This window comes from Cupriavidus basilensis (assembly GCF_000876015.1).
GTDB classification, from domain to species: domain Bacteria; phylum Pseudomonadota; class Gammaproteobacteria; order Burkholderiales; family Burkholderiaceae; genus Cupriavidus; species Cupriavidus basilensis_B.
In genome coordinates this window covers 55621-110823 of the sequence record NZ_BBQM01000014.1, presented here as the reverse complement: position 1 = coordinate 110823, position 55203 = coordinate 55621, and the positions used below count along the sequence as shown (strand labels likewise).

Below are 55203 nucleotides of genomic sequence, written 5' to 3'. Positions count from 1 at the left end.
CGCTGCAAGCGTGGACCAGGAACGAAGGCGATGCCGTGGCCGTGGGCGACTGCATCGCCGAGATCGAGACCGACAAGGCCGTGGTCGAGCTCAACGCCGACACCGCCGGCGTGCTGGGCCGCCGCCTGGTCGCGGCCGGGCAGGACGTGGAAGTCGGCGCGCCGATCGGCGTGCTGCTCGCCGGCGGCGAGACCGGCGTGGACGTGGATGCGCTGATCGCCGCGGCTGGCGGTGCGCCGGCATCGCAGGCGGAAGCGCCAGCGGAAACCGCCCCGCCCGCCGCCATCGATGTTGCTGGCGGCAACGCAACGCAGGCCGCCCGCGTCTTCGCCAGCCCGCTGGCGCGCCGGCTGGCCGCGCAGCGCGGCCTCGACCTCGCCGCGCTGCGCGGCAGCGGGCCGAACGGCCGCATCGTCAAGCGCGATGTCGAGCAGGCCGCGGCGGTTCCCGCGCCCGCGAGCGCGCCCCCGGTCGCGCCGCAGGCGCAGGCCAACACACCGGCCACCGCCGCGTTCACCGAGATCCCGCACAGCAATATGCGCCGCACCATCGCGCGCCGGCTGGGCGAGAGCAAGTCCACCATCCCGCATTTCTACCTCACGGCGGACTGCCGCATGGAGCGCCTGCTGGCGCTGCGCGCGGAGATCAACGCCGCCGCGCCGCGCAAGATCTCGGTCAACGATTTCGTCGTGCGCGCCGTAGCCGTGGCGCTGCGCGAAGTGCCCGCCGCCAACGTCGGCTGGACCGACGCGGCCATGCGCCAGTACCACCAGGCCGACGTCGCCGTGGCGGTCTCCACCGACGCCGGGCTGATCACGCCCATCGTGCGCGCGGCCGACCAGAAGCCGCTGTCGCGCATCAGCGAAGAGATCGCCGACCTCGCCGCGCGCGCGCGCGCCTCGCAACTGCGGCCCGAGGAATACCAGGGCGGCAGCTTCAGCGTGAGCAACCTCGGCATGTTCGGCGTGTCCGAGTTCTCCGCCATCATCAACCCGCCGCAGGCCGCCATCCTCGCCGTGGGCGCCACGCAGGCGGTGCCGGTGGTCGAGGACGGCGCGCTGCGCGCGGGGCAGGTGATGCGCTGCACGCTGTCGGTGGACCACCGCGCCATCGACGGCGCGCTGGCCGCGCAGTGGCTGGCCGCGTTCAAGCGCCTGCTGGAAAACCCGCTGGCGATGCTGATCTGAGGACCGCGACGTGGACAATGCCTCGTTTGACATGATCGTGGTCGGCGGCGGGCCGGGCGGCTACGTGGCCGCCATCCGCGCCGCACAGCTCGGCATGAAGACCGCGCTGGTGGAGAAGGCGCAACTGGGCGGCATCTGCCTGAACTGGGGCTGCATCCCGACCAAGGCGCTGCTGCGCTCGGCCGACGTGCTGCGGCTGGTGCGGGACGCGGCCGCCTACGGCATCAAGGTGGCGGCGCCGGCCGCCGACCTGCCCGCGATGGTGGCGCGCTCGCGCGCGGTGGCCGCGCAGCTCAACAAGGGCGTGACGGGCCTGATGAAGAAGAACGGCGTGACCGTGCTCACAGGCCACGGCCGCCTCGCCGGCAAAGGCCGGCTGGACATCACCGCGCCGGATGGCAGGACGCGCACGGTATCGTCCGCGCACATCGTGCTCGCCACCGGCGCGCGCGCGCGCCAGTTGCCCGCGCTGCCCGCCGACGGCAAGACCGTGTGGAGCTACCGCGAGGCGCTCGCGCCGCCGGCGCTGCCGCGGCGCATGCTGATCGTGGGCGCCGGCGCCATCGGCATCGAGTTCGCCAGCTTCTACCACGCGGTCGGCGCGCACGTGACGGTGATCGAAATGGCGGACCGCATCCTGCCGGTGGAAGACGCCGACATCTCCGCGCAGGTGGCAGGCAGCCTGGCGCGCGACGGCATCGTGCTGCATACGTCCACCGGCATCGCGCAGGCCGAACGCACCGGAGCCGGCTGGACGGTCACGCTGCAGGGCGGCAAGCCGGATGGCGCGAAAGTCGAGGCCGACGTGGTGCTGGTGGCCGCCGGCATCGTCGGCAACGTGGAGGGCATCGGGCTGGAGAACACCGCGGTCAAGGTCGAGAAGACCCACATCGTCACCGACGGGTTCGGCCGCACGGCGGAGCCCGGTCTCTACGCCATCGGCGACGTGGCCGGCCCGCCGTGGCTCGCGCACAAGGCCAGCCACGAAGGCGTGATCTGCGTGGAGCACATCGCCGGGCTGCAGCCGCACGCGCTCGACCCCGCTCGCATTCCGGCCTGCACCTATAGCCATCCGCAGGTGGCCAGCGTGGGCCTGACCGAGGCGCAGGCGCGCGCGCGCGGCCACCAGATCCGGGTCGGCAAGTTCCCGTTCGCCGCCAACGGCAAGGCCATCGCGCTGGGCAGCACCGGCGGGCTGGTCAAGGTGGTGTTCGACGAAGGCAGCGGCGAGCTGCTCGGCGCCCACATGGTCGGCGACGAAGTCACCGAGATGATCCAGGGCTACGCCATCGCGCAGACGCTGGAAACCACCGAGGCCGACCTGATGGCCGCCGTGCTGCCCCACCCCACCATGTCCGAGGCCATGCACGAAGCGGTGCTGGCGGCCTACGGGCGCGCGCTGCATATCTGAGCCGCGCCGCATTCCTGGAGAGACAAAGCATGTACAACTTCGACCAACGCACCCTGCTGCTGACCGGCGCCAATGGCGGCATCGGCCGCGAGACGGCCCGGCTGTTCCTCGCGCACGGCGCCAACCTCGTGCTGACCGACCTGGACGAAGCCGGCCTGGCCGGCTTCGCGCGCGAACTCGACCCCGCCGGCGAACGTATCGCCACGCTGCGCATGGACGCCGCCAGCCCCGACGACTGCGCGCGCGCCGTGGCGCTGGCGCAGGAGCGTTTCGGCGGCATCGATTTCCTGGTGCCCTCGGCCGGCCTGTACCAGGCGCAGCCGGTCGCGCAGATGAGCGACGCGCAATGGCGCCAGACGCTGTCCATCAACCTCGACGGCGTGTTCTATCTTGTGCGCCGCGCCATTCCCGCGCTGCGCGAGAACAGCGCCATCGTCAACCTGACCTCGGTGGCGGCGCACCGCGGCGCTTACTACAATGCGCACTATTCGGCCTCCAAGGGCGGCCTGCTCAGCCTCACGCGCAGCCTGGCGCGGGAACTCGGGCCGCGCACGCGCGTCAACGCTGTATCGCCCGGCGTGATCGAGACCCCGATGACCACCGAGCTGATCCAGAAACGCGGTGCCGACTCCATCGAGCAGACCCCGCTCAAGCGCCTCGGCCAACCGCGCGAGATCGCCACCGCGATCGGCTTCCTGTGCAGCGACGCGGCCAGCTTCGTCACGGGCGAAGTGCTGCACGTCAACGGCGGCCTGTACATCGCCGGCTAGGAAGTCGTTTCAAAAAGATCCTGGCGTCGTTGCGCGGCCTTGTCGTACGACTTGTACTGTCTGCGGCCGCACGCCTAGCCAGGACCGCTTCGCTTCATTTTGAAACAACTTCCCGGTCGGACGCCGCGGCACGCGCCAGCGCGTGCGCGCGCATCCTGCTAATCTGCCGCCTGTGGCTCGCCGCCCATCCCCCCAACACCGCTACGGAACCAGACCATGCTGAACCTCCAAGACCCCTCCCTGCTGCGCCAGCAGTGCTATGTCGACGGCCGCTGGATCGACGGCGAGCGTCATATCGACGTCACCAACCCCGCCACCGGCGCGCGCGTGGCCCAGGTACCGCAGCTCGGCGCCGATGAAACGCGCCAGGCCATCGAGGCCGCCAACCGCGCGCTGCCGGCATGGCGCGCGCGCACCGCCAAGGACCGCTCGGCGCTGCTGCGCAAGTGGTTCGAACTGCTGCTGGCCAACCAGGACGACCTGGCCCGCATCATGACCGCCGAGCAGGGCAAGCCGTTCGCCGAGGCGCGCGGCGAGATCGCCTACGCGGCCTCGTTCATCGAGTGGTTCGCCGAGGAAGGCAAGCGCGTCTACGGCGAGACCATTCCCGCGCCGGTCAGCAACCAGCGCATCGTCGTCACCAAGGAGCCGGTCGGCGTGTGCGCGGCCATCACGCCGTGGAACTTCCCGGCGGCCATGATCACGCGCAAGGCCGGCCCCGCGCTGGCGGCCGGCTGCACGATGGTGGTCAAGCCCGCCTCGCAGACGCCGCTGACCGCGCTGGCGATGGCGGTGCTGGCCGAGCGCGCCGGCATCCCCGCCGGCGTGCTGTCGGTCATCACCGGCTCGGCCGGCGCCATCGGCGGCGAGCTCAGCACCAACCCGCTGGTGCGCAAGCTCACCTTCACCGGCTCCACCGAAGTGGGCCGCACGCTGATGGCGCAGACCGCCTCCACCATCAAGAAGGTATCGATGGAACTGGGCGGCAACGCGCCCTTCATCGTCTTCGACGACGCCGACCTCGACGCCGCGGTGGAAGGCGCCATCGTCTCCAAGTACCGCAATGCCGGCCAGACCTGCGTCTGCGCCAACCGCCTGTACGTGCACAGCAAGGTCTATGACGCCTTCGCCGAGAAACTGGTGGCCGCCGTGCGCGCGCTCAAGGTGGGCGACGGCATGGACGACGGCGTGCGCATCGGCCCGCTGATCGACGGCAAGGCCGTGGCCAAGGTCGAGGAACACATCACCGACGCCCTCGCCAAGGGCGCGCGCGTGCTGGAAGGCGGCAAGCGCCATGCGCTGGGGCAGTCGTTCTTCGAGCCCACCGTGCTGGCCGACGTCAAGCCCAACATGCTGGTCGCGCGCGAGGAAACCTTCGGCCCGCTCGCGCCGCTGTTCCGCTTCGAGACCGAAGACGAAGTGGTGGCCCTGGCCAACGACACCGAGTTCGGCCTCGCCAGCTACTTCTACGCGCGCGACCTCGGCCGCGTATGGCGCGTGTCCGAGCGGCTGGAGTACGGCATGGTCGGCGTCAACACCGGCCTGATCTCCAACGAGGTCGCGCCGTTCGGCGGCGTCAAGCAATCGGGCGTGGGCCGCGAGGGCTCGCACTACGGCATCGAGGATTACCTCGTCATCAAGTACACCTGCATGGCGGGCATCTAAGCCGGCTGCGCACGGCGGGAGGGCGCGCGTCCCTCCCGCTTTTTCTCGCTTTCTCCCCTTTTTCCCGTCTCCCCGTTTCCCTTCCCACACCCGCCATGCAGATCGACGGCAATACCCGCCTTGTCGGCATCATCGCCGCGCCCGTCGCGCACGTGCGCACGCCGCAGCTATTCAACGCCTCCGCCGCCCGCCAGGGCCTGAACGCGACCTGCGTGCCCTTCCACGTCGAGCCCGCGCAACTGCCGGCCTTCCTCGCCGGCGTGGCCGGCGCGCAGAACCTCGACGGCCTCGTGGTCACGATCCCCCACAAGGAAACCGTGGTCGCCGCCTGCGGCGCGCTGACCGAAACCGCCCGCCTGGTCGGCTCCGTCAACGCCATGCGCTTCGACCGCGCGCAAGGCCACTGGATCGGCGGCAACTTCGACGGCGACGGCTTCGTGGCCGGCCTGCGCGAACGCGGCCACCGCCTCGCCGGCAAGCGCGTGCTGCAACTCGGCGCCGGCGGCGCCGGCAAATCGATGGCCTACGCCATCGCCCGCGAGCAGCCGGCCGAACTGGTCATCCACAACCGCTCCGCCGCCAAGGCCGCCGAACTCGCGGCCAGCCTGAAAGCCATCCTGCCCGCGGTGAACATCCGCGCCGGCGACGACGACCCCGCTGGCTTCGACGTGGTGGTCAACGCCACCGCGCTCGGCCTGCGCGATACCGACCCGCTGCCGATCCCCGCAACCCGGCTCGCCGCCGGCACGCTGGTCTGCGAAGCCGTGGTGCGCGACGGCGACACACCCCTGCTCAAGGCCGCGCGCGAGCAAGGCTGCGCGGTGCATCACGGGCAGTGGATGCTGTATGGGCAGATCGTGGAGATTGCGCGCTTCCTGGGGGTTGGGCTGGAGGCGGCGTTTGTTGAGCGGATATTGGGGCCGGCGGGGTGAGTTGACACGGGCATGCAATGCCGCGGCCGGAACCGTTCAGCAGGTATCCGGCGCGGCCTTGCGGATTCCCACTCAGGCCGCGACGGTAATCCCGGCGGCATGCTTGCGACGCGCGGGCTGCACCACGATCTCCACATGCTGGTCGAGCGACACCAGCGCCTGCATCAGCCGCTCCAGCGAAATATTCTGGAGCTTGTAGCGGCGGACCTGGGACACCTTGGGCTGGGTCATGCCGGTAATGGCGGCCGCCTCCGTCTGGCTCAGGCCCCGCTTGTCGAGCAGCGCATTGAACTTGAACGCGAGCGCGGCCTTTGCGGACAGGTCTTCGGCGTCGTCGAAACCGAGGTCTGCCAGTACGTTGTCGGTGCCCTGGAGTTGGCGCTTGCGATGCATCATGTTCTCCCGTTCAAACCGTGAATTATATCTGTTCGGATATATAATACAGGAAGCGAGGGAAGGTAGCAAAAGAGATTCGCTTTGTCTCTCCAATTCGACTTGCCGCATGCATTGCCTGGCATCCGCCTCCACAACCCTCGAGGGGGAGGGCGGACACAAGGCTCGGGTGAGAGACCGGCGAGAGACGACCGGCAAGCCCGAAGGCTCCTCGCCTTGGTCCGCCCATAGAGCACGCAAGGCGCTTCGTAAGCGGCCCACTTTAAAGGCCAAAACCCTCGAATCCGTTACAGGCTTTTGGCTTTCTAGCGCGCGATGTACGAACAACGTGTTTAGGCATCCGCAAACGGATTCCTGAGCATCAGCCTTCCCTCGATGACAAGCCCGTGATGCATGTCCTCGGTGTAAAGCGTCTGGCAGCCTTCGATGGATGCGGCGGCCACAATGCAGGCGTCATAGAACGATATGCCGTGGCACTCAGCGACCAGCCGGGCATGATCGTGGGTTGCCGCCGTCAACGGCACGACATCGCAAAGGCCTTTCACTACGTCCAGGAATTGCCCGATATCAGCCCACGCCATCTTGAGCTTGCGCGCGCATACATTGGTCACCTCGTTGAGCACCTGCACGCTGATCGTCGGACGGAGCTTGAGCAGCGCCTCTGACCGACCGGCCTTCGCCTCGTCTGCCGACAATAGATAGAGCACGATATTGCTGTCGACAAAAATCTTATTCTTCGTCCCGCGCATTGGCCTCGTCCCGGCTGAACTTGAAGTCGGCGGGCAACTTGCCGCGCAAGCGATGCAGACGTGCCAGCAGTTCGTCAGAGCCCGGCTTCCTGCGTACCGCAAAGGTACGCGGCGCATCGACGACGATCTCAATGTCGTCACCCTCACGCAACTCCAATGCCTCCACGACGCTGGACGGCAGACGCACGGCGAGGCTGTTGCCCCATTTCGCGACTAACATGTGACGCTCCCGGAAGATATACATTTTCATTGTATATCCAAGCGACTGGTATGCGTCGGGCTCCACGGCATGCAATGGCTCCAATGATGGCCCGGCGAGCGCAAACACTCGCCGGGCCGTGCCTCAACTATCAGCGGCCGGTGCGGGTCCTATTCCGTTAAAACCGTTTTCTGTCCCCGCAGCGCTGCCAGCTCGCTCAGCACAAGCGTCTCATGGGCGAGCCCCGCTGCCAGTGAGAAAATTCCGCTTTGTACTTCCTGATTCAACGCCCCGCACGCATTGCCTGACGCGGCATAGTCGCCGGTCATGCAGAGCAGTGCGTAAAGCTGACCTGCTTTCTCTGTCGCCAGGCTCAAGGGCGTTTCGGATGGCGCGTGGGACGTGACGAACAGGTCGGCGCCGGTGTGTTCGGCGGTGATGCCATAGCGGGTGTGTTTAGGCATGGCGCGCCCTCCTGAACGATACGGATGCGCGCGGGAGGGTGGTGATGGAGATTGCAATTTGCCCGGAATGGGCGAGCGAAGACCGTTGCATGGAGCATGCCTCCTTCTTTAGCGGATTCGATCCCGCTCCCCGCTGTCAGTCGGGGTGGGCGGGCGCAAGGCAAGGTGACAGACCGACAAGAAGGCGCCGGCGAGCCCGAGGGCTCCCCTGCCCAGGCCCGCCCGTATAGGCGTGCAAAGGCACGACGGACGCAATCATACCGCCTTGCGGCGGGCGTCCACCTTCTTGTTCGAGCTGTCAACTCGGTCGCCACAATCGCAGCGACCCGGCCAGTATAGATTCCTGTGCAGCGCCCAAACCCATCGGCAACAACTTTTAACCCTTGTTGCCGCACCCGTCGCCTCAGATCGCCCCATCGGCACGCAGCACGGCAATCGCCTGCGCGTCCACACCCCAATCCCGCAGAATCGCCCCGCTGTCCGCCCCCGGTTCCACCGGCGCGCTCGGCACGCCAGCCGGCGTGCGGCTGAAGCGCGGGGCCGGGGCCGGCTGCACCACGCCGTCGATTTCCAGGAAGGTCTCGCGCGCGCGGTTGTGCGGGTGGCGGGTGGCCTCGTCCCAGTCGAGCACGGGCGCGAAGCAGGCATCGCTGCCTTCGAGCAGTTCGCACCATTCGTCGCGCGTGCGGGTCAGGAACATCTGCGCCATGCGGGCCTTGAGCGCGGGCCACTGGCGCTTGTCCAGCTGCGCGTCGAAGGCGGGGTCGTCCAGCCCGCAGCGCTCGCGCAGCAGCGCGTAGAACTGCGGCTCGATGGCGCCCACGGCCACGTATTTGCCGTCGGCGCAGGTGTAGGTGTCGTAGAAGTGCGCGGCGCCGTCGAGCAGGTTGTCGCCGCGCTGGTTGCTCCAGCGCCCGCCGGCCTTGAAGCCGTACATCATGGCGCCGAGCAGCGCGGTGCCGTCGGTCATGGCGGCGTCCACCACCTGTCCCTTGCCGGACTGGCGCGCCTCGGCGAGCGCGCACATCACGCCGAACGCCAGCAGCATGCCGCCGCCGCCAAAGTCACCGATGTAGTTGAGCGGCACCGCCGGCGGCCGGTCCGGGCGGCCGATGGCGTGCAGCGCGCCGGCGATGGCGATGTAGTTGATGTCGTGGCCAGCGGCCTGCGCGAGCGGCCCGTGCTGGCCCCAGCCGGTCATGCGGCCGTACACCAGCGCGGGGTTGCGCGCGAGGCAAGCGTCGGGGCCCAGGCCCAGGCGCTCCATCACGCCGGGGCGGAAGCCTTCGATCAGGACGTCGGCGCGGGCGATCAGGTCCAGCACGGTCTGCGCCGCGCCGGGCTTGCGCAGGTCGATGGCCAGCGAGCGGCGGCCGCGCGCGGTCACGTCGCAGCGGGCCTTGCCGGCGCTGGTGGCGGCGGGCGCGCCGGGCGCCCGCGGCCGGTCGACGCGGATCACCTCGGCGCCCTGGTCCGCCAGCATCATCGCGCAGAACGGCGCCGGGCCGAGCCCGACCATCTCCACCACCTTCAGTCCCGCCAACGGTCCCGCCATGTCTTGTCTCCGGTTGTCTGCGCTGCGCCGGGCCCATCCCCGGATGCGTCTTGCCGGATAGTTTGCCACGGCCGCCGCCGCGGGAAATCGTCAATACCGACGAATCCCGGCCCGCCTCACGCTGCAAGCACCGCGAAGGCGGGCGGGTTGGCGGCCAGCGCGCGCCGCAGGGCGTTGGCGGTGAGCTCCTCCAATGCTGCCGGCACGGCCTGCCCGCTTCGCGCCAGCGCGCCAGCCACGCTCACCACCTTGTCGGCGCGGTAGCGGCGGCCGCTGCCGATGGCGGCCTCGAAATCGTTGGCGCGCCGGTTGATCTCCTCCGGCTCCGCCGCCACCAGCAGCACGGCGTGGGCCAGCACCACGTGCAGCGCGGCATCGGCGGCGCCGGCCGCCCGGCGCCAGTATTGCGCCGTGCCGGCGATCTTGCGCGCGTCCGTCTGCGGCCCCCACGCGAGATTGAAGCGGCCGTCACAGAAAGAGCCATCCACGGCCTGCCAGTGCGTGCGCAACCCAAGCTCGGCCAGCGCGCCGGCCAGCACTTCGCACAGGTGCAGGTAGACGCGTTCCGCGTGCGTGCCCGCGCCGCCGCGCACCGGGTAGGCCAGGCTCAGGTTGAGGATGCCCGGGCCCTGCGGCACCAGCCCGCCGCCGGACAACCGCAGCCATACCGGACAGCCGCGCGCGGCGAAGTCACGGCGCGCGGCTTCCAGTTGCGCATGGCGCAGGTAGCTGCGCGGCACCACCAGCGACACCGGCGCCTGCCACAGGTGCGACAGCCAGCGGCCGGCGGCGGCCTGCTCGAGCATGGCGTGCTCGGCGTGGAGGGGATCGGGGTCGGTTGGGTCGGGGGTGAAGGGGGTGAAGGGCATGGGTTGCGCCGTAGTGTGGTGACGTTGCACGGATACCGCTGTTCAATACCACCTCGCCCTCGCCCGAGTGGTGACTTGCCTTCAGGCCAGCCGTTCGAGTTGCTGGCCGACGTCATCCAGCCATGCCTGCTGCCGGCCGGCAATCGCGGCGAATCCCGCGCTGGCCAGCGGATGGCCGGCAAGCCGCTGCCAGTAAGCGCGGGCCAGCGGCAGCATCTCGTGCCAGACCGCGACCGGCGGCTGCGCGGGCGGCGTGAGCGGGTCGAGGTCGTCGCGCATGGCGCCGCTGTCGTGGGGCCGCAGGCCCATCGGCAGCATGTCGTAGGTCGGCGTCAGCGGAAACGGCAGCGCGCCGTCATGCAGGAAGGCCAGGTTGCCGAAATGCATGTCCGTGTTGCCGATCAGCCGGCCGAAGGCATAGAGCCGGCCGGCATCATGATGTGCTTGCTGCGTGATCACGCCCTGCGCGAACAGCGCGTCCGTCACGGCCGGCCACGCACTGCTGCCGCATCCGACGAACTCCGCGTCCAGCGCGTCCAGCGACACCACGCCGCGCCGGCCGCCCTGCTCGGTGCGGTCGAAGCGGGCGACCTGCAAAAAGCGCTGGCCGCCGACATCCAGCAATTCGCTCTGCGCCGCGGGCAAGCCGTGCCCGGCCAGGTGCCGCAGGGCGAGGTGCTCGGCCAGCAGCAGATCCCGCCAGCGCTGGCTGATCGCGCTGTCCTGCGCGGCGCTGAACTTGACCAGCACATCCCGCCCGTCCACCTGGACCGCGAACTTCGGCTGCTCGCCGCCGGCGCTGGAGCCGATCCGCTCGCCCGCCATCGAGCGCGCCGCCAGTTCCGGAAAGCGTTGCGCGCGCTCGCCGGCGGCGATGCCTTCCGGCCGTTGCGCGAGCCAGGCGTCGCGGCTCAGGTCGCCCAGCAGCAGGTTGCCGGTCACGTCATGCTGCCCCGCCGCCAGCGCGACCAGCACGTGGTCGTCGGTCCAGTTCCGCGGGTCGTCGGGCAGGCCGAGCCCGGCGGCGCGCTGGCGCGCCCAGTGCCGGCCTAGAAAGCCCTGCGGGCGCATGTCCTGCAGCCACCACGGCAGGCCTTCGAAGTGGCGATCGGGCTGGCCCGCCTCGCGCACGACAAAGCCCGGATGGACCGGCAACAGTTCGCCCCATTGCTCCAGCCTGCCGGCGGCCGTGACACGGTACAACGCCAGCTGGGCCTGCCCCGCCACGCTGCGGCGCGCCAGATACTGCGCGGCCTTGGCCTTGCCGATGCGCAGCACACGGTCGCTCGCGGCCGCGATGCGGCGCGACAACGTAGGCTGGCTAATCCCCAGCCGCTCGCACAGGTACCCCGCGTTGGCGGGGCCCCTGCCAAGCGCGTCGAGCAGCGCGGTGATGTGGGCAGACATGAATAGATACTGAATGGATCGATGTACGAGAAAATGATTGTATATCAATCGCTTAGCAACGTCTTCTCCAATCTTTTCCGTGGAATATGAATAGATATTGAATAGATAAAAAAGTGCCTTTCACGTTCCACGGCCCTCTTCACCCCCCTCTTCACCCTCCCAAATGCGCCCGCAACAACGCATTGAACTCGCCAGCCCGCTCCATCTGGCTCATATGCCCGGCGTCGTCGAACACCTTGACGGTGGCTCCGGCCGGCGCGTTCTGCGCATGGGCCGGCGGAATGACGCGGTCCTGCGCACCCCACACCACCAGCACCGGCTTATCGCCGAGTTTGCGGCCCGGCTGTTCGGTCTGCCGGCCGCCGCCGAACAGGCTGGCGCCGAGGCTGGCCAGGGCCTCGGTCACGCCGTCGAGGCGCTTGTACTTGAGCAGGTCGTCCAGCATCTGGCGGCTGACCAGGCCGGTGTCGGCGAACAGCAGTTCGATCACCGGCTTGAGGTCGCGCCGCGATTGCGCGTTGACGAAGCCTTCGGTGTAGCCGTTGTTGATCTCGTCGCCGAGGCCGACCGGCGAGACCAGCGCCAGCGAGCGCACGCGCTGCGGCGCGTCCACGGCCAGTTGCGCGGCCACGCCGCCGCCCATCGAGTGGCCGACCAGATGCGCCTGGCCGATGTCGAGCGCGTCCATGAACTGCGCAACGAAACCGGCCAGCGCGGCCAGCGTGGTGCCGGGCAGCCTGGGCGTGGACTGGCCGTGCGCGGGCAGGTCCAGCGCGACCACGGTGTGCGTCTCGGCCAGCGCGTCGAGGTTGAACAGCCAGTTGTCGAGGTCGCCGCCGAAGCCGTGCAGGAACAGCACGGTCTCGGCGCCTTCGCCACGCCTGGCGTAGCGCACGCGGATGCCGTCGATGTCGATGAACTGGTACGCGGCGGCGCCCGCTTCGGCGTCGTCTTCGTCGGCGGCCGGGGTTTCGTAGGCGGCCACGTAGGCGTCGATCTCGGCGTCGCTGACCTCGGGCGGGGCCAGCACGCCGAGCAGCGCCTTGACCGGCAGCACGTCGCCCACGGCGGCGACCTTGCGGCGCAGCGTGCCGGCGTCGGGCGCTTCCACGGCGTTGGCGATCTTGTCGGTTTCCACGTCGAGGATGGGCATGCCCACGGTGATCTGCGCGCCCTCTTCCACCAGCCAGTCGTTGATGGTGCCTTCTTTCATCGACAGGCCCCATTTGGGCATGACGATCGGGGTGATCTCGGCCATCAGTGTTCTCCTCCCTTCACGGTCTTGCGCGCGGCCTCGGCGATCTGCGCCGCGCTGGGGATGTAGAGGTCTTCCAGCGCGGGCGAGAACGGCACCGGCGTGTGCGGCGGGCACACCATCTCGATGCCGGCCTTGAGCGCGCCGAAAGCCCGCTGCGCGACCTGCGCGGCGATGTCGGTGGCGATGTTGCAGCGCGGGCTGGCTTCGTCCACCACCACCAGGCGGCCGGTGTTTTCCACGGTCTCCAGCACGGTGTCGATGTCCAGCGGCGACAGGCTGCGCAGGTCCACCACCTCGGCCTCGATGCCTTCCTTGGCCAGCGTGGCGGCGGCTTCCAGCGCGCGGTGCACCATCAGGCCATAGGTGACGATCGAAACATCCTTGCCGTCGCGCACGATATTGGCCTCGCCGAACGGAATCGCGTACGAGTTCTCCGGCACCTCGCCTTCGAAGCCGTACAGGTTCTTGTGCTCGCAGAAGATGACGGGGTCGTTGTCGCGGATGGCCTGGATCAGCAGGCCCTTGGTGTCGTAGGGCGTGGACGGGCACACCACCTTGAGCCCCGGGATGTGCGTGAACAGCGGCGTGAGCATCTGGCTGTGCTGGGCCGCCGCGCGAAAGCCCGCGCCGACCATCGCGCGGATCACCACCGGCGTCTCGGCCTTGCCGCCGAACATGTAGCGGAACTTGGCGGCCTGGTTGAAGATCTGGTCGAAGCACACGCCCATGAAGTCGATGAACATCAGCTCGGCGATGGGGCGCATGCCGCAGGCCGCCGCGCCGATGGCCGCGCCGACGTAGGCGGACTCGGACAGCGGCGTGTCGAGCAGGCGGTCGCCGTGCTTGGCGTAGAGGCCCTTGGTGACGCCGAGCACGCCGCCCCAGGCGTCCTTCTCGCCGTCCGCGCCGGCGCCGCCGACGATATCCTCGCCGAGCATGATCACGCTCGGGTCACGGGTCATTTCCTGGTCGATCGCTTCGTTGATCGCCAGCTTCATGCTGAGTTTGCGGGACATGGTGTGGTCTCCTGTCTGTGCTGTTCGTGCGGTCCGGTCTGCGATGCGCTCAGTAGCTGACGTAGACGTCGGTGAGCAGGTCGGCGGCGGTGGGGAACGGCGCGGCCTTGGCCTGCTGCACGGCGTCCTCGATCAGCGCGGCGACCTGCTCGTCGATAGCCTTCAGTTCTTCGGGGGCGATCACGCCGGCCTGCGTCACGGTGGCGGCGAATTTCTTCAGGCAGTCCTTGTTGGCGCGGATGTCGTCGAGCTCGCCGCTGGCGCGGTAGGTCTGCGCGTCGCCCTCGAAATGGCCGTAGAAGCGCACCATCTTGCATTCGAGCAGCGCGGGGCCGCCGCCTTCGCGGGCACGTTTGATGACTTCGCCGGCGGCCTCGTGCACGGCGAAGAAGTCGGTGCCGTCCACGGTCACGCCGGGAATGCCGAAGCCGGCGGCGCGGTCGACGTAGCTGTCCACGGCGGTGCCGTACTCGCGCGCGGTGGACTCGGCGTAGCCGTTGTTCTCGATGACGAAAATCACCGGCAGGTTCCACACGGCGGCCAGATTCAGGCTTTCGAGGAAGGTGCCCTGGTTGGAGGCGCCGTCGCCGGCGAACGTGATGCCGACCTCGCCCTTGCCGCGGAACTTAGCGGCCAGCGCGGCGCCGCAGACCAGCGGCGCGCCCGCGCCGAGAATGCCGTTGGCGCCCATCATGCCCTTGGACAGGTCGGCGATATGCATGGAGCCGCCCTTGCCGTTGCACGAGCCGCCCTTGCGGCCGTAGATCTCCTTCATCATCGCCGCCGGATCCACGCCCTTGGCGATGCAGTGGCCGTGGCCGCGGTGCGTGCTGGCGATGCGGTCGCCGTCGCCGAGGTGATGCAGGATGCCGACGCCGGCGGCTTCCTCGCCGGCGTAGAGATGGACGAAGCCGGGAATGTCGCCGCGGCCGAAGTCCACGTGCAGGCGCTCCTCGAAATCGCGGATGGTGCGCATGCGGCGGTACACGGCGAGCAGGTCTTCCTTGCCGAGCGGCAAGGTGTTCTGGCTGGCTGGGGTGGTCATGGCTGTCTCCTTCATGGTTTTGTGGTGGCGGTAAGGCTCTCGGCAAGCGTTGGCGGGCAGGAAGCGGGCGGCGGCGCGCGCCCGCAGCGCATCAGCCCGGCGGCAGCGGCGTAGCGCATGCAGGCGGCCACGTCGAGGCTGAGGAAGGCGCGCTCGCGCAGCGTCACGGTGACTTCGTCGCGCGCGCCGAACACCAGCTCGCGCTCGCCGTCCAGCGCGACGATGCCGCTGCGCTGGCGCACGCGGTGCGGCACGCCGTCGGCGAGGCGCTCCCAGCCGGCGATGGGCACGGCGCTGAGCAGCCCGGGCGCGATCGGCGCGCGCAGGTCGAAGCGGCCCTCGCCGGCGGCGGCGAGCTCGATGGCGAGGCCGCCGGGCTCGTGGCGCCCGACCGGCTCGAGCAGCCCGCCGATGGCGGACAGGCCGATGGCCTGCGGATCGGCGAAGGCGAGGTACACGGCGCCGAGCGTCTCGGTCTTCCACAACGCGCGCGCGCCGATGAAATGCTCGTGCGAGATCACCGCGTCCACCAGGGCGATGTCGTGGCGCACTTCGTGTTCGCCGGCGATGCGGACGTCGAGCCGCTTGTTGGCGGCCAGCGCCTGCGCGGCGGGAATGCGCCCGCTGGCGAACAGGCCGGTGGCGAGGCCGGTGATGGTGGCCTCGCGCATTTCGGGATAGGCGTTGTTGGTGCCGGTGGAGATGCCGGCAATCGGCACGCGGCCGCATTCGCGCACCACCGCGCGATGGGTGCCGTCGCCGCCGAGCACGATGATGGCGGCCACGCCCGCCTCGCGCATCATGCGCGCGGCCAGGAAGGTGTCGTCCACGCGCGCGGTGACGGGCATGTCGAGGTAGGCCACTTCGGGCAGCGCGGCGTCCGGCCCCTGGCGGCGCGTCAGGTGGCGCGCCAGCAGCACGCGCATGCCTTCGCGGTCCGGCATCATCAGCACGCGGCCCACGCCGCAGGCGGCGAGCGCGGCCAGCAGGCGCAGCACGATGTTGACGCGGTCGGCCAGCTGCAGCGTATTGGCGTTGGCGATCACGCGGCGGATGTCGCGCGCCGAGATCGGATTGGCGATGATGCCCACCAGCGGCCGCGCGGCCAGCGTCTGCTCACCCATGCCTGGTCTCCTGCCGTTTTATCTTGTGGCAGGCATATCGCAATGGGCGTGCCACCCGGCGCACACGCAGGCAAGGCAGCAAAAGCGCGGAAAAAGCGCGGGATTACCCGCAGAAAAAACGGCTACCGGCGAGACAGCCGGGGCCGCGCTGTGACAGGTGTCACAGCATCAGGTGTCAAGCCGCGCGACACCTGTCGCGCAGTCAGTGCGGCGCGTCGCGCTGGTTGGGCGAGGCGATGCCATAACGCGCCATGCGACGGTACAGCGTCATGCGGCTCACGCCGATCTGGCGCGCCACCGCGCTGAGGTTCCAGCCCGCCGCGCGCAGGTACTGCATCAGCAGCATGCCTTCGGGCGGAAGCTGGTGCGGATCGAAGTGTGGATCAGAGTGCGGACCGGGGCCGGCGACCGGCGCCGGCTGGACCGCTGGCGCCGCCGCGCCGGCCGGCGGCAGCGCGGGCGCCAGCAAGCCCGGTTGCCGCGGTGCGGCGCCGATGCCTTCGGGCAGGTCTTCCACTTCGACATGGCCGCCGGTGCAGACCGCGCGCGCGTATTCGAGCGCGTTGCGCAGTTCGCGCAGGTTGCCGGGCCACGCATGCGCATGCAGGCGCGCGCGCGCCGCCGGCGACAGGCTGACGGCGGCGGCGCCAGCGCCGAGCATCTTGCCGATCAGCCAGTCCAGGTCGGTGCGCTCGCGCAGCGGCGGCAGCACGAGGCGCGCGCCGTTGAGGCGGTAGTACAGGTCTTCGCGGAAGCGCCCGCTGCTCACCAGTTGATCCAGCGGATGGTGCGTGGCGGAAATCACGCGCACGTTGACCGGCACCGGCCGCGACGCGCCGATGGCCAGCACCTCGCCTTCGGCCAGCACGCGCAGCAGGCGCGATTGCAGTTCGCGCGGCATGTCGCCGATTTCGTCGAGGAACAGCGTGCCGCCGTCCGCTTCCTGGATCAGGCCGCGCTTGGCGCGCGGGCCGGCGCCGGAGAAGCTGTTGGGCAGGTGGCCGAACAGTTCGCTCTCGATCAGCGTCTCGGGAATCGCCGCGCAGTTGACCGCCACGAACGGCCCGCCGCGGCGCGCGCTGGCCTGGTGCAGCGCCTTGGCGAGGTATTCCTTGCCGCTGCCGGTCTCGCCGTTGATCAGCAGGTTGATCGGCGAATCCACCAGCCTGGCGGCGCGCTGCAATTGCTGCTGCAGCGCGGCATCGCCGCCGCACAGGGCCGCCAGCGGCGCCTGCAGCGGCGCGGCGCGCGCCACCACGGCCGGCTGCCAGCGCGGCGCCGGCGGCATCACGCTCAGGTAGAGCCGCCTGCCGCTGCGCGACAGCGCCAGCGCGCGCTGCTCGCTCGGGCGCGAATGGACGAAGCGGCCGAGCTCGTCCAGGCGGGCGTCGAACAGCGCCTCGAAGGCCATGCCCAGCACCGGCGCGCCCGATACGTTCGATACGCTCGATACGCCGCCGCCCGCGCCAAGCTCGGCCTCCAGCATCTGCTGCGCGCGCCGGTTGTGGCCGCTCACGCGGCCGGCGGCGTCGAGCGCGAGCAGGTATTCCGGGTTCACGTCGACGAATTCCGGCGCCGCGTCGAGCTTGAGGATCCAGTCCTCGCGGTGGCTGCGCAGGAAACTGGCGTTCTCGATGTGGCTGGCGTAGATGCGCACCATCTGCAGCGCCAGCCCCTGGCTGTCCTTGGCCTGCGGCGAGGTCAGCGCGGAGATGTCGAGGATGGCGCAGAGGCTGCCGTGCGAGTCGAACAGCGGCGCGGCGGTGCAGGTCAGCGGGATGTGGGTGGCGTCGAAATGGTCGGCCTGGTGCACCGTCAGCGCCTGCCCGGTGGCCAGCGCGGTGCCCACCGCGCAGGTGCCGGCGCCGGCTTCGCTCCACTGCGCGCCCAGGTACAGGCCGGCGCGGCGCAGGCGCGCGTCGGCATTGGCGTCGCCGAGGTAGTCCACGGTCACGCCCTGCGCGTCGGTGAGCAGCACCACGTAGCCCATGCCGGCCACCTGGCCGTAGAGCGTCTGCAGGCCGTGGCGGGCGATGCGGGTGAAATCGTCGATGCGCTGCTGGTGCTCGCGCAGCCGCGTCTGCGGCAGGATGCGGGCCTGCTGCATGCGCGCGGGGTCGAGCCCGTACTGGTGCACGCAGCGCCGCCAGGAATTCTGGATGATGGTCTCGGGCGCGCGCGGCAGGCGCGGCAACGGCGCGCCGGCGTGCGTGGTGAGCTGGACTACCGTGTCGATGTGCTCGCGTTGCCGCAGGTCCATCGTCGTCTCCTTGTCGTCTCCCGGCGTGGCGCCGTCCGGCTCTGCGTGCCTCTGGATGACGGGCGGCCGGGAATCCTAATGTATCCGACCGGGAGCGGCTTGGGCAAACCTCTTCATGCGATGTGCGCGGGCAGGCCCATGCGTGCGGCGCAGCAATTTTCGTATCCGTCCAATGTCCACGGCTCGGGTTTCGCCTTAACTTCGAGGCCTCCCACTCGCCCACGCCGGCCCATGCCGATCCTGTTCCCCCCGACCGAAGTCATCACCAGCGCACTCGACGGCACCCGCTACATCGTTTTCCAGGGGCCGGACCTGATCTCGAACGAACTGAGGAAGACCGGTGGCTTCGAAACATGGCTGCGCCCGTTCTTCGAAAAGCTGCTGCGCAACCAGTTGCCCGGCACCATTCTCGACGTCGGCTGCAACATCGGCACCTTCGTGCTGCCGCTGGCGCGGCAGTATCCGCTGCACCGCTTCGAATGCTTCGACGCGCAGCGGCTCGCGCTCTATTGCCTGGGCGGATCGATCGCGCTGAATTCCCTTTCCAACATCAACACCTACCATCTCGCGCTGTCCGACCGACCCGGCGAAATCGAGGCGCAGATCCCGGACTACCCGAGCCACAACAACATCGGCAGCTACAGCTTCGACGCGGAATTCAACGCTTTCCATCGCCGCAGCCCGCAAGGCGTGGCGGTCGAGCGGATTCCCGTGGCGACGCTGGACCAGGGCGAGTACACCGATATCCGCCTGATCAAGATCGACGTCGAAGGCATGGAGCTCCAGGTGCTGCAAGGCGCCCGGGAACTGCTCAGGCGCAACCACTATCCGCCGCTCGTCTTCGAGACGTGGAAATTCGCGTGGTTCGCCGAGCGCAGGGAAGCACTGATCGCGTGGGTGGAGGCGCTGGGCTACGAGGTCTTCCACTGGGGCTGCGACAGCTTTGCCCAGCATCCGGCCCACGGGGAAGTCATCCGGTTCTAGCGTTCCCGGGCCGCGAAGTGCGGGCGCCGCGCAAGCGCGCGCCGGCGGCGCGGAACGGGCGGGCGCATCCGCGCATCCGCCCGCACATCCGCGCGCGCGCCGGCTTCAGCAGCCGAGCCGGTCGGCCAGTTCCGTCATGCTGCCGGCCACCACGTCCCAGTCGGACTCGGCGGCGCGGTCCTTGGACTGGTTCGGCCCGTATTCCGTGGGCCGGTTGACGTAGGCCGTGCGCATGCCGTGCGAGCGCCCGTGGCGCAGGTCGCCGTTGTGCGCCGCCACCAGCATCACCTCGTGCGGATGCAGGCCGAGAAAGCCGATCACGCCGCGGTAGATGCGCGGATCGGGCTTGAAGTGGCGCACCACGTCGGCGCTGTAGATCGCGTCCCACGGCAGGCCGGCGTGCCGGGCCGTGTCGATCAGGCACGGCACGCTGCCGTTGGAGAACGTGCTCAGGATGTAGCGCTGCTTCAGGCGCGTGAGCCCGGGCACGGTGTCGGGCCAGCCCGAGAGCCGGTGCCAGGCGCGGTTGAGGTAGTCCTTCTCGGCCTCGTCCAGGCCCTGGATGCCGAACTCGTCGAGCAGCACGTCGAGCCGCTCGCGGTGCAGCACGTCGATGTTGGCCCAGGGCCGCGCGCCTTCGCGCACGCGGTCCATGCCGGGCACGTAGCCGGCGCGCCAGGCGTCGGCGAACGCCACCCAGTCCGCCTCGATGCCCTTGTGCTTGCCGAAGGCGGCGAGGTCGGCGCTGACGCTGCTGCGCCAGTCGACCACGGTGCCGAACACGTCGAACACCAGCGCCTTCACTTCGCCGAGGCCGTGCTTGCCGGCGTCCGCCGCCTGGCCGTTATTGCTGTCCATGTCTGCTCCCGTTGCGGCCGCGCTCAGGCGCTGACCTTGTCGAGCAGGGCGATGTCGTCGGCGCCGAGCTGCAGGCGCGTGGCGGCGATCAGGTCGTCCAGCTGCGCCACCGAAGTGGCGCTGGCGATGGGCGAGGTGATGCTCGGCCGCGCGATCAGCCACGCCAGCGCGACCTGCGTCGGATTGGCGCCGCGGCGTGCCGCCACTTCGTCGAGCGCGGCCAGGATGCCCAGGCCGCGCGCGTTCAGGTAGGCCTTGACGGCCTGCCCGCGCGCGCTGCTCTTGTCGAGGTCGGCCTCGGAGCGGTACTTGCCGCTCAGGAAGCCGCTGGCCAGCGCGTAGTAGTTGAGCACGCCCAGCCCTTCGCGCAGCACCAGCGGTTCCAGCTCGCTCTCGTATGCCGCGCGGGTGTAGAGATTGTAGTTCGGCTGCAGGCTCTCGTAGCGCGGCAGGCCGAGGCGGGCGCTGGTCGCCAGCGCTTCGGCCAGGCGCGCGGCGCCGTAGTTGGAGGCGCCGATGGCGCGCACCTTGCCGGCCTTGATGAGGCGGTCGTAGGCGTCCAGCGTTTCTTCCAGCGGGGTGTCCTGGTCGTCGGTGTGCGACTGGTAGAGATCGATGTAGTCGGTCTGCAGGCGCTGCAGCGAGGCATCGACGGCGCGCTCGATGTACGCGCGCGACAGGCCCTTGCTGCCTTCGCCCATCTCGATGCCGACCTTGGTCGCCAGCACCACCTCGGCGCGCTTGCCGCTGCGCTTGAACCACTTGCCGATGATGGTCTCGGATTCGCCGCCCCGGTTGCCGGGCACCCAGCGGGAATAGACGTCGGCGGTGTCGACGAAATTGAGCCCGGCGCCGACGAAGGCATCGAGCAGCTTGAAGGAGGTGGCCTCGTCGGCACTCCAGCCGAACACGTTGCCGCCGAATGCCAGGGGCGAGACTTCCAGCCCGGACCTGCCCAGTTTGCGCTTGGTGATGCTTGAGGTCATCCGTTTTGCTCCGCGAGTTGCATGCGATGTGCCCCCGTCAGGCCGGCCCGTCGGCGGCAGGGTGCCGCGCCGGTGGCCGGCGCGGCGAAAAGCACATTGTAGGCAGGGAACGGAAAGCTTGCTGGCGGGGTCCGCGGCGGCCCCTTCCGTGCGTCAGCCGCGCAAACTCAAAGCGCGGTGCGCGCGGCGGGCGCGAGGTCGCGCATGGCCTGCGCGGCGATCTCGAACGAGCGCAGGCGAGCTTCGTGGTCGTAGATCTGCGCGGTCAGCATCAGCTCGTCCGGGCGCAGGTCGTCGACGAAACGCTGCAGGCCGGCGCGCACGCCGGCCGCGTCGCCCACCACCGAGCAGGCCAGCGAGCGGCGGATATGGGTGGCCTCGGTCTCGCTCCACAGCGTCTCGATGTCGTCCACGGGCGGACGGATCGGGCCGGGCGCGCCGCGCACCAGCGCCAGGAACTGCTGCTGCAGCGAGCTGAACAGGCGGCGCGCCTGCACCTCGGTATCCGCCGCGAACACGTTCAGGCCGAGCATGACGTGCGGGCGGTCCAGTTGCTCGGACGGGCGGAAGGTCTGCCGGTACAGATCGACCGCCTGGCGCATGAAGCCCGGCGCGAAGTGCGAAGCGAACGCGAACGGCAGGCCCATCGCCGCGGCCAGCTGCGCGCTGAACAGGCTGGAGCCGAGCAGCCACAGCGGCACCTTCAGGCCCGCGCCGGGCACCGCGCGCAGGCGCTGGCCGGGGCGCGGCGTGTCGAAATACGCCTGCAGTTCTTCGACGTCCTGCGGGAAGGCGTCGGCGGTGTCCTGCGTGGCGCTGCGGCGCAGCGCGCGGGCGGTGGACTGGTCGGTGCCGGGCGCGCGGCCCAGGCCGAGGTCGATGCGGCCCGGGAACAGCGCCTCGAGCGTGCCGAACTGCTCGGCCACCACCAGCGGCGAGTGATTGGGCAGCATGATGCCGCCCGAGCCCACGCGGATGGTGGAAGTGCCGTTGGCGACGTGGCCGATCAGCACCGCGGTGGCGGCGCTGGCGATGCCGGGCATGTTGTGGTGCTCGGCCAGCCAGAAGCGGCGGTAGCCGAGGCGCTCGGCGTGCTGCGCGAGCGCAAGCGTGTTGCGCATGGCCTGGCCGGCATCGCCGCCTTCCACGATGGGCGACAGGTCAAGCAGGGAGTAGGGGATCATGGCGGCACTCATGGCGTAGATGCGGAACGTCGATGGGGGCGACGGACTGCGGCCGGCTCGACGATTTATTGAACGATCGCTATATTAATCACAGGCTGGTGCGACTGGCAACGGAAAAATATAATGACCACTATGAAAAAGAGTGTTTCCGGCGCGGGCCGCGGACGACCCCGGCAATTCGATCGCGACGCGGCGCTGGGCCAGGCCCTGGCGCTGTTCTGGCGCCACGGCTACGAGTCCACCTCGGTCGCTGCGCTCACCGAGGCGATGGCGATCACCGCCCCCAGCCTGTACGCCGCCTTCGGCAGCAAGGAGCAATTGTTCTACGAAGCCGTGGACCGCTACGCCGAGACCCACGGCGCGCTGCTGTACGGCCCGCTGGAAGCCGGCGGCAGCGCGCGCGACGCGGTGCGCGACCTGCTGGCCGGCGCGGCCGCGCTGTTCAGCGCCAAGGGCAGCCCGGCCGGCTGCTTCCTGATGAGCGGCACCAGCTGCTCGGCGGACTGCGCCTACATCGAGGACACGCTGCGCCTGCGCCGCCGGGAAAAGGAACAGGCCATGCAGGCGCGCATCGAGGCCGGCATCGCCGCGGGCGAGCTGCCCGCGGGCGCCGACGCGGCGGCGCTGGCGCGCTTCTTCAACGCGGTGATGCAGGGCATGTCGATGCAGGCGCGCGACGGCGCCACGCGCGCCGCGCTGGAAGGGCTGGCGGAGATGGCGATGCTGGCCTGGCCGGCGCCGCCCGCAAGGCCTGCCAAAGCGGCCAGAACAAAGGCGCCGCAGAGGGTTTAGGAAGCCGGCGGCTCCGGCCGGCGCCACAGCCACGCCAGCACGCAGGCCATGCACGCGATCGCGGCATAGGCCAGCCAGGGCCGGTGCATGCCGTACAGCAGCACGCCGGCGCACACCGTCATCGCCGCCGTGGCGCTCCACTTGGCGCGGCGGCTGACCATGCGGCCGTGATGCCAGTTGTAGAGCATGGGGCCGAACACGCGGTGGCCGAGCAGCCATGCGTGCAGCCGCGGCGAGCCCTTGGCCGCGGCCCACGCGGCCAGCAGCACGAATTCCGTGCTCGGCAGCCCCGGAATGAACAGGCCGAGGATGGCCACGCCCAGGCTGGTCAGCGCCAGCGCGGTCAGCAGCGCGCGCGCCGCGCGCGTGCGCGCCAAGCGCAGCGGGGCGTCGTCGACCTGCGCCGCGGCGCGGGCCCGGGGCGGCACGGCGTCGCGCGGGCCGGCTTTGGCGTCATCCACGGCGGTTCACCTCGGCGGCAAACCGCGCCGCGCTGCGGCAAGGCGCGCGGCCCCGTGCGTGAGGGCGGCAACGGCAGGTGGCATGGAATGGCTTCTCTCGGTTCGGCTGGCGGTGTGCGTGCCATTGTCCGCGCCGCCGCGCCGCGCGGCAAGGCGTGGCCCGCGCGACCCCGGCGGCGATGCGGCTTGCGCGCATATGCAAAGCCGAATTCCTTCGTTGAGCACGCCGCGCGGCACGGCATATGGTAGCGCTTTGGCGGCAGGCGCCGCCCTCTTCCCTTGCCAAGGAGCCTCGCCATGACCGTCGCCGCGACCGCCGCTGTGACCGCCGCCGTGACCGATACCACCGCGGACGCCGCGCGCCGGCACGCCGCCGGACAACCGCTCACCGTGCACCCGCTTTCCGCGCACATCGGCGCGCGCATCGACGGCGTGGACCTGCGCGCGCCGCTGCCGCCGGCACAGGTGGCGGCGATCCGCGCCGCGCTGCTGAAGTGGAAGGTGGTGTTCTTCCGCGACCAGCACCTGTCGCACGAGCAGCACATCGCCTTTGCCCGGCAGTTCGGCGAGCTCACCGTCGGGCATCCCGTGTTCGGCCACGTGGACGGCTTTCCCGAGCTGTACTCGATCAGCAAGCACCGCAAGGCCAACCGCTTCGAGGGCCAGGCGATCCAGCGCCCGTGGACCGGCTGGCACACCGACGTGACCGCGGCGGTCAACCCGCCGGCCGCCTCCATCCTGCGCGGCGTGGTGATCCCGCCCTATGGCGGCGACACGCAGTGGACCAACCTCGTGGCCGCCTACCAGGGCCTGTCCGAGCCGCTGCGCCGCATCGTGGACGGCCTGCGCGGCGTGCACCGCTTCACCGCGCCGGCCGGCGCCAGCGCTACCGGCGAGTTCGAGCGCGCGGTCAAGAGCCGCTCGCTGGTCAGCGAGCATCCGCTGGTGCGCGTGCACCCCGAGACCGGCGAGCACGCGCTCTACGTCAGCCCGAGCTTCCTCAAGTCGCTGTCCGGCTTCGCGCCGCGCGAGAGCCAGCAACTGCTGGAGCTGCTGTGGGAACACGTGGTGCGCCCGGAATACACGGTGCGCTTCAAGTGGGAGCCGGGCAGCATCGCGTTCTGGGACAACCGCGCCACCGCGCACCTGGCGCCGGCCGACATCTTCGACCTCGATTTCGACCGCCAGCTCTACCGCATCACGCTGGTGGGCGACGTGCCGGTGGGCGTGGACGGCCGCCCCTCCAGCGCGCTCGAGGGCGACCCGGTGCTGGCCGCGCACGGTGCGGCTTCGTAGCGCGGCGGCGCCGGCATCGGGCCGACAGCCGCCACAGACAAGCGCAGGGCCTCAGCGCGCCATCAGCGAGCCCATAGCGCCCGCGCCACCGCGTCGCCCGCCGCGCCGCCGCCGAACACGCGCTGGCCGATGACGAAGCCGAGCTCGCGGTAGCTCTCCCACTGCGCCTCGTCGAAGAACTGGTCGCTGGTGGGCTCCTGCGGGAAGGCCGGATGGCTGGCGCCGTATTGCCGCACGTCGGCCGGCGCGCCGGCGAGCGGGCACGGCTTGAGCAGCACGATGCGCGCGACCGGGCTGCGCGCGGCGGCGGGCTCGCCGGCGCGATAGACGTTGAGCAGCAGCGCACACTTGTCACCGGTTTTGTCGCCGGTTTTGTCGCCAGCTTCGTTGCTGCCCGCGCCGCGCGCCTGCGGCGGGAAATCCGCGGGCGTGCCGAACACGCCGCCGAGCAGCGGGTCCTCGGCGGCGGCACCATCGACCACGATCTCCAGCCCCAGGTCGATGCGCGCCAGCCGGATCAGGTTGGCGAGGTCGCCGAACTGGTAGCGCGGGTCCGCCCCGCAATCGCACAGCACGATCAGCGACACCCGGCGCTCCGGGCGCAGCAGCTCGTAGACCGCGGTGTTCTCGAAGTGGCCGCCGTCGGACAGGTATTGCCAGCCGCGGTGGGTGCCGTGGAAGCGCGCGCTCAACTCGCACGCCAGGTAGTACTGCGTGCGGAACAGCGAAATGCACGCGCCCAGCCACGGCCTGCCGGGCCGGTCGGCCTGCACGCGGTCGCGCTCGGCGCCGCCGGCGCGCGGCGCGCTGCCGGCATCGAGCGGATAGGACGGCCACCACGTGCCCAGGCGCAGGTTGGCCAGCCCCAGCAGCAGCGAGGTGCCGAGCGTGGTGGAGCGCCCCAGGCCGGTGGAGATGGCCGCGCCCGAGGTGGCGATCCAGTCGCCCAGCGTGCGCGACTGCGCCAGCTCGCTGCCGCCAGCCTTGTGCGTCTCCGGAAAGAAGCGCTGGCCGTCCACGGTGAAGCGCACGAAGGCATCGGGCGGCAGCCCGCGCGCGGCGGTGGGCGGCAGCGTGAACGGCCCCGGCGCGATGCACAGCGGCTTGCCCTTGCGGTCGCGCTGCACCAGTTGCTCGGCCGGGTCCACGGTCAGGTTGAGCGTGACGTTGATCAGGTGCAGCGGCGCCAGCATGGCGGGATCGTAGTAGGCGTTGAGGCTCAGCGCGTCGCCCTCGGCCGGCTCGGCCACGCTCAGGCGCGCGCGCTGCGCGGCGTGCTGCCGCGCGGCGGACCCGGCGCCGGCGGGCGGCGCGAAGCGCTGACCGTTGGAGCCGCCCAGGTAGGCGCGCGTGAGCCGCGCCGAGTAGAACTGCTGCAGCGTGGACAGATTGAGGAAACCGGCGAAGCGCCCGGCGATCAGCGTGAGCCCGAGCGCCAGCGCGCTCAGCGTGCCCAGCACGGGCGTGGTGTAGGCATTGCCGAACACCAGCCAGTCGACCGGCTCGGCGCCGTTCCAGCGCACCCACAGCACCAGCCACGACCACAGCACGAACACCAGCAGCGCCAGCACGGCGGCGGCGCTGCCGGCCAGCAGCGACACCGGCAGGCGCGCCAGCGCGGCCACGATGCCGCCCTTGCCCGCGCCGCCCTCGCCCTTGCCGTCGAGCATGCCGGCGCCGTAGCGCACCAGCCAGACCAGGGCGCCGAGCGCGCCGGCCGGGCCGAGCGCGCCCCACGGATGGCCGCTGGACTGCGTGTACAGGTAGAACGTGCGCGCCACGGTGTCCGCCACGCCCAGCGCCGCCAGCCACAGCACGATGCCGACCGCGCCGCTCAGCGCGCGCGTGGCGCGCACGCGGTAGGCCTGCACCGTGGCGGGCGGCTCGCGGCACAGGACGAAGCAGCAGGCCACGCCGAGCCAGCACAGCACGCCCGCGCCGAGCAGCAGGCAGGACACCACGAGGCCCGGCCCGAGCCAGTGCAGCCACGCCGCCAGCCCCAGCATCGCCGCGCCCGCCAGCGCGGCCAGCCGCGTGGCGAGGCTGTCGAAGCGCAGCGCCGGCTGCGCCTCGCCGGCGCGCGGGTAGACCAGCCAGTACGCCACCGCGGGCGGCACCGCCAGCAGCAGCAGCGCCGCCAGCGGCAGCCACAGCAGCTCGCTCCACCAGATCGCCATGCCGCCTTCGTTGAACACCTGGCGCGCGTCGTGCAGCAGGTCCATCTGGTGCCGGCCCAGGCCGATCCAGCAGCCCACGGCAAGATGGCGCAGCAGGGCCAGCACCGCCAGCAGCAACAGCAACGCGCTGCCGATCACGTACTGCATGGCGAACCAGTTGCGCACCACCAGCGCGGCCGCGTAGAGCGAATCGCCGCCGCCGGACGGGGTCAGGTAGCGCCCGTTCTCGCGCAGCCACGCCACCGCCGCGCGGCCGGGCTCGGCGGCATAGGACACCGAGGAACGGATGCGCCCGGGCGGCTCCTGCTCCAGCGTGCGGTAGGCCAGCGCCGCGGCCTCGGCGGCGCTGGTGCCGGGCTTCAGGCGCCCGGGCACGAACAGGCTGCAGAAGAAGGCGCCGAGGTAGCCGCCGCCGCTGACGGTGGAGAGGTAGTCGAACTGGCCGAGCAGCGCGGCGGTGGCCGGCGCGGGGGCCGGCGCGATGGCGTCGGGGCCGTCGCCTTCCTGTACGTCGGCGGGCGCGGCGCCGGGCGGCGGCGCCCGCCCGGCCAGTTGCGGCGGCGGCGCCTTGGCCAGCGCCTGCATCACGCCCAGGCAGAAGGTGGCGCTGCGGATGCCGCCGCCCGACAGCGCCAGCGCCCAGTTGCCCTCGCCGTCGCGCGCGCGCCGGGGAATGCCGAGCTGCCGGCGGCGCCGCGCGATGCGGGCGGGTTCATCTCCGGAAGGCTGGTCTTCGGCAGGCATGCGGCTCTCCCTCGCAGATGTCCGCCCAAGTATAGGCGGCGCCACGGCGGGTGGCGGCGCGAAGTGCCGGGCGGGCCGCCCGCGCCGGCGCGGGGCGGCATGAAGCGGCCCAAGACAGCATGAAAGCGTGATGCGGTACAGCGCGCCGCTTCCGTTCGGCAGCCCACCAAGCGGGCATGTTCAGCCTGTGCGCTTCGGTGTATGGTTGCGCACCTGATGCGGTCCCTGCCCCAGTGGCTATTCTTTTTGCATGACGTCCTGCCCGAATGCTCCCGCCGGCGCGCTGCTGCCGCGCTGCCTGTCCATCTTCGCCGCCTGCGCCGCGCTGGCGGCCCTGCCGGGCTGCGAGCGCGAGGCGGGCACGCCGGCCGCCCCGGCGCCGGCCTCCGCCGCGCAGGCCGCGCGCGACGGCGATGCCACGCCGCCCGATGACGCGCCCGCCTTCGCCCCCGCGCCGCTGGCGCGCCCGCTGGTGGCGCTGCGCGGGCTGACCAGCATGGCGGACGTGCAGGCGGCCTGGGGCAAGCCGCCCGAGATCACGCCCAACCAGGAGGAATGCGGCACGGCGCTAGACGAAGAGCACCTCATGGACTACCGCTACCCGGACGCGCTGATCGAGGTGGGCCGCAGCGGCGACGCCGTGATCCGCGCGCTGCACGGCATCCCGGCGGGCCTGACGCTCAAGCTCGAAGGCCGCGACATCACCGCCGCCACCACGCTGGGCCAGCTCGACGCGGCGCTGCGCCGGAACCCGCACTGGAAGATGGCCGAGGCGCCCGGCAAGGTGCGCAGCCCGTCCGACCGCGACGAGGGCGACCCGCTCGAGCACCTGGACTACACCACGCTGTACACGCTGGACGGCGACGGCGACCAGTACCGCCTGTATTTCCTCGGCGAACGGCTGGTCGGTTACGCCTACTGGGTCGGCTGCTAGAACCGCGCTCAGGAAGCGCGCGGCGCGGGTTCCTGGGCCAGGTCTTCCACGGCGGAGGCGCTGTCCTGCAGGCGCTTCCATTCGTCGAAGCCGCCGGCCAGCGCCCAGGTGTTGAGGTAGCCCGCGGCCTGCAGCCGCTCGGCGAGGATCGCGGCGGACACCTCGTTCGGGCACGCGCAGTAGATGACGATCTCGGTGGTCACGGGATGCGCCGCCAGCATCTCCAGCGGCGCGTGCAGGTCCATCGTCATGGCGCCGGGAATGCGCTCCTCGGCGCTGCTGCGCACGTCGAGCACGAGCGGGCCGCGCTCGCCGCCGCGGCGCGACTCCAGTTCCTCGACCGTCATGCGGCGCACGCGGCGGGTGCGCCGCAGCAAGCGCACGCGCCGCACGAACTTGTACGCCACGAAGGCCGCGAACGCGCCCACCACCGCCATCACCGCCACCGGGCCGTAGGTGCTGAAGGCGAGCAGGATCACTTCCACGAAATCGGTAAACACGATGCCGATCAGCAGCGCGCCGCCGGCCCACACCAGCGCGCCCAGCGCGTCGTAGAACAGGAATACCGGGAACGGCGTGGCGGTCATGCCGGCCATCGCCGTGGACAGCGCGCCCGCGCCGGGCAGCAGCTTGGCGAACACCAGCGAGCGCGGGCCCACGCGCAGGTAGAGCGACTGGGTCTGGCGGATGCAGCTGTCGGGCGAGATCGAGACGCGGCAGATGGTGCGCAGCATCGGCTGGCCCAGCCGCTTGCCGGCGAAATACCACGCGGTGTCGGCGATCAGGCAGGCCACGATGACCGCCGCCAGCACCACGCCGATCGACGGGCCGGTCTCGCGCATGCCGAGCGCGCCGGCCACGAACAGCATGGGCACGGCCGGCACCGGCAGCCCGGCCTGCTCGGCCAGCACATTGAGAAACACCAGCACCACGCCGTGATTCTCCAGCAAGGTCTTCAGTTCGCCCACACCGCCCACGCCACGCTCCGCGTCATTGCCTGCCCAAGATCTCTGGCGGCGCGCACGGGATGTCCGCGCCGGCGGGCATAGGCGCTAGTGTGCCACCACCGCGCCACGCATGCGGGCGCCGTCTTGCATGGTTGCCTCAAAATCCCTGAAGCCACGCCGCGCTGACTTTTCCGCGGGCAGCAGGCATCATGTCGGCTCCCGTTATCATGCACGTTCCATTCACCTCCCGCCCCCGGAGCCACGCATGCCCGCCGACCCCGCCCTGCAAGACCAGCTGATCGCGCGTTTCGGCCTGCGGGCGCATCCCGAGGGCGGCTACTACCGCGAAACGCACCGCGACGGCGCGCGCGTGGCGCGCGAAGGCGCCGGCGGCGCGGCCACGCATGCCGCCTCCACGGCGATCTACTATCTGCTGTGCGAGCGGGCGTACTCGGCGTGGCACCGCATCCGCGCCGACGAGGTCTGGCACTTCTACGCCGGCTGCCCGCTCCACGTGCACGTGCTGGAGGCGGACGGCAGCCTGACCACGCACCGGCTCGGCAACGCGCTCGAACATGGCGACGCGGTGTTCCAGGCGGTGGTGAAGGCGGGCTGCTGGTTCGCCGCCGAGCGCAGCGACCCGGACGGCTTCTCGCTGGTCGGTTGCACGGTGGCGCCCGGCTTCGAGTTCAGCGAGTTCGAGCTGGCCGACGCCGCCAGCCTGCGGGCCGCGTACCCGCGGCACGCGGCGCTGATCGCGCGGCTGGCGCCGGCCGCGCCGGGCTGAGCCGGCTACCCTCGACGATTGCCCACGACGTTCCCGCAGCGATTCCAACGATTCCCAACCCGCCGTACTTTCCCGAGAGCCTTGTCCATGAAATGGTTGTCCCTTGCAGCGGTCGCGCTGGTGGCGCTGGAGCACGTCTACATCATGGTGCTGGAGATGTTCCTGTGGGACAGGCCGCGCGGCCTGCGCGCGTTCGGGCTGACGCAGGAATTCGCCACCGCCACGCGGGCGCTGGCGGCCAACCAGGGCCTCTACAACGGCTTTCTCGCCGCCGGCCTGCTGTGGGGGCTGGCCGGCGCGGCGGTGCCGGTGCAGCTGTTCTTCCTGGGCTGCGTGCTGGTGGCCGGAGTGTTCGGCGCCTTTACGGCCAACCGGCGCATCCTGTGGCTGCAGGCCGTGCCGGCGGCGGTGGCCATCGCGCTGGTGCTGCTGGCCCGCTGAAGGTCCGCCGAAGACCCGCTGAAGACCCGCTGAAGACCCGCGCGGCTTCAGCCCGGGCGGCGGTATTCGTTCTCGATCCAGTCCGCGGCGCTGGCCTTGCTCAGCTTGAACGCGGGCGACACGCGCACCTGGGCCAGCTCCTCGCCGAGCTCGTCGCGGGCGCGCAGCACGGCGTAGGGATTGTCCTCGTCGGGCACGATGTCGAGCGTCACGGCAATGCGCGCGGTGTCGGTGTCCACCAGCACGCTCTTGTGCAGCATGGCGTGCAATTGCTGCTCGTGGCGGCGCAGCACCTCGGAGGCGGTCTTGACCAGCGTGGAGAACGCGCCGGCGTCGAGCGGCTTGGGGTTCTTCTTGTCGCGGCCCATCGTCCACGGGCCGACCAGGGCGGGCTCCGGCTCGCCGTCCTTGATCATGGCCACGGCCCAGCCGTCGTCGTCCTCGTTCTTGAGTACGCGGGCGGTCCAGCCGTCGGCGCGCCACAGGCGCGCTTCCTGGATCTTGTCGGCGTCATCCGCGGCTTGGTCGCCGGACGGTTCGGGCTGGTCGGTCATGGCAGGATCGGCATGGGAAACAAGGGCGCGATTCTACCCGCCCCGGCGCGGACCCGGCATTGAGCCTTGTCCGATACTTCGATCCCCTCCGAAGTTGTATTCAATGTCTTGATGTGCCGTCCTATGCTGGAGGCGTCGCCAAGACCCCCGTCTTGATGGCACCCTTCGATGTCGCCGCCACCTTGGGACGGCGACGTTTTTTTTCCCGCCGCGCGGGCCGCGGGCACCATTGCGAGGCGGCGCGCACAAGAAAAGCGCTGGCCCGGTGGGCCGAGGGGGTTTAAGATGCGCGATTATCGAACGACATGCGCGCAATCGCCCAATGGACGCCTCCCTTCCGAGCAGCCCTGGCCAGGCACCGGCCGCCACTGTCCGCGTCGCCCGTCCCCAGGCCGACCTTCTCAACAGCTTCTCCGGCGACCCCAACTTCATGCTGTCGCTGGCGCGCGGCCTGAGCGTGCTCGAGGCTTTCTCCGAACGTAAGCGCCCGCTGACCATCTCCCAGGTGGCGCAGCGCACGCAGTTGTCGCGGGCCTCGGTGCGGCGTTGCCTGTACACGCTGGAGCAGCTCGGCTACGTCAGCCAGCAGGGCGGCCAGTTCGCGCTGCGCCCGCGCGTGCTGCACCTGGGGCATGCGTATTTCTCGTCCACCGCGCTGGTGTCGCTGGCCCAGCCCATCCTCGACGGCCTCAGCGCGCGCATCCAGCAGACCTCGGCGCTGGCCATCCTCGACGACACCGACATCCTGTACCTGGTGCGCTCCGAAGTGCAGCGCGTGCTCACTTATTCACTCGGCATGGGCAGCCGGCTGCCGGCCTACTGCACCTCGATCGGGCGCCTGCTGCTAGCGCACCTGGCCGAGCCGGCGCTGGAAGATTTCTTCGACCGCGTGGACCTGCGCCCGCGCACCTTGCAGACCAAGATCTCGCGGCCCGAGCTGGAAACCAGCTTCGCCAACGCGCGCGAGCTGGACTACGTGGTGGTGGACGAGGAACTGGAACCCGGCCTGCGCGCCATCGCGGTGCCGGTGCGCGGGATTTCCGGCAGCGTGATGGCCGGCATCAGCGTCAGCATGAAGGCCACGCAGGTGTCCGAGGCGGAAATGGTCACGCGGCTGCTGCCGCCGATGCGCGAGGCCGCGGTGGCCATCGGCAAGCTGATCGCCGCGTAGGCGGCTGGAAGGGGCTGAAAGGGGCTGAAACGTCTGGAACGGCGGGCAACGCGCCCGCCGCTTGCCGCCGCGCTCAGCCGCGGCTGGCGAGCTCCAGCGAGAACACCAGGCGCTGCAGGAAATTCTCCATGCGGCCGTCGAGATTGGCGAAGGCGCAGCCGAAGTGGTGCAGGGCGCTGTCGTCGCGCCCGGCCAGCCAGTGGCCCACCACCTGCAGGTTCAGATCGACCTTGCCCAGCGGGCCGAAGTCCAGCCGGGCGCCGGATACCGTGGTGCCGACCGGCAGGCGCGTGGCATCCACCGTCTTGGAGCGCAGGCCCACGCCGGACAGCGAGAGGTCGGCGATGTCGAGCTTGAGCTGGGCGCCGTCGGGCATCTTGATGCTGCAGCTATGCCCCTTGGTGAGCAGGGTGCGCGCGCGGAAATGGCGGCGGCGCTGCAGGTGATACATCTTCTCCGGGAACGGCGCGATGAAGGCGGGCGCCCCCTGGAACTCGGTGGCCTCGGGCGCGCCGATCACGAAATTCACGGGCACGCCGCGCAGCGAAGCGGAAAACGCATTCTCGCTGGAGGCCATCAAGGCCTGGCGCTCCGGCTCGGTGCGGCACCAGTCGAAGATGAAGGTGCGGCTGGCCGGATCCACGTGCAGGACGGTGGTGACCATCTCATGCGCGGTGCGTGCGCGCACGTTGACGATGCATTTCTGCCACGCCAGATCGCGCAGCACGGTGCCGATCTGCGAGGAGTGGGTGAGGCGGTAGCGATCGTCCGACGACGCGCCCGCGTCCTGATCGGATTGCTCCGAGGAATCTTGGAGACTCATGAAATCACGCAAACGTCTTGAGGGGCCTGCGTCGCGCCAGAGTGGCTTGCGACGGAAAACGGGCTGACCCGCGCGCGAGGTGCGGGCGTCAGCGCCGCAGCATGTTAAGCGCGGCGCCTGTCGCTGCGCAAGCTCTTGTTGGTTCAACGGCGAAGTGTGGCAAAACTTAAGCCAGACTTCCGTGGGGTGGCCGTCCGGCGGCGTTCGGGCACTGCCGGTGCGTGCGGCCCGCCCGCGTGCGCGTGGCGCGGGTGCCGGCGCGGTCACTCCCGCGAGCCCCGCAACCCGGCCCGGACGCCGCGGCGTTTACGCTTGCTGCGCCAGCGCGTAGGCGCGGCGGCACACGTGCTGCGCGCCGTCGGCCAGCAGGTGACTCTGGTAGAGCACGAAGCGCCCGACCGCGAACGGCGCGCCGGCCAGTTCCGCCTGCGCGGCGCGCCACGCCTGCAGCACGGCGTCCGGCACGGGCTGCATGCTGCGCGCGAGCGTGATGTGCGGCAGGAAGCCGGCATGGCGGCGATGCCCCGCCGCCGCTGGCGGGGCGGTGCCCTCGTCGCCGCAACTATCCAGGGCCTGCCCGACGGCGGCGTGCAGCGCGTCGAGCGCGGCGCTGCGCGCGACGCCGGCCCACAGCACGCTGGCGCGGCGCCCGCGAAAACAGCCGGCCTGCTGCACGGTCAGCGTGAACGCCGCGCACGCGACCCGCGCCAGCGCCTGTTCGACGCGCTGCGCGGCGGCCTCGTCGCGCTCGCCGAGAAAACGCAGCGTGAGGTGGACCTGATGCGGCGCCGCCAGGCGCATGCCCGCCGCGCGCGGCACGCGCGCGAGCAGTGCGCCGGCCAGTGCCGCGGGGACTTCGATTGCCACGAACAGGCGTGCCATCGGCTCGATCTTTTTCAAGGTGCCCGGCGCCGGGCACCAGCCGGGCATCAGCCCGCCAACTAGCCGGCCATCATGCGCGGCTCGCCGCCGGCCGGCACGAAGCGCCGCTGCCGCATCCACTTGGTGACGACCCATTTCTCGCCGGCCCGCACCGGCGCGCCCGTGTGCAGGGTCCTGCCGTCGAGCTGGCCGGCCGCATCGCAATACTCAAAATACACCGCATTGCCCTTGCGCGGCGAAACCGCGTAGCCGATCTCGGGAAACGCGGTCTCGCCGCCGGCCTCGACGTCGTTGAGATACACCACCAGCGTGCTCACGCGCTGGCCGCTGCGCGCCAGCGAAGCCTGGTTGGCCGCGTTGGTCGGCATCAGGAAGTCGTAGTGCGGCGAGCTTTGCGCACCCACGCCGTAGCGCAGCACCTGCAGGCCCTCGCCGTTCTCCACCGGCAGCCGCATCAGCGCGGAGATGCGCTGGTCGAGGCGCGCCACCAGCGCGTTTTCCTGCAGGCGGAAGAACATGCCGTGGCTGGTGCGCCCCTCGCTCACCACGGTGAAGCCGGTCGAGGGATCGACCGTGGTGGACGGCGCCAGGCGCGGCTGCGCCATCGCCACCAGCGCGTCGCACTCGTCGTGGCTCAGCACGCCCTCGAGCACGGCAACGATCGGCTGGTCCATGCGCGACAGCACGCGCACGTCGCGGTCGGCGGCGCGCAGCAGCGTGCCTTGCGCCAGGCGCGGGCCGCCCGCCGCGGCCGGCACTGCGCGGCTCACGGTGATGCTGTCGCGCGGCGCGGGCGTGCCCTCGCGCCGCGCGCGCGCGAAGGCCGCCACCAGCTCGCGCGCCACCAGCGGATCGTAGCCCTGCGAGGCCAGCGCCTGCGCCATGTGGTCGGGCGCGCCGCCGCGTTGCAGTCCCTGCGTGATCCAGTCGCGCAGGGCGGGAGGGAAGTGGATGGTGGCGAGCGTGGTTTCTGGCATGGCGGAAAAATGAGGAAACGGGCGCCGCGCGGCGGCGAATGCCGGCAGCGGCCCGGTCCGGGTCAGATCAGGTCGTCGTTCGGGAGCCAGCCGTGCGGCGTCAGGTGGAAGCCTTCACGCAGCTGCATGGTCCCGCTGCCTTCGATCACGCGCGCGGCCATCGGAAAGGCGCGCAGCGCTTCCGGCGTGCGCATCCACGGCGCGGCATCGAGCTTGTAGGTGAACATCACCGCCGTCTGGGTCTTGCCGTCGAACGTGCGCGGCGGCTCCCAGCCGATCACCTTGTCGAGCGTCAGCTTGGCCACGCACAGGTCGCCCGCATGCGTGACCTTCCCGCCGTCCGGGGCCGGAATCTGGACCGGCTGGCGCAGGTAGAATTTCTGGCCCTCCGCGGACAGCGCGTATTGCCGCACCTTCTTCTGCACGGTGCCGTCCTCGTTCTTGTAGTCGACCATCGCGTCCTTGGCGGTGACGATGCCGAGTTTCTCGAGCACCGGCATCTGCACCGCGTCGCGCTCGGTGATGGGGCCATCCTTGTATTCGACGTTTACCGGCCAGTCGTACTTCGCCAGGCACAGGTTGCCCTTGTGCGCGAGATAGTCGTTCAGCGCGGCGGCGAAGGTTGCCTGGTCGGTCTTGGCCGCCTCCTCGGCGGTCTTCGCCTGGTTGCACGCGGCCAGTGCGGTGGCAAGGCCCAGCACGCATATGGCGCGCGCCATGTTTCGGTTCCAGGTCGGGCAGTACGTCATGAAAATGGTCCATTCAGTTGATCGGGATTGCGGGAGCGGCGTCATGCCGCCCCGCCGCAAACGCCGGGCCGCGCGTTGCCGCGCGGCGCCGGGGATCGCGTCAATTCACGCAGGCGCCGCTGGTCGGCGGGTTGGCCGGCGGCTTGTAGCCGTCGGTCAGCGTGCCGAGAAAGCACACGAGATCCTGCACGTCCTGCTCGGACATCGGCGTCGGCGAGCCGGGGGCCCGGCCGTCGAGCGGCATCTGCGTGTCGATGTTGCCGACGTAGGCCGCCGGCAGGTCGTCGAACTTCTGCACGGTGCCGCCGACGTACTGCGTCGTGATCAGGCCGTAGGTCGGGAAGCTGGCGTCCGGCGTGGCCTTCGGCGTGCCGCCGATCGTCGGATACCAGAGCTCGGGATTGGTGTCCCGCGTGTTGTAGAAGCGCACCAGCTGCGTCAGCGAATGGATCACGCCATTGTGGAAGAACGCCTGGCGCGTCGCCGAATTGCGCACCGTCGGCGCCTTGAACATGCCGCAGAACGCATTGGCCGCGCCCGGGGAAGCGGGCAGGTGGTCGGTCCGGGCCGGGCCGCAGACACCCATGTCGAAATAGCCCGCAGTGGCGTTCGCCGGGATCTCCGGGTTGCGCGGCACGCTGATCGCCTCGTACGAGAAGTCGGTAAACAACGCGCTGCTGCCGTTGAAGCCCGCGCCCTGGTAGTGGCACGAGGCGCAGTTGCCGCGGTTCGCGTCGGTGAACACGGCAAGGCCGCGCTGCTCCGCCGCCGTCAGCTGCCCGCCGATCTTGTTGCCCGCCCACAGGTCGAACTTGCTGCTGTACGGGTGGAAGCTCGGGTCTTCGCGCTGGTACGCCTGGAGCGCGGCGGTGATGTTGTCGAACGCCGCGTTGGTGTCGCTGAAGCCGTTGTCGCCGTATGCCTGCAGGTAGAGCGGCGCGTACGATGCCGCCTTCACCTTCGTCACCACGTCGGCGGGCGAGGCATTGTCCATCTCGACGGGATCGAGCAGGGGCAGCTTGGCCTGGTCGGCGAGCGTGGCCGCGCGCCCGTCCCACGTGAAGCCACCGCCCGGCCCGGGCACGCTGATGCCGTCCGGGTTGTCGAGCAGGTCGGAGTAGGGGGGCGTGTTGTCCTTGTAGCGCAGCGACGGCACCGCGCGCACGCCGGCCGACGCCAGGGCGGGGCCACCGAGCTGGACCGCGAGATTGTTCGGCGGGCCGTATGCGTAATTCGGATCGTGGCAGGTCGCGCACGACATCTTGCCGGAGCCCGACAACGTGCGGTCGAAGAAAAGCTGCTTGCCGAGCTGTGCCGCGAGGCTCAGCGCCGGCGTGCTCGGGGTGCCGGCCGCGGGTCCGCTCGGGCCGGTCGAAGGGTCGTTGCTGCCGGTCGTCGCGCCACTGCCGTCGCCGCCGCCACAGGCGGCCAGCATCAGCGAAAGCATGCACATGGCACCAGCCAAGAGCTTGCGCATGGTGAGTTCCTTTTGCGAGGTACGTCGGCCCCTGGGTTTGCCAGGCGTGCCGGGAAAGTCGATGTGAAGCGCTGGAACACGAATGGCCGGCGGCGGCTGGTCCTGCCCGCCGCCGCCGGCCCCGGGGCCGCGATGATGCGGCACGGCCGCTGCTGCCGCCGTGCCGCGCCCGCGCGGGCCGCGCCTTACTTGATTGCCCAGACGTTGGTCTGGTTGCCGTCCGGACCCACCTGCGCCGCCGTGTTCACGTCGGAAGACTGCTTCGCGGTATAGGTCGCCGGGATCTTGTACGCATGGTTCATCGGGCGGACCGAGTCGAAGTGCGTATCGGCGCTACCCGCGTACTCCGGCAGGTTCAGGATGTTCTGCGCAATGAACTTCTCGGTGTACTTCGAGCGGTTCATGTACGAGGTATCGACCTGCGGATCGGCGATCTGGAACATGTCCTGCAGCGTGCGGACGAACGAGAAGTGGCTGTAGGCGTCGCTGTCGACCACGTGCTTGGGCGCGTCCGGCTGGTTGGTCAGCACCGCGTAGACCGATTCGCCGTGGCCGCGATTGCCGAGCGTGTAGTTGGCGATCGTCGAATCCACCGAGAACGTGCCGTCGGCATTCTGCTTCAGCGGATTGGCCAGCGTGCCGTTGGACGGGTTCCAGCCGCAGCACGAATTGAAGCCGGAGGTGGCCGTGCCTTCGTCGAACATCAGCACGATGGCAACCTTCTTCTGCCGGTTTGCCCAGAGCGGCGAGGACTGGATCTTGGTCACGAGCTTCTGCACGAAGTTGTCGCCGCGCGTGATGATCGCGTTGCCGCCGCAATCGCTCGCGGTGACGGTGCCGTCCGCCGTCTTCACCGTGATGCTGTGCATGTCGTCGCACTGGTCGGGCATCAGGAAGTTCAGGTTGCCGACGTCGCCGCTTTGCAGGTCGGCGCCGAGCTGGTCGACCACGTAGTTGGACGGGACCGTGTAGTCGGAGCTGTTCTTCAGCGCCGCATCCCACTGGCCGCCGCCGAGCGTGCGGTTGCTGAACTTCCATTCCGGCGCGCTGCGCACGTTCTGGTAAGCCATGCCCGGATGGTGCTTGGTCTTGTACAGGCCGGCCGGCATCGGCAGGATGGCCGTCGAACTGCCGACCTGCGTGGCGTTGCCGTTGAGCGTGCCCGGCGGGTAGACGTTGTCGGGCGCGGTAACGGCCGCGTCGGCGACGCTGTCGGTACGGAAGTCCTGGCCCGGGTTCATCGACTCGCTATAGGTGCGCCACGTCATGCCGGAAGCCGTGATCGCGTTGAACAGGTTCGGGTGGCCGACGATGTTGTGGTTGACGTTCGGCGTCGAGGTGCAGGTGGCCGAAAACGGCGACTTGGCCAGGCCGGGCTGCGTGTTGTCCGGCATCGGCGTGTCCTGCGGTGCGTTCGCGCCGGTCGCGTTGCAGTTCCACTGATTGTCGTCGGTGATGCCCCAGTCGTCGGCGCCGCCGAGCGCCGTGTAGTTCGGCTCGCTCGGGTTGCCGGTGGCGAAATAGCTGGTGAACTGGTTGCCGGCGGTCAGGTACTCGTTGATGTGGGGCGCATACGGCGAATTCAGGATGGTCTGCGTGCCCTTGTTTTCCAGCATCACGATGAAGATGTTGTCGTAACGCGGAATGCCTTCGAGGTTGAAGGCGGCCTGTTGCGCCTGCAGGAACGTGATCGGCTCGCGGGTGTCGGTGGTCGTCGCGGTGGCGGCCGTCACGTTGCCCATGCCGGTCAGTTCCGGGTCGCCGCCGGAGACGGACAGCGCGTCCGGATAGAGATCGCCCCGGTCGAACTTCTTGGTCGCGTAGGTGAAGCGGTTGGCGAGCTGGTTGGCCTCGGTCAGCAGGGCCGACTGCGTCGCGCCGGATGCCGCGTTGAGGTCCGACAGCACCGCGTCGGCGCCGACGCCGACGCGCTGGGCCAGGTTTGCCTTCTCGACGGCGTAGGTCGTGCTGTTCGCTTCGACCAGGCGCTGCACTTCGCTCGACAGCGGGCTGATCACGACGCTGCTGCCGATCTGGTCATTCACCTGCGCCAGCGATGCGCGCAGCGCGACGCGGCTGCCCACGGCGGCCCCCGTTCCGGTATTGATCGCCGACGCGCCAACGTCGGCGATCAGCGCGACCGGCGCGCTGACGCTCAGCTTGAAGGCGCCATGCGAATCGGTGGTGACCGGGTTTTCCGAGGTGTCGCACTTGCCGTTGCCGTTGGCATCGGCGCAGACCAGCGCGCCCTGATAGTAACCAGCCTTCAGCGTGGGCTGGGCCGCGCTGCCCGGAACGAAACCACTGGCGGCGACGACGCCGGCAATGGTCTGCTGGGTCTGGCTCGGGCCAGTGCCGGCGCCGGTGCCTGCGCTGGCATTGTCGTCTCCGCCGCCGCAGGCGGTCAGCACGCAGGCCGATGCGACTGCAGTCAGGATGAGAATACTGCGGGGTGATTGGAACGATGACATTCCTACTCCGGGATATGTGAGGACCTACCGTTTTTATTGAGAAGCTCGGGGGAACTGCAAGAAAATCGAGCTGTTGTGAGGCGCCGGTAGTATTGGTCGATCACATGACAGGTCGGTGTCGTGGAACCATTAAGCACTTCATGAAATGTTAAATCTTATTACACGCGTAATTACATGATATTTATGTTTATGGATGTATGGACATTTCACGCGATGAACGCCGCGCCGCGGCGGCTGGCGGGATGCGGCGCGGCGGGGACCGGCGCGCCCGGCGATGCGGATTTCTCCGCGTATTGAAGCATACGCGGCGGCCGAGGCCGATTGCATTTATTCGGCCGATGCCAGGCATCGCGGGAATTAAATCCGAATAAATGTCCTTTTTATTTCTTAATGATCTGACATTGTTCCGGCGAATAAATCGGCAAGGCGGGCCGGCGCCCTCCCGCTCATGCAAATGCCAACGCCGACTGACGCAGGATGGGCAGCGCGGTCGCCGCGGCGGTGCCCTCGAGCCGCAGCAGCGCCCGCTTGCGGTCGGTGCCGCCGGCATAGCCGGTGAGGCCGCCGCCGGCGCCCAGCACGCGGTGGCACGGCACGATCACCGAGAGCGGGTTACGGCCCACCGCGCCGCCCACGGCGCGCGCGTGCGTGGGCGGCAGGCCCAGCTCGGCGGCGAGTCCGCCGTAGGAGACGGTCTCGCCGAACGGGATCGCGCACAGGGCCTGCCACACGGCATGCTGGAACGCGCTGCCGCCCAGCGCCAGCGGCACCGTGAAGGCCCGCAGGCGCTCGGCGAAATAGTCTTCGAGCTCGCCGGCGGCCTGCTCGAAGACGGCCCGCGCGGCGGCGGGCACGGCCGCGGCCGGCGTGGCCGCCGCGGGATAGTATTTTTGCCCCACGAAGAACAGCCCGCTCAGGCGGGCCTCGTCGGCGCGCAGCAGCACGTCGCCGAGCGGGCTGGGGATGATGCGGTAGGCAATCATGGCGTGTCCTTTTTCTCTGCCTTTTCCTGGCCGGCCGGCGCCGGCTCCTTGCGTTCCTCATAACGCCGCCACAGGTGGATGGCGGCGTAGGCCCGCCACGGGGCCCACTGCGCGGCGTGCTGCTTCATGGCGCGCACGGTGGCGATGCCGAGCACCTTGCGCAGCGCGTAGTCGGTGCCGGGAAACGCGTCCGGCCAGCCCAGCGCGCGCATCGCCACGTATTGCGCGGTCCAGTCGCCCACGCCTTCGATCGCGCACAGGCGCGCGATGGTTTCCTCGGGCGCGGCGCTCGGGTCAAGCTTCAGTTCGCCGGCCGCGACGCGGCTGGCGATGGCGCGGATGGCGCGGCCCTTGGCCAGCGGGATGCCGATCTCGCGCAGCGCTTCGGGCGTGACCTGCGCCAGCGCGGCGGCACTCGGGAAGCCATGGCGCAGGCCCGGCGCGGGCTGCGCCAGCGCGGGGCCGTGATGCGCGGCCAGGCGCGCCAGCAGCGTGCGCGCGTGCCTGACCGAGATCACCTGGCCCACCACCGCGCGCACGGCGATCTCGAAGCCGTCCACCGCGCCGGGCAGGCGCATGCCGGGCGCCTCGGCGGCGAGCGGGCCGAGGTGGCGGTCCACCACGTCGGGCCGGCAGCCCAGGTCGCACAGCCGGCGCACGCGCCCCAGCGCTTGCGGAATCACGTGCGCGAGCGTGCCGGACAGCGCCACGCGCACCACGTGGCGGCGCGGCACGTGCTCGAGCCGCAGCCAGCCCAGGTGCGTGGCGCCGCCGCTGTCGATGGCCAGCGTGCGCGCGTAGGTGCCGTCGCCGAGCTGCTCGATGCCGTCCACGGCGCGCACGCCGACAAACTGCAGCCACGCGGCCCAGGCCAGCGGCGGGCGGTATCCGAGCTCGAACACGAGCTCGTCGGCCACGTTGTCGGCGGCGCGCCTGCGCATGGCCAGCGGCGTGAGTCCGTAGCGCGTCTTGAGCACGTCGTTGAAGCGCCGCACGCTGCCGAAGCCGGCGGCATGCGCGACATCCGTCACCGTCAGCGCGGTGTCGGTCAGCAGGCGCTTGGCCAGCAGCAGCCGCTGGGTCTGCGCGTATTCCAGCACCGAGACGCCGAACTGCGCGTCGAACAGCCGGCGCAGGTGGCGCTCGGTGACGCCGATGCGCGCGGCCAGCGCGGCCACGCCGGCGTCCACCATGAAGCCTTCGTCGATCAGCGTGGCGGCGGCCTGGGCCAGCCGCCCGGACAGGTCCGACAGGCCGTGCCCCGGCGCCAACTCCGGCCGGCAGCGCAGGCACGGGCGGAAGCCGCGCTTCTCGGCCGCCGCCGCGGTCTCGTAGAACGTGCAGTTCTCGCGCTTGGGCGTGCGCACCGCGCATACCGGCCGGCAATAGACCCCGGTGGACGACACGCCCACGAAGAAGCGCCCGTCGAAGCGGCGGTCGTGCGAGGCCACGGCCTTGTAGCAGGTGTCCGGATCGAGTTTCATAGCGTGCATGCTAACCCGCCGCGCGCGCGGCATTAGCCGGATTCGGACATTTGCCTTGGCCTGCTGCGGTGCGGCAAAACGCGGAAATTTCGGAAAACGCGGCGCCGTGCCGCCACGCCGCGCGGCAGCGGCTAGAATCGGCCTCCGGACTTCTCTTGCCGCCTTCGCATGCGCCACGCTCTCCAGCGCCTTACCTGCCTGCTCGCCCTCGCCTTCAGCACCGCCGCGCCCGCGGCGCCCGCCGTGCCGCCCGCCGTGCCGCCCACACCCGCCGCCACCGCGCCGGCGCAGGTGGCCAGCGCCGAGGGCATCACCGAATACCGCCTGCCCAACGGCCTGCGCGTACTGCTGGCGCCCGACGCGGCGCAGCCCGTGACCACGGTCAACATGACCTACCTGGTCGGCAGCCGCCACGAGAACTACGGCGAGACCGGCATGGCGCACCTGCTCGAGCACCTGCTGTTCAAGGGCACGCCGTCGCTGCCCGGCAACACCATCGCGCAGGAGCTCACGCGCCGCGGCATGCAGTTCAACGGCACCACCGGCTTCGACCGCACCAACTACTTCGAGAGCTTCTCCGCCAGCGAGGAGAACCTGGACTGGGCGCTGAAGATGGAGGCGGACCGCATGGTCAACAGCTTCATCGCCCGCGCCGCGCTCGACAGCGAGATGACGGTGGTGCGCAACGAGATGGAGCGCGCCGAGAACGAGCCCGGCCCCATGCTGGCGCAGCAGATGCGCGCGGCGGCCTACCGCTGGCACAACTACGGCAAGGTGCCGATCGGCGCGCGCAGCGACGTGGAGCACGTCGCCATCGGCAACCTGCAGGACTTCTACCGCCGCTACTACCAGCCCGACAACGCGGTGCTGGTGGTGGCCGGCAAGTTCGACGCGGCCGCCACGCTGGCGCGCATCGGCGCGTACTTCGGCCCGATTCCGAAGCCGGCGCGCACGCTGCCGGCGCAGTACACCGTGGAGCCGCCGCAGGAAGGCACGCGCGAGGTCACGCTGCGGCGCGCCGGCGACGCGCAGATGGTGGCCGTGCAGTACCACATCGCGCCGGGCGCGCACCCGGACGTGGTGGCCATGCAGCTGCTGGCGGACATCCTCTCCGACGGCGCCGGCGGGCGCCTGTACAAGGCGCTGGTCGAGACCGGCCGCGCCACCTGGCAGTCCGGCTCGGTGGCGGCCATGCGCGACCCCGGCTCGGTGCTGTTCGCCGCCGGCGCGAGCAAGACGCAGGACCTGGAAGCCGCGCGCGCGGCGCTGGTGGCGCAGGTGGAAGGCTTCGGCGCGCACCCGGTGACGCAGGTGGAGCTGGACCGCGCGCGCACCCGCCTGCTCAACGCCTACGAGCGCCTGCTAGAGAATCCGGCCGGCTACGCGGTGGCGCTGTCCGAGGCCATCGCCAAGGGCGACTGGCGCCTGCTGCTGATCGCGCGCGACCAGGCCGCGCAGGTCACGCTGGCCGACCTGCAGCGCGTGGCGCAGAACTACCTGCGCCCGAGCAACCGCACGCTCGGCCGCTTCATCCCGCTCGACATGCCCGGCGAGGCGGCCAACGCCGCGCTGGCGCCGGCGGCGATGCCCGCCGCGCCGGACGTCGCGGCGCTGGTGGCCGGCTTCCGGCCCCAGCCGGCCAAGGCCGAGGTGGCCGCCTTCGATCCCAGCCCGGAGAACATCGAGGCGCACACGCTGCGCGGCGCGCTGGCCAACGGCATGCAGTTCGCGCTGCTGCCCAAGCCCAGCCGCGGGCAGACCGTGAGCGGGCGCATCGTGCTGCGCATGGGCGACCTCGACAGCCTGCGCGGGCTGGGCGCGGCCGGCGACCTCACCGCCGCCATGCTGATGCGCGGCACGACCAGCCTGGACCGGCAGCAGATCTCGGACCGCCTGGCCGCGCTCAAGGCCTCGGTCTCGGTGCAGGGCGACGAGGAAGCGGTCACGGTGCGCTTCGAGGCGCGGCGCGACACGCTGGCGCAGACGCTGGCGCTGATCCGCGACGTGCTGCGCGCGCCGAGCCTGCCCGCGGCCGAGTTCGAGACGCTGCGCGCCAACGCCATCGCCGGCATCGCCAGCGGGCTGGGACGGCCGGAGACGATCGCCGCCACCGAGCTCGGGCGGCACGGCAACCCCTACCCCGCCGGCGACCCGCGCTACGTGGCCACGCCGCAGGAAGACATGGACGCGCTCACGCGGCTGACGCTGGAGGACGTGCGCGCCTTCCACGCGCGCTTCTACGGCGCGGACAACGGGCAGGTCGCGCTGGTCGGCGACTTCGACCAGCCGGCGGCGCGCGCCCAGCTGGCCAGCCTGTTCGGCGACTGGCGCGCGCGGGCGCCCTATGTCCGCATCGCGCGCCCGTTCGTGGCGCTGCCGCCGGCCAGCCTGACCCGCGAGACCGCCGGCAAGGCCAATGCCGTCTACATGGCGGCGCTGCCGGTGCCGCTGACCAGCGACGCGCCCGACTATCCGGCGCTGGTGATCGCCAACCGCGTCTTCGGCGGCAACCCGCTCAAGAGCCGCCTGGCCGACCGCCTGCGCCAGCAGGACGGCATCAGTTACAGTGTGGGCAGCTTCGTGCGGGTCGGCGCGCTCGACGGCAACGGGCGCTTCGGCATGCAGGCGGCCTATGCGCCGCAGAACCTGGACAAGCTCCGGCGCGGCGTGCAGGAGGAACTGGCGCGGCTGGCGGCGCGCGGCATCACGGCGGAGGAGCTGGGGCAGGCCAGGAGCGGCCTGCTGCAGCAAGGCGCGCTGGCGCGCACCAGCGACGCATCGCTGGCCGGCATGCTGGCCAGCCACTTGTTCCTGGGACGCACCATGCGCTATGTCACGAAGTTCGAGCAAGGTATCGCCACGGCGAGCGTCGAGCAGGTCAACGCGGCGATCCGCCAGTACCTGGACCCGGCCAGGGTGGTCCAGATATACGCCGGGGATTTCTCTGTCACGGCAGCGCAAAACGCCGGCGCCACCATGAAGACGGACAGCGCGGCGGAAACGGCAACGCCGTCCCCCTGAAACGACGAGACTGGAGGAAAATGGAGGCCGCCGCGGGCGCCGCAGGCCGCTCGCGGCGCGGCAACGCGGACGGCCCGGGGGCAACCCCTTGCTGCAACCGCGCGTTGACTGTATATTCGTACAGTATATAAGAGACGTTATCGGAACAAAGCCGAACGATCCTGGCCACGACGCACGCGGCCGCGGACGGCACGAACGGTTCGGCCGGTGCATTCAGCCGGCATATTCAGCCGGTAGTTGCCGTGACCGCACTGCCGCGACCGCGCAATGACGCCAGGATTTTTTTTGATAGTGTCTCCAAGTCGATATAAGAGGTGTGGATGTCAATAGTGCGAGCTAGCAGCAAAGCAGAAGCGCTTCGGCTTCTCGCATCGAAAGATGTGCTGGCCCTTGAGCTGGACTATGAGACCGGATGGCAGGATGCCGTCGAACTGGGCCGGCTCGGAGAGAAACGCGGCATTAAAGTGCAGTACCGGGGACAGGAAAGCATCGCCGTCCATTCACGCGAAGCCCTGATCGAGGGGCTGGCCAAGACCAAGACCACCTTCCGCCAACGCAACCTGTATTGCCAGTTCGACCTCGGCACGCTGGCCGACCACGAACTGCTCGATCTCGAGGCCAAGGCCACCCGGCTGGGCGACTACATCCTGGCGGGCCACCTGCTCCGGGACGTGGACGCCGTGTGGCCGCAGGAAGCGCAGGAGCCGCGCCAGGAACAGCGCACGGAACCGCCGCAGGAAGCGCAGTAGCGCGCGCGGCAGGACACGCAGCAAGGACACCGCAGGCACCGCGCTTCCGCGGCCTGCACGGCTGTCCGCGCCGCCAGGGCAGACCGCATTGGCGTGGCCGCGACGGTGCACACCAGCACGCGCCATCTTCCGGGAAACACGCCCACGGGCAGCGCCCGCGCAACCGCGCCGCGCGCCGCCGAAGGCGGCGCGCCCCATCGACCCATCCCCAGCATGGATCCCCCCTTCCGCGCCAGAGCCGGCGCGGCATGCGTTCGTGCCTTGTGCCGGCGCGCGGCTCGCCACATCCGCCGCGCGCGAGAAAACCGGCCGTCCGGAATGTCACGCCGTGACAGGTCCATACGCGCCATGTCGCGCCGCCGCCATGCGGCGACAGGCACGCAGGACGGCCGCGCCGGCGCAATCGCAGTACACTGGACGCCTGCATGCCGGCTTGGCCCCCGTGGCCTCCTTGGCGCGGGGCGGCATGACGAAATCAAAAAGGCAAATCATGACCGATCTCTCCGCCCCCGTTTTTACCGCTCCCCCAACCGCAGAAGAAAAACGCAAGCGCATCTACGCGATCGTCGCCGCATCGTCCGGCAACCTCGTCGAGTGGTTCGATTTCTACGTCTACGCGTTCTGCGCGATCTACTTCGCCGGCTCGTTCTTCCCCAAGTCCGACCCCACCGCGCAACTGCTCAACACCGCGGGCGTGTTCGCCGCGGGCTTCCTGATGCGCCCGATCGGCGGATGGCTGTTCGGCCGCATCGCCGACCGCCACGGCCGCAAGAACTCGCTGCTGCTGTCGGTGACGATGATGTGCGGCGGCTCGCTGCTGATCGCCTGCCTGCCCACCTATGCCAGCATCGGCGCCTGGGCGCCCGCGCTGCTGCTGGTGGCGCGGCTGCTGCAGGGCCTCTCGGTCGGCGGCGAGTACGGCACCACCGCGACCTACATGAGCGAGGTCGCGCTCAAGGGCCAGCGCGGCTTCTTTTCCTCGTTCCAGTACGTCACGCTGATCGGCGGGCAGTTGCTGGCGGTGCTGGTGGTGGTGGCGCTGCAGCAGTTCCTCGACGAGCCGGAACTCAAGGCCTGGGGCTGGCGCATCCCGTTCGTGGTCGGCGCCATCACCGCCGTGATCGCGCTGTTCCTGCGCCGCACGCTGCATGAGACCACCTCGGCCGCCACGCGCTCGAGCAAGGAAGCCGGCACGCTCACCGAGCTGTTCCGCAACCACAAGGCGGCCTTCTTCACGGTGCTCGGCTACACCGCCGGCGGCTCGCTGATCTTCTACACGTTCACCACCTACATGCAGAAGTACCTCGTCAACACGGCCGGCATGTCGATCAAGACCGCCAGCTACGTGATGACGGGCTGCCTGTTCCTCTACATGTGCATGCAGCCGCTGTTCGGCATGCTGTCGGACCGCATCGGCCGGCGCAACAACATGCTGCTGTTCGGCGCGCTCGGGGCGCTCGGCACGGTGCCGGTGATGACCGCGCTCAAGGCGGTGCACAGCCCGTTCGCCGCGTTCGTGCTGATCTCCGTGGCGCTGGCCATCGTCAGCCTCTACACCTCGATCAGCGGCATCGTGAAGGCGGAGATGTTCCCGACCGAGGTCCGCGCGCTCGGCGTGGGGCTGGCCTATGCGGTGGCCAACGCGGTATTCGGCGGCTCGGCCGAATACGTCGCGCTCGATCTCAAGTCGCTCGGCCACGAGTCGAGCTTCTACTGGTACGTGACGGCGATGATGGTGATCGTGTTCGCCGTCAGCTTCCGGCTGCCGCGCCAGGCGAAGTACCTGCATCACGAGCATTGAGCGGGAATTGAGCGGGCATCGATGATGCGCCGGGGACGTGGCCCCCGGCGCTAGCGCGGAAACGCCGCGGGCCGGCGCTGCCCCGCGCGCGCGGCGGCATGCCTGGGCCCGAAGGACAGGCCGATGCCGATGCCGTCTTCCCACGCCATGTGCGTGCCCGCCAGATCGGCGGCGGGCAGGCCGAACGCGGTCTCGCTGGCCCACGTGCCGAGCGGGCGGCCGTCGCATCCGAGCGTGAGCACGGCGCGCTGCGCGGTGTAGGACAGCCAGCGCCGCGCCACGTGCGGCAGCGGCAGGCCGAGGCGCCGCGCCAGCGTGGCCAGCGCGTCGAGGTCCACCGCGCCGGGCAGGTGGCGGCGGCACGCCTCCAGCGGCATCAGCAGCCGGGCCGCGAAGGCATAGGCCAGGCCGCCGGCCGATTCGTCGTCCGGCATCGCCATCAGCGCCTCGTCGGCGCATTCCACGAACTCCAGGCCGGGACCGCCAAGCAACTGGCGGCCGAGCAGGTACGCGATCATGAAGCGCGCGCGCGGCGCGGGCAGGCGGTCGCCGTGGAGGATGGTCCAGGCGCCGGTGCCGGTGCGGTAGAGCGCGCCGTCGAAGCTGCGCAGCGGCGCCGCCTGGACCGACGACACCGGATCGGCGCGGCCCAGCGCGCGAGCCGCGCCGAGCGCGAAGCGCGCGGCGTCGGGCGGCGCCTCGCGCTGCGGCATGGCGGCCGTCAACGCGGCGATGACCGGATAGCACAGGGCACGGTCGGGCCGCGCGCCACCGTCGTGGACGGCCGGCGGCAGTTCGCCGCCGGGCGCAGGAACACGGGAAGCGGCGAATGCCATCATGAGTGGTCTCCGTCGGGGCAGCAGGACTGCGCGCTCTGCGGCCGCTGCGCGCGTGGGCGGCACGGGCCGCCGAGGAATGGCCGCGCGCGGCAGGGCGGGCCATGCCCGCGCCCGCCGCGCGCATGGCGGATCAGTCGCGCAGCAGCTGCTTGGCGATGATCAGTTGCTGGATCTGCGTGGTGCCTTCGTACAGGCGCAGCAGGCGCACGTCGCGGTAGAAGCGCTCGGCCTTGTACTCGGCGATGTAGCCGGCGCCGCCGTGGATCTGCACCGCGCGGTCGGCCACGCGGCCCACCATCTCGGTACAGAACATCTTGGTGCACGAGGCCAGCATGCTGACTTCGGGGTCGCTCTTGCCGGGCGTCTTGGCGTCGTAGCGCTGGGCGCAGTCGCGCACCATCGACAGGCCCGCGTAGAGCTCGGCCTGGCTGTCGGCCAGCATCGCCTGGATCAGCTGAAAATCGCCGATCGGCTGGCCGAACTGCTTGCGCTCCCTGGCGTAGGCCACGGCGTCGGTGATCAGACGGTGCGCCATGCCGCAGGCCAGCGCCGAGATATGCAGGCGGCCGCGGTCGAGCACCTTCATGGCGGTCTTGAAGCCCACGCCCGGCACGCCGCCGATGATGTTGGCGGCCGGCACGCGCACGTTCTCCAGCACCACGTCGCAGGTCTTGGTGCCGCGCTGGCCCATCTTCTTGTCCGGCTTGCCCAGCGAGATGCCCGGGGTGTCGGCCGGCACGATGAACGACGAGATGCCCGAGGCGCCGGCGCCGCCGGTGCGCGCCATCAGCGTGAAGGCGCCCGCGCGCGGCGCGTTGGTGATGAAGCGCTTGGTACCGTTGATGACGTAGTGGTCGCCGTCGAGCTCGGCCCGGGTCTGCAGCGAGGCCGCGTCGGAGCCGGCGTTGGGCTCGGTCAGCGCGAACGAGATGATGAGCTCGCCGCTGGCGATCCTGGGCAGGTAGGCCTGCTTCTGCGCCTCGGTGCCGTCCATCAGGATGCCCTGCGAGCCGATGCCGACGTTGGTGCCGAACACCGAGCGGAACGCGAAGGCGGTATGGCCGAGGTCATACACCACATCGCATTCCTGCGACATCGACAGGCCGATGCCGCCGTAGTTCTCGGGGATGGAGATGCCGAACAGGCCCATCTCCTTCATGTCGGCGACGATCTCGGCCGGCACGTCGTCGGTTTCCTCGAGCGTGTCTTCGGCCGGCTTGAGGCGTTCGTCGATGAAACGCTGCACCGACGCGCGCAGCAGCGAAAAGGATTCGGCATCCAGGCTCATGGGGGAAATCTCCGGTCAAGGCAAACAACGATGTGGCCAACATGGTACGCCGTCACCGTATTTTGACAATCCCACACATCTTGGACAGACTGGATAGCCAGACTTTACAATCCCGTGGATATGCTTCAGCAGACATATCCACGAAACCCGGATGGCTAATGCGAGGCGGCCTCGGTCGCGAGGTCGCCCAGTTCCTGCGCGCGGTCCGCGGTCATCTGCATGACGCAGGACGCGGCGCTCAGCCCCGCCAGGGTGCCGCCGTCGGGATCGGCCCGGAAGCCGCAGTTGGCATCGCGGAATTTCAGCCAGGCGCGCTGGGCGTCCAGCAGCGCCGGCTTGCGCGCGGGCGCGATGGCCTGCTGCAGGCGCTTGTAGGCCGCGTTCAGCGCCGTGTCCTGGCGCGCGGTTTCCGCGGCGATGCAGCCATGCATGCCGGCGGTGGTGGCGTCGGGCCCGTTCATGCAGGCCGTGTACCGCGTCGACAACGAACGCTCCGAACGCTCCGGACGCTCGCCCGCCTGCGCGCCGAGCGACGCCGCCAGCAGCAACGCCGCGCTCAAGGTTTTTTTCATCGGGAGAATGGGAAGGCGAGGGGGGAGAAACGGAAGAATGGAAGAACGGAAAAACGAGAAAACGGAAAAACGGCGCCGGCAACGCCCGCCGCGCGCGGCGAGGCGCGCCGCGGCCGGGTCGATGGCAAAGCCGGGCGGCGCGCGAGCGCCGCCGCGCAATCAGGCTTCAGCGATCAGGAAACGCGCGCGGTTCTTGCCCAGCCATGCCGGGGCGCGGCCGCGGCCGGTCCAGGTGGCGCCGGTCTTGGGATCGCGGTATTTCGGCGGCAGCGTGCTCTTGGGCTTGGCGGCCTTGCCATTGGCGCCGGATGCCGGACGGCCGCGACGGCGCTTGGGCGCGATGTCGTCGACCGTCAGCTCATATTCGGTCATCAGGCCCTGGATCTGGGCAATGACGCCAGCCACTTCGCTGGCGCGCATTTCCGCCAGCTTTGCTTCGAGCGCTTCCTTCTCCGCAATCAGTTGCTTGTATGTCGCCATTTGGATTCTCCTGGGGAGGGTTAATTGAATGATAGGGGGAAAATCGGATGCCGTAGCCTACCACGTTTGATTAATGAAAATATAGCCACGTAAGAACTTGATACAACCGTCCGAATTTCCTTGCCTATTGGCGCTGGCTGCCGCAGCGTGGATTGGTCCGATTGCGTCGATTGCGCGGATTGACAGGATTGGCGCGGATTCGCCACGGCCCAATGCACAGTCCGAAATGCCGGATTCACGTATTAGGCGAGGGGTTATTTCTCATTTCCATCATCGCCTTGATGGTTGCCGCGCCGCGGCATTCAGGCAATCGGCGCGCGCCCGAAAGGTAATCGAAAGCAAAAAAGCCGGCCAATTGCCCGCAACCGCCGCCGCTGGCGGCGTCCGGCGGCGCGCGCCGGCACCCGGCCGGGCCGTTTTGGGATATTGCACACAATTGGCAAAAATGACAGGAATTCCCCCCGAAACCGGCAAAGCCGGAGCTAAGCAGTATCCACTTTCCGGCCGCGGGCTATCGCGATCCGCGCGCCCGGCTTCCGAATACGGATGGCGAAATTGGCGCGGAAAGACGCGCATCGCGGCGCCGGACTTGAATCGCATTGGATTGCCTGCTTTGATTCAAACGCCCCCGCCCGCGCAATGCGAATTGGCGCGTCCGCATTGCATGCAGCGGCGGCATCCATTCTTTGCCCGCCGGCGCGCGGCGATGGCGGCGGGCAAATCGCAGGTCCGCCGCGGGCCGGATTTGGGACCGGATTCCGGACCCGATTCATGCCCCGATTCAATTCGGCGAATACGGAATGCCGCCGCCTGCGCCGCGAGATAAACCCGCGCCTCGCGCCCCGCCGGAGCGCGGCGCGCCAACGCGGCTAAACTCCTGCCACGCCGCCACGCCGGCATGCTTTCACTGCAAGGATTTCAAGCGCCACATGGACCTCAACGCCCTTCGCCTGTTCGTGGACATCGTCGACGCCGGCAACCTGTCGGCCGCCGCGCGCAAGCTCAAGATGACGCGCGCCAACGTGAGCTACCACCTCAAGGCGCTCGAGGAAGCGCTCGGCGTACAGTTGCTGCGCCGGACCACGCGCCACGTCGAGCCCACGCCGGTGGGCGCCGGCCTCTACGAGCACGGCCGCAACATCCTCGGCGAGGTGGCCGCCGCCAACGCGCTCATCAACAGCATGGGCAAGAGCCTGCAGGGCCATGTGCGCCTGTCGGTGCCGACCGGCCTGGGCCACGCGCTGATGTCGCAGCTGCTGGTGAAGTTCAAGCACCGCTACCCGGACATCACGCTCGACGTGGTGTTCGACAACCGCATCCACAACCTGGTGTCCGAGGACGTGGAAGTGGCCCTGCGCATCATCTCCACGCCGCCCGACTCGGTGGTCGCCACCGAGATCGGCGTGGTCGAGTGGATCGTGTGCGGCTCGCCCGGCTATCTCGCCGCGCATCCGGCGCCGCGCGAACTGGCCGACCTGCGCGGCCATGCCATCGTGTGCGCCTCGCCGATCGGCCAGAAGCTCAAGGCCTTCGGCACGCGCGGCCACGGCGCCGACGCCGTGCGCGAGCAGGTGGCGCTGGAACCCACGCTCAGTTCGGAGAACTTCGCCTTCCTCAAGGACGGCGTGCTGGGCGACGTCGGCCTGGGCATCTTCCCGCTCTACGCCGTCGCCGACGAGCTGGCGGCGGGCACGCTGGTGGCGCTGCTGCCCGACTACCGCATCAGCGTGTTCGGCAGCCGGCTCTACATGCTGACCATGCCCAACCGCTACCAGACGATGGCCACGCGCTACCTGCTCAATTTCCTCAAGACCGAGCTCCAGGTCCTGTGGCCGGCGCCGCGGCAGGCCAGCACGCAGGCCGATGCAACTCACGGCGAGGACTGAGCCCCGCATGGCGCGGGCGTCACCGCCAACCGTTCCCCACCGATAGCGGCTTTGCATCCGGGCGGCGCCGTCTATAGTAGGAAGCGCAGGGGTCCCCCGGCCCAGACTGCAACGTACAGCGAAGGAGACGCATCATGGCCTTGGCTACCACCCTGGCAAATTGCCTGAACAGCAGGAACAGCCGTTTCGATACCATCCGCCATCCCTACACCCTCAGCAGCATGGCCACTGCCGAGGCAGCGCACGTTCCCGGAGACCGCCTGGCCAAGACCCTGTTGCTGGAAGACGAGATCGGCTACGTGGCCGTGGTGATCCCGTCCACGCATCACCTGAACCTGTCGGCGCTGTGCGCGCAGACCGGGCGCACGCTGATCCTCGCGCAGGAGGACGAGATCCGCGAAGTCTTCAAGGACTGCGACTTCGGCGCCATCCCGCCCGTGGCGATGGCGTACGGCATGCACACCTACCTCGACGACAGCCTGCTGGCCCAGCCCGAAGTGTTCTTCGAGGCCGGCGACCACCAGCAACTGGTGCACATGAGCTGCGAGCAGTTCACCGAACTGATGGCCGGCGCCGAGCACGGCCGCTTTTCCCGCCACATGATGTAGGCCGGCGAATGCAGGCCCGCCGCGCGCGCGGCGAGCCTTTCGCCGCGCTACTGCAGGCTGATCCCCGACTGCTTGACCAGCTTCTCCGTGCGCGGGATCTCGGCGCCCACCATCGCGCTGAAATCCGCCACCGAGCCGCCGCGCGGCTCGGCGCCCGTGGCCGCCAGCTTCTCGCGGAAGCCGGGGTCCTTGAGCAGCTTGTTGATCGACACGTTGAGCTTGTTGACCACGTCCGCCGGCGTGCCCTTGGGCGCGACGATGCCGTACCACGGCGCGATGTCGTAGCCGGGATAGCCCTGCTCGGCGATGGTCGGGATGTCCGGCGCCATCGGCGAGCGCTTGCTGTTGGACACGCCCAGCGCGCGCAGCTTGCCGGCCTTCACGTAGGGCAGCCCGGTCATGATGGTGTCGAAGTACATCGATACCTGCCCCGACAGCAGCGCGGGAATCGCGTCGCCGGCGCCCTTGTACGGCACGTGCACGATGTCGATGCCGGCCAGCGCCTTGAGCATCTCGCCGGCCATGTGCGAGGTGGTGCCGGCGCCGAACGACGCATAGGTCAGCTTGCCCGGGTTGGCCTTGGCGTAGGCGATCATCTCGGGCAGCGTCTTGAACGGCAGGTCCGGGCTGGACAGCAGGATGTTGGGCGTGTAGGCCACCACCGCGACCTTCTCGAACGCATCGGGATCGTAGCTGAGCTTCTTGTACAGGAAGCGATTGGTCACCATCGAGGCGGGGCCGGACATCAGCAGCGTGTAGCCGTCGCCGGGCGCGCGCGCCGCGGCCTCGCTGCCGATCATGGCCGCCGCGCCGGGGCGGTTCTCCACCACGAAGGTCTGGCCGTATTCCTTGCTCAGGCCGATGCCGATCTGGCGCGTGATCAGGTCGGTGGCGGAGCCGGCCTGGAACGGCACCACGATGCGCACCGGCTGCGTGGGCCAGTCGCGCGTGGTCTGGGCGAACAGCGAAGGCGCAGCGGCGCCCAGCAGGATGGCGAGCATCGCCGCGCGTCGTTTCTGGAATGAAGGATTTTGCATGGTGTGGCTTGCCTCTAGGAGATTGGATCGTCCCGGCTCGGGGTGTGAATCAGTCAAGCAATTGCCATGCCATTGAAAAATGGCTTTTTTATAATTTCCAATACCGTTTACAGAGCAATATGCACCCTGTTGGATGATCGGTTCCGTTTCATGCACTGCGATGGAATTTCCGATCGGCCTCGAGGGCTTCAAGACGGAAAATGCAGGGCCGTACCGCACGGCGGGCAACGAGAACGCCCCGGCCACGCGATACGGCCCTGCTATTTTCCGTAAATCAGGCTGAATGGATTCAGCGAATTTCTTTAAATCAATCCCGTCATCCCAGATGCATCCAGGTGGTCTTCAGGTCCGTGTATTTGTCGAGCGCGTGCAATGACTTGTCGCGCCCGTTGCCGGATTGCTTGACGCCGCCGAACGGCACCGTGACGTCGCCGTCCATGTAGCAGTTGACCCACA

51 protein-coding genes (2 of these 51 cut by a window edge) are annotated in these 55203 nt (G+C 69.8%); 17 read left to right on the top strand and 34 right to left on the bottom strand.

All coding sequences use genetic code 11. The features are described from left to right. From KF708C_RS13145 to KF708C_RS13125, 5 genes are all read left to right on the top strand, one after another. Nucleotides 1–1187, top strand: the 3' portion of a protein-coding gene (locus tag KF708C_RS13145) for a pyruvate dehydrogenase complex dihydrolipoamide acetyltransferase (RefSeq protein WP_059412108.1). The gene continues 52 nt to the left of window position 1, outside the view; the window shows 1187 of its 1239 coding nt (coding positions 53–1239); the start codon falls outside the window, past its left edge; the stop codon is at nt 1185–1187. A gap of 31 nt (nt 1188–1218) precedes the next feature. Beyond that, nucleotides 1219–2598 (top strand): dihydrolipoyl dehydrogenase, encoded by a 1380-nt coding sequence (gene lpdA / locus KF708C_RS13140; RefSeq protein ID WP_059412289.1) that lies wholly within the window; start codon nt 1219–1221, stop codon nt 2596–2598. Between the two features lie 29 nt (nt 2599–2627). Next, nucleotides 2628–3368, top strand: a complete 741-nt coding sequence (locus KF708C_RS13135) for an SDR family NAD(P)-dependent oxidoreductase (protein WP_059412107.1) — start codon at nt 2628–2630, stop codon at nt 3366–3368. 216 nt (nt 3369–3584) lie between these two features. Beyond that, nucleotides 3585–5033: an NADP-dependent succinate-semialdehyde dehydrogenase gene (gene gabD, locus KF708C_RS13130; protein ID WP_059412106.1), complete on the top strand. Its 1449-nt coding sequence runs from the start codon at nt 3585–3587 to the stop codon at nt 5031–5033. Between the two features lie 95 nt (nt 5034–5128). Then, entirely contained in the window at nt 5129–5965 is an 837-nt protein-coding gene (locus tag KF708C_RS13125) for a shikimate dehydrogenase family protein (protein WP_020205447.1), read from the top strand. Nucleotides 5966–6037: 72 nt separating this feature from the next. Here the strand turns inward: KF708C_RS13125 and KF708C_RS13120 are convergent, their stop codons facing one another. From KF708C_RS13120 to KF708C_RS13065, 12 genes are all read right to left on the bottom strand, one after another. Next, nucleotides 6038–6361, bottom strand: a complete 324-nt coding sequence (locus KF708C_RS13120) for an XRE family transcriptional regulator (protein WP_020205448.1) — start codon at nt 6359–6361, stop codon at nt 6038–6040. A gap of 329 nt (nt 6362–6690) precedes the next feature. Next, entirely contained in the window at nt 6691–7107 is a 417-nt protein-coding gene (locus tag KF708C_RS13115; protein ID WP_020205449.1) for a PIN domain-containing protein, read from the bottom strand. Next, nucleotides 7088–7327: an AbrB/MazE/SpoVT family DNA-binding domain-containing protein gene (locus KF708C_RS13110; RefSeq protein ID WP_029044135.1), complete on the bottom strand. Its 240-nt coding sequence runs from the start codon at nt 7325–7327 to the stop codon at nt 7088–7090. The genes KF708C_RS13115 and KF708C_RS13110 overlap by 20 nt, the downstream gene beginning before the upstream one ends. 149 nt (nt 7328–7476) lie before the next feature. Continuing rightward, complete coding sequence (locus KF708C_RS13105) at nt 7477–7770, bottom strand: hypothetical protein (protein ID WP_020205451.1); 294 nt, start codon at nt 7768–7770, stop codon at nt 7477–7479. A gap of 403 nt (nt 7771–8173) precedes the next feature. Further along, entirely contained in the window at nt 8174–9325 is a 1152-nt protein-coding gene (locus tag KF708C_RS13100) for a CaiB/BaiF CoA transferase family protein (RefSeq protein WP_020423930.1), read from the bottom strand. A 116-nt stretch (nt 9326–9441) separates the two neighbouring features. Continuing rightward, entirely contained in the window at nt 9442–10194 is a 753-nt protein-coding gene (locus tag KF708C_RS13095) for a lipoyl protein ligase domain-containing protein (RefSeq protein WP_020205453.1), read from the bottom strand. 81 nt (nt 10195–10275) lie between these two features. Then, a complete protein-coding gene (yjjJ, locus tag KF708C_RS13090) occupies nt 10276–11601 on the bottom strand; it encodes a type II toxin-antitoxin system HipA family toxin YjjJ (RefSeq protein ID WP_063923002.1) in 1326 nt (441 codons plus the stop codon). 151 nt (nt 11602–11752) lie between these two features. Next, entirely contained in the window at nt 11753–12859 is a 1107-nt protein-coding gene (locus KF708C_RS13085; RefSeq protein ID WP_059412104.1) for an acetoin dehydrogenase dihydrolipoyllysine-residue acetyltransferase subunit, read from the bottom strand. Continuing rightward, nucleotides 12859–13875 (bottom strand): alpha-ketoacid dehydrogenase subunit beta, encoded by a 1017-nt coding sequence (locus KF708C_RS13080; RefSeq protein ID WP_059412103.1) that lies wholly within the window; start codon nt 13873–13875, stop codon nt 12859–12861. The genes KF708C_RS13085 and KF708C_RS13080 overlap by 1 nt, the downstream gene beginning before the upstream one ends. Nucleotides 13876–13924: 49 nt before the next feature. Continuing rightward, on the bottom strand, nt 13925–14920 hold the full coding sequence (locus KF708C_RS13075; RefSeq protein ID WP_020202479.1) for a thiamine pyrophosphate-dependent dehydrogenase E1 component subunit alpha: 996 nt from the start codon (nt 14918–14920) through the stop codon (nt 13925–13927). 11 nt (nt 14921–14931) lie between these two features. Then, nucleotides 14932–16044: an ATP-NAD kinase family protein gene (locus tag KF708C_RS13070; RefSeq protein ID WP_059412102.1), complete on the bottom strand. Its 1113-nt coding sequence runs from the start codon at nt 16042–16044 to the stop codon at nt 14932–14934. Nucleotides 16045–16246: 202 nt separating this feature from the next. Further along, entirely contained in the window at nt 16247–18304 is a 2058-nt protein-coding gene (locus tag KF708C_RS13065; RefSeq protein WP_059412101.1) for a sigma-54-dependent Fis family transcriptional regulator, read from the bottom strand. Nucleotides 18305–18535: 231 nt separating this feature from the next. On the opposite strand from KF708C_RS13065, the gene KF708C_RS13060 reads away from it, so the two are divergent. Then, nucleotides 18536–19288, top strand: a complete 753-nt coding sequence (locus KF708C_RS13060; RefSeq protein WP_059412100.1) for an FkbM family methyltransferase — start codon at nt 18536–18538, stop codon at nt 19286–19288. Nucleotides 19289–19393: 105 nt separating this feature from the next. Here the strand turns inward: KF708C_RS13060 and KF708C_RS13055 are convergent, their stop codons facing one another. The 3 genes from KF708C_RS13055 to KF708C_RS13045 form a co-directional block, all read right to left on the bottom strand. Then, nucleotides 19394–20146 (bottom strand): haloacid dehalogenase type II, encoded by a 753-nt coding sequence (locus KF708C_RS13055; protein ID WP_059412099.1) that lies wholly within the window; start codon nt 20144–20146, stop codon nt 19394–19396. A 23-nt stretch (nt 20147–20169) separates the two neighbouring features. Further along, entirely contained in the window at nt 20170–21132 is a 963-nt protein-coding gene (locus KF708C_RS13050) for an aldo/keto reductase (RefSeq protein WP_059412098.1), read from the bottom strand. Nucleotides 21133–21299: 167 nt separating this feature from the next. Next, nucleotides 21300–22316, bottom strand: coding sequence for an LLM class flavin-dependent oxidoreductase (locus KF708C_RS13045; protein ID WP_082079537.1), 1017 nt, complete (start codon nt 22314–22316; stop codon nt 21300–21302). A 123-nt stretch (nt 22317–22439) separates the two neighbouring features. On the opposite strand from KF708C_RS13045, the gene KF708C_RS13040 reads away from it, so the two are divergent. Beyond that, nucleotides 22440–23108 carry a TetR/AcrR family transcriptional regulator gene (locus tag KF708C_RS13040; protein WP_059412096.1) on the top strand — a complete coding sequence of 223 codons (669 nt, stop codon included), beginning with the start codon at nt 22440–22442 and terminating at the stop codon, nt 23106–23108. On the opposite strand, the gene KF708C_RS13035 is transcribed toward KF708C_RS13040, so the two are convergent. Then, nucleotides 23105–23569, bottom strand: a complete 465-nt coding sequence (locus KF708C_RS13035; RefSeq protein WP_059412095.1) for a YbaN family protein — start codon at nt 23567–23569, stop codon at nt 23105–23107. The genes KF708C_RS13040 and KF708C_RS13035 overlap by 4 nt on opposite strands. 297 nt (nt 23570–23866) lie before the next feature. On the opposite strand from KF708C_RS13035, the gene KF708C_RS13030 reads away from it, so the two are divergent. Continuing rightward, nucleotides 23867–24865, top strand: coding sequence for a TauD/TfdA dioxygenase family protein (locus tag KF708C_RS13030; protein ID WP_231586468.1), 999 nt, complete (start codon nt 23867–23869; stop codon nt 24863–24865). 62 nt (nt 24866–24927) lie between these two features. Here KF708C_RS13030 and KF708C_RS13025 read toward each other — a convergent pair whose 3' ends face one another. Continuing rightward, nucleotides 24928–27786 (bottom strand): hypothetical protein, encoded by a 2859-nt coding sequence (locus KF708C_RS13025; protein ID WP_059412094.1) that lies wholly within the window; start codon nt 27784–27786, stop codon nt 24928–24930. A gap of 250 nt (nt 27787–28036) precedes the next feature. On the opposite strand from KF708C_RS13025, the gene KF708C_RS13020 reads away from it, so the two are divergent. Next, nucleotides 28037–28720, top strand: a complete 684-nt coding sequence (locus tag KF708C_RS13020; RefSeq protein WP_059412093.1) for a hypothetical protein — start codon at nt 28037–28039, stop codon at nt 28718–28720. Nucleotides 28721–28728: 8 nt separating this feature from the next. Here KF708C_RS13020 and KF708C_RS13015 read toward each other — a convergent pair whose 3' ends face one another. After that, nucleotides 28729–29688, bottom strand: a complete 960-nt coding sequence (locus tag KF708C_RS13015) for a VTT domain-containing protein (protein ID WP_020202465.1) — start codon at nt 29686–29688, stop codon at nt 28729–28731. Nucleotides 29689–29932: 244 nt separating this feature from the next. On the opposite strand from KF708C_RS13015, the gene KF708C_RS13010 reads away from it, so the two are divergent. Continuing rightward, nucleotides 29933–30454 (top strand): cupin domain-containing protein, encoded by a 522-nt coding sequence (locus tag KF708C_RS13010; RefSeq protein WP_020202464.1) that lies wholly within the window; start codon nt 29933–29935, stop codon nt 30452–30454. Between the two features lie 87 nt (nt 30455–30541). Beyond that, on the top strand, nt 30542–30895 hold the full coding sequence (locus KF708C_RS13005; protein ID WP_029043486.1) for a DUF1304 domain-containing protein: 354 nt from the start codon (nt 30542–30544) through the stop codon (nt 30893–30895). A gap of 47 nt (nt 30896–30942) precedes the next feature. Here KF708C_RS13005 and KF708C_RS13000 read toward each other — a convergent pair whose 3' ends face one another. Further along, nucleotides 30943–31449, bottom strand: coding sequence for a hypothetical protein (locus tag KF708C_RS13000; protein ID WP_020202462.1), 507 nt, complete (start codon nt 31447–31449; stop codon nt 30943–30945). A 322-nt stretch (nt 31450–31771) separates the two neighbouring features. Here KF708C_RS13000 and KF708C_RS12995 point away from each other — a divergent pair, with 322 nt between their 5' ends. Then, nucleotides 31772–32620, top strand: a complete 849-nt coding sequence (locus KF708C_RS12995; protein WP_029043485.1) for an IclR family transcriptional regulator domain-containing protein — start codon at nt 31772–31774, stop codon at nt 32618–32620. A 73-nt stretch (nt 32621–32693) separates the two neighbouring features. On the opposite strand, the gene KF708C_RS12990 is transcribed toward KF708C_RS12995, so the two are convergent. The 8 genes from KF708C_RS12990 to KF708C_RS12955 all read right to left on the bottom strand — a co-directional run bounded on the left by KF708C_RS12990 (nt 32694) and on the right by KF708C_RS12955 (nt 42466). After that, nucleotides 32694–33443, bottom strand: coding sequence for a flagellar brake protein (locus KF708C_RS12990; protein ID WP_020202460.1), 750 nt, complete (start codon nt 33441–33443; stop codon nt 32694–32696). A gap of 306 nt (nt 33444–33749) precedes the next feature. Beyond that, nucleotides 33750–34343, bottom strand: coding sequence for an RNA 2',3'-cyclic phosphodiesterase (gene thpR / locus KF708C_RS12985; protein WP_231586467.1), 594 nt, complete (start codon nt 34341–34343; stop codon nt 33750–33752). 41 nt (nt 34344–34384) lie between these two features. Continuing rightward, the gene (locus KF708C_RS12980) at nt 34385–35302 is read right to left on the bottom strand and encodes a 2OG-Fe(II) oxygenase (protein ID WP_059412092.1); all 918 of its coding nucleotides are present in this window, start codon (nt 35300–35302) and stop codon (nt 34385–34387) included. 62 nt (nt 35303–35364) lie between these two features. Continuing rightward, a complete protein-coding gene (locus tag KF708C_RS12975; protein WP_020202457.1) occupies nt 35365–36021 on the bottom strand; it encodes a hypothetical protein in 657 nt (218 codons plus the stop codon). A gap of 130 nt (nt 36022–36151) precedes the next feature. After that, nucleotides 36152–37528, bottom strand: coding sequence for a cytochrome-c peroxidase (locus KF708C_RS12970; protein ID WP_029043483.1), 1377 nt, complete (start codon nt 37526–37528; stop codon nt 36152–36154). 185 nt (nt 37529–37713) lie between these two features. Beyond that, nucleotides 37714–39999: an alkaline phosphatase family protein gene (locus KF708C_RS12965; RefSeq protein ID WP_059412091.1), complete on the bottom strand. Its 2286-nt coding sequence runs from the start codon at nt 39997–39999 to the stop codon at nt 37714–37716. Between the two features lie 446 nt (nt 40000–40445). Beyond that, nucleotides 40446–40982, bottom strand: a complete 537-nt coding sequence (locus KF708C_RS12960) for a methylated-DNA--[protein]-cysteine S-methyltransferase (RefSeq protein ID WP_059412090.1) — start codon at nt 40980–40982, stop codon at nt 40446–40448. Further along, nucleotides 40979–42466, bottom strand: coding sequence for an AlkA N-terminal domain-containing protein (locus KF708C_RS12955; protein WP_059412089.1), 1488 nt, complete (start codon nt 42464–42466; stop codon nt 40979–40981). Before KF708C_RS12955 ends, KF708C_RS12960 begins: the two co-directional genes overlap by 4 nt. Before the next feature lie 168 nt (nt 42467–42634). On the opposite strand from KF708C_RS12955, the gene KF708C_RS12950 reads away from it, so the two are divergent. The 3 genes from KF708C_RS12950 (at nt 42635) to KF708C_RS12940 (ending at nt 48037) form a co-directional block, all read left to right on the top strand. Beyond that, nucleotides 42635–45487 (top strand): M16 family metallopeptidase, encoded by a 2853-nt coding sequence (locus KF708C_RS12950; protein ID WP_059412088.1) that lies wholly within the window; start codon nt 42635–42637, stop codon nt 45485–45487. 320 nt (nt 45488–45807) lie between these two features. Beyond that, nucleotides 45808–46236, top strand: coding sequence for a hypothetical protein (locus KF708C_RS12945; protein WP_052165853.1), 429 nt, complete (start codon nt 45808–45810; stop codon nt 46234–46236). A 490-nt stretch (nt 46237–46726) separates the two neighbouring features. Beyond that, a complete protein-coding gene (locus tag KF708C_RS12940) occupies nt 46727–48037 on the top strand; it encodes an MFS family transporter (RefSeq protein ID WP_020202449.1) in 1311 nt (436 codons plus the stop codon). Between the two features lie 50 nt (nt 48038–48087). Here the strand turns inward: KF708C_RS12940 and KF708C_RS12935 are convergent, their stop codons facing one another. From KF708C_RS12935 to KF708C_RS35630, 5 genes are all read right to left on the bottom strand, one after another. Further along, the gene (locus tag KF708C_RS12935; protein WP_059412087.1) at nt 48088–48876 is read right to left on the bottom strand and encodes an ImmA/IrrE family metallo-endopeptidase; all 789 of its coding nucleotides are present in this window, start codon (nt 48874–48876) and stop codon (nt 48088–48090) included. Between the two features lie 130 nt (nt 48877–49006). Beyond that, complete coding sequence (locus KF708C_RS12930; protein WP_059412086.1) at nt 49007–50164, bottom strand: acyl-CoA dehydrogenase family protein; 1158 nt, start codon at nt 50162–50164, stop codon at nt 49007–49009. Nucleotides 50165–50319: 155 nt separating this feature from the next. After that, on the bottom strand, nt 50320–50895 hold the full coding sequence (locus KF708C_RS12925; RefSeq protein WP_231586466.1) for a lysozyme inhibitor LprI family protein: 576 nt from the start codon (nt 50893–50895) through the stop codon (nt 50320–50322). After that, on the bottom strand, nt 50896–51216 hold the full coding sequence (locus tag KF708C_RS12920) for an H-NS histone family protein (protein ID WP_020202445.1): 321 nt from the start codon (nt 51214–51216) through the stop codon (nt 50896–50898). It abuts the gene before it with no gap. 270 nt (nt 51217–51486) lie between these two features. Beyond that, the gene (locus KF708C_RS35630; RefSeq protein ID WP_156173812.1) at nt 51487–51816 is read right to left on the bottom strand and encodes a hypothetical protein; all 330 of its coding nucleotides are present in this window, start codon (nt 51814–51816) and stop codon (nt 51487–51489) included. A 329-nt stretch (nt 51817–52145) separates the two neighbouring features. On the opposite strand from KF708C_RS35630, the gene KF708C_RS12915 reads away from it, so the two are divergent. Next, a complete protein-coding gene (locus KF708C_RS12915; protein ID WP_059412084.1) occupies nt 52146–53102 on the top strand; it encodes a LysR family transcriptional regulator in 957 nt (318 codons plus the stop codon). Nucleotides 53103–53236: 134 nt separating this feature from the next. Beyond that, complete coding sequence (locus KF708C_RS12910) at nt 53237–53710, top strand: aminoacyl-tRNA deacylase (protein WP_020202443.1); 474 nt, start codon at nt 53237–53239, stop codon at nt 53708–53710. A gap of 47 nt (nt 53711–53757) precedes the next feature. Here KF708C_RS12910 and KF708C_RS12905 read toward each other — a convergent pair whose 3' ends face one another. Together KF708C_RS12905 and KF708C_RS12900 are read right to left on the bottom strand one after the other, a co-directional pair. Next, a complete protein-coding gene (locus tag KF708C_RS12905; RefSeq protein WP_059412083.1) occupies nt 53758–54711 on the bottom strand; it encodes a Bug family tripartite tricarboxylate transporter substrate binding protein in 954 nt (317 codons plus the stop codon). 352 nt (nt 54712–55063) lie between these two features. Next, nucleotides 55064–55203, bottom strand: the 3' end of a protein-coding gene (locus KF708C_RS12900) for an aldehyde dehydrogenase (protein WP_059412082.1). It continues 1360 nt past the right edge of the window; 140 of the gene's 1500 nt are visible here — the last part of the coding sequence; its start codon lies beyond the right edge, outside the window — the gene reads right to left on this strand; the stop codon is at nt 55064–55066.

What these genes read in the sequence shown, in the direction of transcription:
- KF708C_RS13120 (WP_020205448.1), bottom strand. Translation starts at nt 6,361, where the DNA reads ATGATGCATCGCAAGCGCCAACTCCAGGGCACCGACAACGTACTGGCA.
- KF708C_RS13065 (WP_059412101.1), bottom strand. Translation starts at nt 18,304, where the DNA reads ATGGACCTGCGGCAACGCGAGCACATCGACACGGTAGTCCAGCTCACC.
- KF708C_RS13105 (WP_020205451.1), bottom strand. Translation starts at nt 7,770, where the DNA reads ATGCCTAAACACACCCGCTATGGCATCACCGCCGAACACACCGGCGCC.
- KF708C_RS13005 (WP_029043486.1), top strand. Translation starts at nt 30,542, where the DNA reads ATGAAATGGTTGTCCCTTGCAGCGGTCGCGCTGGTGGCGCTGGAGCAC.
- KF708C_RS12915 (WP_059412084.1), top strand. Translation starts at nt 52,146, where the DNA reads ATGGACCTCAACGCCCTTCGCCTGTTCGTGGACATCGTCGACGCCGGC.
- lpdA (WP_059412289.1), top strand. Translation starts at nt 1,219, where the DNA reads ATGATCGTGGTCGGCGGCGGGCCGGGCGGCTACGTGGCCGCCATCCGC.
- KF708C_RS12970 (WP_029043483.1), bottom strand. Translation starts at nt 37,528, where the DNA reads ATGCGCAAGCTCTTGGCTGGTGCCATGTGCATGCTTTCGCTGATGCTG.
- KF708C_RS13100 (WP_020423930.1), bottom strand. Translation starts at nt 9,325, where the DNA reads ATGGCGGGACCGTTGGCGGGACTGAAGGTGGTGGAGATGGTCGGGCTC.
- KF708C_RS13010 (WP_020202464.1), top strand. Translation starts at nt 29,933, where the DNA reads ATGCCCGCCGACCCCGCCCTGCAAGACCAGCTGATCGCGCGTTTCGGC.
- KF708C_RS13080 (WP_059412103.1), bottom strand. Translation starts at nt 13,875, where the DNA reads ATGTCCCGCAAACTCAGCATGAAGCTGGCGATCAACGAAGCGATCGAC.
- KF708C_RS12965 (WP_059412091.1), bottom strand. Translation starts at nt 39,999, where the DNA reads ATGTCATCGTTCCAATCACCCCGCAGTATTCTCATCCTGACTGCAGTC.
- KF708C_RS13050 (WP_059412098.1), bottom strand. Translation starts at nt 21,132, where the DNA reads ATGACCTCAAGCATCACCAAGCGCAAACTGGGCAGGTCCGGGCTGGAA.
- KF708C_RS12920 (WP_020202445.1), bottom strand. Translation starts at nt 51,216, where the DNA reads ATGGCGACATACAAGCAACTGATTGCGGAGAAGGAAGCGCTCGAAGCA.
- KF708C_RS13135 (WP_059412107.1), top strand. Translation starts at nt 2,628, where the DNA reads ATGTACAACTTCGACCAACGCACCCTGCTGCTGACCGGCGCCAATGGC.
- KF708C_RS13060 (WP_059412100.1), top strand. Translation starts at nt 18,536, where the DNA reads ATGCCGATCCTGTTCCCCCCGACCGAAGTCATCACCAGCGCACTCGAC.
- KF708C_RS12940 (WP_020202449.1), top strand. Translation starts at nt 46,727, where the DNA reads ATGACCGATCTCTCCGCCCCCGTTTTTACCGCTCCCCCAACCGCAGAA.
- KF708C_RS13025 (WP_059412094.1), bottom strand. Translation starts at nt 27,786, where the DNA reads ATGCCTGCCGAAGACCAGCCTTCCGGAGATGAACCCGCCCGCATCGCG.
- KF708C_RS12945 (WP_052165853.1), top strand. Translation starts at nt 45,808, where the DNA reads ATGTCAATAGTGCGAGCTAGCAGCAAAGCAGAAGCGCTTCGGCTTCTC.
- KF708C_RS12960 (WP_059412090.1), bottom strand. Translation starts at nt 40,982, where the DNA reads ATGATTGCCTACCGCATCATCCCCAGCCCGCTCGGCGACGTGCTGCTG.
- KF708C_RS13040 (WP_059412096.1), top strand. Translation starts at nt 22,440, where the DNA reads ATGACCACTATGAAAAAGAGTGTTTCCGGCGCGGGCCGCGGACGACCC.
- gabD (WP_059412106.1), top strand. Translation starts at nt 3,585, where the DNA reads ATGCTGAACCTCCAAGACCCCTCCCTGCTGCGCCAGCAGTGCTATGTC.
- KF708C_RS12995 (WP_029043485.1), top strand. Translation starts at nt 31,772, where the DNA reads ATGGACGCCTCCCTTCCGAGCAGCCCTGGCCAGGCACCGGCCGCCACT.
- KF708C_RS13110 (WP_029044135.1), bottom strand. Translation starts at nt 7,327, where the DNA reads ATGTTAGTCGCGAAATGGGGCAACAGCCTCGCCGTGCGTCTGCCGTCC.
- KF708C_RS13095 (WP_020205453.1), bottom strand. Translation starts at nt 10,194, where the DNA reads ATGCCCTTCACCCCCTTCACCCCCGACCCAACCGACCCCGATCCCCTC.
- KF708C_RS13085 (WP_059412104.1), bottom strand. Translation starts at nt 12,859, where the DNA reads ATGGCCGAGATCACCCCGATCGTCATGCCCAAATGGGGCCTGTCGATG.
- yjjJ (WP_063923002.1), bottom strand. Translation starts at nt 11,601, where the DNA reads ATGTCTGCCCACATCACCGCGCTGCTCGACGCGCTTGGCAGGGGCCCC.
- KF708C_RS12910 (WP_020202443.1), top strand. Translation starts at nt 53,237, where the DNA reads ATGGCCTTGGCTACCACCCTGGCAAATTGCCTGAACAGCAGGAACAGC.
- KF708C_RS13020 (WP_059412093.1), top strand. Translation starts at nt 28,037, where the DNA reads ATGACGTCCTGCCCGAATGCTCCCGCCGGCGCGCTGCTGCCGCGCTGC.
- KF708C_RS13055 (WP_059412099.1), bottom strand. Translation starts at nt 20,146, where the DNA reads ATGGACAGCAATAACGGCCAGGCGGCGGACGCCGGCAAGCACGGCCTC.
- KF708C_RS35630 (WP_156173812.1), bottom strand. Translation starts at nt 51,816, where the DNA reads ATGCGATTCAAGTCCGGCGCCGCGATGCGCGTCTTTCCGCGCCAATTT.
- KF708C_RS12990 (WP_020202460.1), bottom strand. Translation starts at nt 33,443, where the DNA reads ATGAGTCTCCAAGATTCCTCGGAGCAATCCGATCAGGACGCGGGCGCG.
- KF708C_RS13075 (WP_020202479.1), bottom strand. Translation starts at nt 14,920, where the DNA reads ATGACCACCCCAGCCAGCCAGAACACCTTGCCGCTCGGCAAGGAAGAC.
- KF708C_RS13030 (WP_231586468.1), top strand. Translation starts at nt 23,867, where the DNA reads ATGACCGTCGCCGCGACCGCCGCTGTGACCGCCGCCGTGACCGATACC.
- KF708C_RS12935 (WP_059412087.1), bottom strand. Translation starts at nt 48,876, where the DNA reads ATGATGGCATTCGCCGCTTCCCGTGTTCCTGCGCCCGGCGGCGAACTG.
- KF708C_RS12980 (WP_059412092.1), bottom strand. Translation starts at nt 35,302, where the DNA reads ATGCCAGAAACCACGCTCGCCACCATCCACTTCCCTCCCGCCCTGCGC.
- KF708C_RS13125 (WP_020205447.1), top strand. Translation starts at nt 5,129, where the DNA reads ATGCAGATCGACGGCAATACCCGCCTTGTCGGCATCATCGCCGCGCCC.
- KF708C_RS13045 (WP_082079537.1), bottom strand. Translation starts at nt 22,316, where the DNA reads ATGATCCCCTACTCCCTGCTTGACCTGTCGCCCATCGTGGAAGGCGGC.
- KF708C_RS13070 (WP_059412102.1), bottom strand. Translation starts at nt 16,044, where the DNA reads ATGGGTGAGCAGACGCTGGCCGCGCGGCCGCTGGTGGGCATCATCGCC.
- KF708C_RS12905 (WP_059412083.1), bottom strand. Translation starts at nt 54,711, where the DNA reads ATGCTCGCCATCCTGCTGGGCGCCGCTGCGCCTTCGCTGTTCGCCCAG.
- KF708C_RS13115 (WP_020205449.1), bottom strand. Translation starts at nt 7,107, where the DNA reads ATGCGCGGGACGAAGAATAAGATTTTTGTCGACAGCAATATCGTGCTC.
- KF708C_RS12950 (WP_059412088.1), top strand. Translation starts at nt 42,635, where the DNA reads ATGCGCCACGCTCTCCAGCGCCTTACCTGCCTGCTCGCCCTCGCCTTC.
- KF708C_RS12955 (WP_059412089.1), bottom strand. Translation starts at nt 42,466, where the DNA reads ATGAAACTCGATCCGGACACCTGCTACAAGGCCGTGGCCTCGCACGAC.
- KF708C_RS12975 (WP_020202457.1), bottom strand. Translation starts at nt 36,021, where the DNA reads ATGGCGCGCGCCATATGCGTGCTGGGCCTTGCCACCGCACTGGCCGCG.
- KF708C_RS12930 (WP_059412086.1), bottom strand. Translation starts at nt 50,164, where the DNA reads ATGAGCCTGGATGCCGAATCCTTTTCGCTGCTGCGCGCGTCGGTGCAG.
- KF708C_RS13000 (WP_020202462.1), bottom strand. Translation starts at nt 31,449, where the DNA reads ATGACCGACCAGCCCGAACCGTCCGGCGACCAAGCCGCGGATGACGCC.